The organism is Blastococcus sp. SYSU D00922 (assembly GCF_054050495.1).
The window spans coordinates 56,387-111,885 of the sequence record NZ_JBJGZL010000010.1 but is presented as its reverse complement, the minus strand read 5'-3'; the positions used below and the strand labels follow the sequence as shown (position 1 = coordinate 111,885).

At 73.5% G+C, this 55,499-nt stretch carries 58 protein-coding genes and 1 riboswitch (1 of these 59 cut by a window edge); of the genes, 30 read left to right on the top strand and 28 right to left on the bottom strand.

Features of this window, described 5'->3' with window-relative positions; all coding sequences use genetic code 11:
• The 3 genes from ACI78T_RS15225 to ACI78T_RS15215 all read left to right on the top strand — a co-directional run.
• Window positions 1–152, top strand: partial view of a glycine hydroxymethyltransferase gene (locus tag ACI78T_RS15225; protein ID WP_456558954.1) — the final stretch only. Its footprint begins 1,294 nt before the window's first position; the window shows 152 of its 1,446 coding nt (coding positions 1,295–1,446); the start codon falls outside the window, past its left edge; its stop codon occupies window positions 150–152.
• A gap of 97 nt (window positions 153–249) precedes the next feature.
• Window positions 250–2,238: a Stk1 family PASTA domain-containing Ser/Thr kinase gene (gene pknB / locus ACI78T_RS15220; RefSeq protein WP_456558953.1), complete on the top strand. Its 1,989-nt coding sequence runs from the start codon at window positions 250–252 to the stop codon at window positions 2,236–2,238.
• A gap of 2 nt (window positions 2,239–2,240) precedes the next feature.
• Window positions 2,241–3,143 (top strand): deoxyribonuclease IV, encoded by a 903-nt coding sequence (locus ACI78T_RS15215; RefSeq protein ID WP_456558952.1) that lies wholly within the window; start codon window positions 2,241–2,243, stop codon window positions 3,141–3,143.
• Window positions 3,144–3,222: 79 nt separating this feature from the next.
• Here ACI78T_RS15215 and ACI78T_RS15210 read toward each other — a convergent pair whose 3' ends face one another.
• Genes ACI78T_RS15210 through ACI78T_RS15200 form a run of 3 tightly spaced genes read right to left on the bottom strand, consistent with a single transcriptional unit; the run spans window position 3,223 to window position 6,625 of the window.
• A complete protein-coding gene (locus tag ACI78T_RS15210; RefSeq protein WP_456558951.1) occupies window positions 3,223–4,233 on the bottom strand; it encodes a threonine aldolase family protein in 1,011 nt (336 codons plus the stop codon).
• A complete protein-coding gene (locus ACI78T_RS15205) occupies window positions 4,226–5,563 on the bottom strand; it encodes a class II 3-deoxy-7-phosphoheptulonate synthase (RefSeq protein WP_456558950.1) in 1,338 nt (445 codons plus the stop codon). The genes ACI78T_RS15210 and ACI78T_RS15205 overlap by 8 nt, the downstream gene beginning before the upstream one ends.
• A 36-nt stretch (window positions 5,564–5,599) precedes the next feature.
• Window positions 5,600–6,625, bottom strand: coding sequence for a 6-phosphofructokinase (locus tag ACI78T_RS15200; RefSeq protein ID WP_456558949.1), 1,026 nt, complete (start codon window positions 6,623–6,625; stop codon window positions 5,600–5,602).
• A gap of 86 nt (window positions 6,626–6,711) precedes the next feature.
• Between ACI78T_RS15200 and ACI78T_RS15195 the strand changes: the two genes are divergently transcribed.
• On the top strand, window positions 6,712–7,590 hold the full coding sequence (locus ACI78T_RS15195) for an SDR family oxidoreductase (RefSeq protein ID WP_456558948.1): 879 nt from the start codon (window positions 6,712–6,714) through the stop codon (window positions 7,588–7,590).
• Here the strand turns inward: ACI78T_RS15195 and ACI78T_RS15190 are convergent.
• Window positions 7,587–8,090: a DinB family protein gene (locus ACI78T_RS15190; protein ID WP_456558947.1), complete on the bottom strand. Its 504-nt coding sequence runs from the start codon at window positions 8,088–8,090 to the stop codon at window positions 7,587–7,589. The two genes, ACI78T_RS15195 and ACI78T_RS15190, sit on opposite strands and share 4 nt — an antisense overlap.
• A 133-nt stretch (window positions 8,091–8,223) precedes the next feature.
• Between ACI78T_RS15190 and ACI78T_RS15185 the strand changes: the two genes are divergently transcribed.
• On the top strand, window positions 8,224–10,374 hold the full coding sequence (locus ACI78T_RS15185) for a methyl-accepting chemotaxis protein (protein ID WP_456558946.1): 2,151 nt from the start codon (window positions 8,224–8,226) through the stop codon (window positions 10,372–10,374).
• Window positions 10,375–10,444: 70 nt separating this feature from the next.
• Here the strand turns inward: ACI78T_RS15185 and ACI78T_RS15180 are convergent, their stop codons facing one another.
• From ACI78T_RS15180 to ACI78T_RS15170, 3 genes are read right to left on the bottom strand one after another with little or no spacing between them, the layout of a single operon-like run.
• The gene (locus ACI78T_RS15180; RefSeq protein ID WP_456558945.1) at window positions 10,445–11,020 is read right to left on the bottom strand and encodes a GNAT family N-acetyltransferase; all 576 of its coding nucleotides are present in this window, start codon (window positions 11,018–11,020) and stop codon (window positions 10,445–10,447) included.
• A gap of 41 nt (window positions 11,021–11,061) precedes the next feature.
• Window positions 11,062–11,550, bottom strand: coding sequence for a polyadenylate-specific 3'-exoribonuclease AS (locus tag ACI78T_RS15175; RefSeq protein ID WP_456558944.1), 489 nt, complete (start codon window positions 11,548–11,550; stop codon window positions 11,062–11,064).
• Window positions 11,547–11,996: a RidA family protein gene (locus ACI78T_RS15170; protein WP_456558943.1), complete on the bottom strand. Its 450-nt coding sequence runs from the start codon at window positions 11,994–11,996 to the stop codon at window positions 11,547–11,549. Before ACI78T_RS15170 ends, ACI78T_RS15175 begins: the two co-directional genes overlap by 4 nt.
• Before the next feature lie 58 nt (window positions 11,997–12,054).
• On the opposite strand from ACI78T_RS15170, the gene glpK reads away from it, so the two are divergent.
• Window positions 12,055–13,524 carry a glycerol kinase GlpK gene (glpK, locus tag ACI78T_RS15165; RefSeq protein ID WP_456558942.1) on the top strand — a complete coding sequence of 490 codons (1,470 nt, stop codon included), beginning with the start codon at window positions 12,055–12,057 and terminating at the stop codon, window positions 13,522–13,524.
• Between the two features lie 28 nt (window positions 13,525–13,552).
• Here the strand turns inward: glpK and ACI78T_RS15160 are convergent, their stop codons facing one another.
• Window positions 13,553–14,467 carry an SDR family oxidoreductase gene (locus tag ACI78T_RS15160; RefSeq protein WP_456558941.1) on the bottom strand — a complete coding sequence of 305 codons (915 nt, stop codon included), beginning with the start codon at window positions 14,465–14,467 and terminating at the stop codon, window positions 13,553–13,555.
• 121 nt (window positions 14,468–14,588) lie between these two features.
• Here ACI78T_RS15160 and ACI78T_RS15155 point away from each other — a divergent pair, with 121 nt between their 5' ends.
• From ACI78T_RS15155 to ACI78T_RS15145, 3 genes are read left to right on the top strand one after another with little or no spacing between them, the layout of a single operon-like run.
• Window positions 14,589–16,118 carry a flavin-containing monooxygenase gene (locus ACI78T_RS15155; protein WP_456558940.1) on the top strand — a complete coding sequence of 510 codons (1,530 nt, stop codon included), beginning with the start codon at window positions 14,589–14,591 and terminating at the stop codon, window positions 16,116–16,118.
• Entirely contained in the window at window positions 16,115–17,065 is a 951-nt protein-coding gene (locus ACI78T_RS15150) for an alpha/beta fold hydrolase (RefSeq protein ID WP_456558939.1), read from the top strand. Before ACI78T_RS15155 ends, ACI78T_RS15150 begins: the two co-directional genes overlap by 4 nt.
• Before the next feature lie 16 nt (window positions 17,066–17,081).
• Window positions 17,082–17,669 (top strand): TetR/AcrR family transcriptional regulator, encoded by a 588-nt coding sequence (locus ACI78T_RS15145; protein WP_456558938.1) that lies wholly within the window; start codon window positions 17,082–17,084, stop codon window positions 17,667–17,669.
• A gap of 27 nt (window positions 17,670–17,696) precedes the next feature.
• Here ACI78T_RS15145 and ACI78T_RS15140 read toward each other — a convergent pair whose 3' ends face one another.
• Complete coding sequence (locus ACI78T_RS15140; protein WP_456558937.1) at window positions 17,697–18,458, bottom strand: lysophospholipid acyltransferase family protein; 762 nt, start codon at window positions 18,456–18,458, stop codon at window positions 17,697–17,699.
• A gap of 125 nt (window positions 18,459–18,583) precedes the next feature.
• Between ACI78T_RS15140 and ACI78T_RS15135 the strand changes: the two genes are divergently transcribed.
• From ACI78T_RS15135 to ACI78T_RS15125, 3 genes are read left to right on the top strand one after another with little or no spacing between them, the layout of a single operon-like run.
• Complete coding sequence (locus ACI78T_RS15135) at window positions 18,584–19,411, top strand: alpha/beta hydrolase (RefSeq protein ID WP_456558936.1); 828 nt, start codon at window positions 18,584–18,586, stop codon at window positions 19,409–19,411.
• On the top strand, window positions 19,408–20,097 hold the full coding sequence (locus tag ACI78T_RS15130; RefSeq protein ID WP_456558935.1) for a DUF308 domain-containing protein: 690 nt from the start codon (window positions 19,408–19,410) through the stop codon (window positions 20,095–20,097). The genes ACI78T_RS15135 and ACI78T_RS15130 overlap by 4 nt, the downstream gene beginning before the upstream one ends.
• Before the next feature lie 18 nt (window positions 20,098–20,115).
• On the top strand, window positions 20,116–21,357 hold the full coding sequence (locus ACI78T_RS15125; protein WP_456558934.1) for an ornithine cyclodeaminase, nickel-pincer nucleotide-dependent: 1,242 nt from the start codon (window positions 20,116–20,118) through the stop codon (window positions 21,355–21,357).
• Window positions 21,358–21,360: 3 nt separating this feature from the next.
• Here the strand turns inward: ACI78T_RS15125 and ACI78T_RS15120 are convergent, their stop codons facing one another.
• Genes ACI78T_RS15120 through ACI78T_RS15100 form a run of 5 tightly spaced genes read right to left on the bottom strand, consistent with a single transcriptional unit; the run spans window position 21,361 to window position 24,856 of the window.
• Entirely contained in the window at window positions 21,361–21,936 is a 576-nt protein-coding gene (locus tag ACI78T_RS15120; RefSeq protein WP_456558933.1) for a DapH/DapD/GlmU-related protein, read from the bottom strand.
• 14 nt (window positions 21,937–21,950) lie between these two features.
• Window positions 21,951–22,934, bottom strand: coding sequence for an ROK family glucokinase (locus tag ACI78T_RS15115; RefSeq protein ID WP_456558932.1), 984 nt, complete (start codon window positions 22,932–22,934; stop codon window positions 21,951–21,953).
• Window positions 22,931–23,260 carry a hypothetical protein gene (locus tag ACI78T_RS15110; RefSeq protein ID WP_456558931.1) on the bottom strand — a complete coding sequence of 110 codons (330 nt, stop codon included), beginning with the start codon at window positions 23,258–23,260 and terminating at the stop codon, window positions 22,931–22,933. The genes ACI78T_RS15115 and ACI78T_RS15110 overlap by 4 nt, the downstream gene beginning before the upstream one ends.
• Window positions 23,257–24,405 carry an ArsA-related P-loop ATPase gene (locus ACI78T_RS15105; protein ID WP_456558930.1) on the bottom strand — a complete coding sequence of 383 codons (1,149 nt, stop codon included), beginning with the start codon at window positions 24,403–24,405 and terminating at the stop codon, window positions 23,257–23,259. The genes ACI78T_RS15110 and ACI78T_RS15105 overlap by 4 nt, the downstream gene beginning before the upstream one ends.
• A gap of 19 nt (window positions 24,406–24,424) precedes the next feature.
• The gene (locus tag ACI78T_RS15100; RefSeq protein ID WP_456558929.1) at window positions 24,425–24,856 is read right to left on the bottom strand and encodes an SRPBCC family protein; all 432 of its coding nucleotides are present in this window, start codon (window positions 24,854–24,856) and stop codon (window positions 24,425–24,427) included.
• Between the two features lie 154 nt (window positions 24,857–25,010).
• Between ACI78T_RS15100 and ACI78T_RS15095 the strand changes: the two genes are divergently transcribed.
• Window positions 25,011–26,804, top strand: coding sequence for an AMP-dependent synthetase/ligase (locus tag ACI78T_RS15095; protein ID WP_456558928.1), 1,794 nt, complete (start codon window positions 25,011–25,013; stop codon window positions 26,802–26,804).
• Between the two features lie 42 nt (window positions 26,805–26,846).
• On the opposite strand, the gene ACI78T_RS15090 is transcribed toward ACI78T_RS15095, so the two are convergent.
• The 5 genes from ACI78T_RS15090 to ACI78T_RS15070 all read right to left on the bottom strand — a co-directional run bounded on the left by ACI78T_RS15090 (window position 26,847) and on the right by ACI78T_RS15070 (window position 32,951).
• A complete protein-coding gene (locus tag ACI78T_RS15090) occupies window positions 26,847–27,977 on the bottom strand; it encodes a glycosyltransferase family 4 protein (RefSeq protein WP_456558927.1) in 1,131 nt (376 codons plus the stop codon).
• Window positions 27,974–29,239, bottom strand: a complete 1,266-nt coding sequence (locus tag ACI78T_RS15085; RefSeq protein ID WP_456558926.1) for a M48 family metallopeptidase — start codon at window positions 29,237–29,239, stop codon at window positions 27,974–27,976. The genes ACI78T_RS15090 and ACI78T_RS15085 overlap by 4 nt, the downstream gene beginning before the upstream one ends.
• Window positions 29,240–29,324: 85 nt before the next feature.
• Window positions 29,325–30,296 carry an NlpC/P60 family protein gene (locus ACI78T_RS15080; RefSeq protein WP_456558925.1) on the bottom strand — a complete coding sequence of 324 codons (972 nt, stop codon included), beginning with the start codon at window positions 30,294–30,296 and terminating at the stop codon, window positions 29,325–29,327.
• A 125-nt stretch (window positions 30,297–30,421) separates the two neighbouring features.
• A riboswitch (cyclic di-AMP (ydaO/yuaA leader) is annotated at window positions 30,422–30,602 on the bottom strand.
• A gap of 189 nt (window positions 30,603–30,791) precedes the next feature.
• Window positions 30,792–31,130 (bottom strand): hypothetical protein, encoded by a 339-nt coding sequence (locus ACI78T_RS15075; protein ID WP_456558924.1) that lies wholly within the window; start codon window positions 31,128–31,130, stop codon window positions 30,792–30,794.
• Window positions 31,131–31,208: 78 nt separating this feature from the next.
• Window positions 31,209–32,951 carry a D-alanyl-D-alanine carboxypeptidase family protein gene (locus ACI78T_RS15070; RefSeq protein ID WP_456558923.1) on the bottom strand — a complete coding sequence of 581 codons (1,743 nt, stop codon included), beginning with the start codon at window positions 32,949–32,951 and terminating at the stop codon, window positions 31,209–31,211.
• A gap of 190 nt (window positions 32,952–33,141) precedes the next feature.
• On the opposite strand from ACI78T_RS15070, the gene ACI78T_RS15065 reads away from it, so the two are divergent.
• Both ACI78T_RS15065 and ACI78T_RS15060 read left to right on the top strand, forming a co-directional pair.
• Entirely contained in the window at window positions 33,142–34,965 is a 1,824-nt protein-coding gene (locus tag ACI78T_RS15065) for a DEDD exonuclease domain-containing protein (RefSeq protein WP_456558922.1), read from the top strand.
• The gene (locus ACI78T_RS15060) at window positions 34,962–35,249 is read left to right on the top strand and encodes an Lrp/AsnC family transcriptional regulator (RefSeq protein ID WP_116452460.1); all 288 of its coding nucleotides are present in this window, start codon (window positions 34,962–34,964) and stop codon (window positions 35,247–35,249) included. The genes ACI78T_RS15065 and ACI78T_RS15060 overlap by 4 nt, the downstream gene beginning before the upstream one ends.
• Here the strand turns inward: ACI78T_RS15060 and trpD are convergent.
• Together trpD and ACI78T_RS15050 are read right to left on the bottom strand one after the other, a co-directional pair.
• Window positions 35,246–36,301: an anthranilate phosphoribosyltransferase gene (gene trpD, locus ACI78T_RS15055; RefSeq protein WP_456558921.1), complete on the bottom strand. Its 1,056-nt coding sequence runs from the start codon at window positions 36,299–36,301 to the stop codon at window positions 35,246–35,248. The genes ACI78T_RS15060 and trpD overlap by 4 nt on opposite strands.
• 7 nt (window positions 36,302–36,308) lie before the next feature.
• The gene (locus ACI78T_RS15050; protein ID WP_456558920.1) at window positions 36,309–36,749 is read right to left on the bottom strand and encodes a hypothetical protein; all 441 of its coding nucleotides are present in this window, start codon (window positions 36,747–36,749) and stop codon (window positions 36,309–36,311) included.
• Window positions 36,750–36,882: 133 nt separating this feature from the next.
• Here ACI78T_RS15050 and ctaE point away from each other — a divergent pair, with 133 nt between their 5' ends.
• Genes ctaE through qcrB form a run of 4 tightly spaced genes read left to right on the top strand, consistent with a single transcriptional unit; the run spans window position 36,883 to window position 41,138 of the window.
• Window positions 36,883–37,497: an aa3-type cytochrome oxidase subunit III gene (gene ctaE / locus ACI78T_RS15045; RefSeq protein WP_456558919.1), complete on the top strand. Its 615-nt coding sequence runs from the start codon at window positions 36,883–36,885 to the stop codon at window positions 37,495–37,497.
• A 7-nt stretch (window positions 37,498–37,504) separates the two neighbouring features.
• Window positions 37,505–38,344: a cytochrome bc1 complex diheme cytochrome c subunit gene (gene qcrC, locus ACI78T_RS15040; protein WP_456558918.1), complete on the top strand. Its 840-nt coding sequence runs from the start codon at window positions 37,505–37,507 to the stop codon at window positions 38,342–38,344.
• Window positions 38,341–39,456, top strand: a complete 1,116-nt coding sequence (gene qcrA / locus ACI78T_RS15035) for a cytochrome bc1 complex Rieske iron-sulfur subunit (protein WP_456558917.1) — start codon at window positions 38,341–38,343, stop codon at window positions 39,454–39,456. Before qcrC ends, qcrA begins: the two co-directional genes overlap by 4 nt.
• Window positions 39,456–41,138, top strand: coding sequence for a cytochrome bc1 complex cytochrome b subunit (qcrB, locus tag ACI78T_RS15030; protein ID WP_456558916.1), 1,683 nt, complete (start codon window positions 39,456–39,458; stop codon window positions 41,136–41,138). The genes qcrA and qcrB overlap by 1 nt, the downstream gene beginning before the upstream one ends.
• A gap of 76 nt (window positions 41,139–41,214) precedes the next feature.
• Here qcrB and ACI78T_RS15025 read toward each other — a convergent pair whose 3' ends face one another.
• From ACI78T_RS15025 to ctaC, 3 genes are all read right to left on the bottom strand, one after another.
• Window positions 41,215–42,552 (bottom strand): FAD-binding oxidoreductase, encoded by a 1,338-nt coding sequence (locus ACI78T_RS15025; protein ID WP_456558915.1) that lies wholly within the window; start codon window positions 42,550–42,552, stop codon window positions 41,215–41,217.
• Window positions 42,553–42,677: 125 nt separating this feature from the next.
• Window positions 42,678–43,082, bottom strand: coding sequence for a cytochrome c oxidase subunit 4 (locus ACI78T_RS15020; protein WP_456558914.1), 405 nt, complete (start codon window positions 43,080–43,082; stop codon window positions 42,678–42,680).
• Window positions 43,083–43,130: 48 nt separating this feature from the next.
• Complete coding sequence (gene ctaC, locus ACI78T_RS15015; protein ID WP_456558913.1) at window positions 43,131–44,015, bottom strand: aa3-type cytochrome oxidase subunit II; 885 nt, start codon at window positions 44,013–44,015, stop codon at window positions 43,131–43,133.
• Between the two features lie 241 nt (window positions 44,016–44,256).
• Between ctaC and ACI78T_RS15010 the strand changes: the two genes are divergently transcribed.
• The 4 genes from ACI78T_RS15010 to ACI78T_RS14995 are packed head-to-tail and all read left to right on the top strand — an operon-like array spanning window position 44,257 to window position 47,504.
• Entirely contained in the window at window positions 44,257–44,616 is a 360-nt protein-coding gene (locus ACI78T_RS15010) for a metalloprotease (protein ID WP_456558912.1), read from the top strand.
• Complete coding sequence (locus ACI78T_RS15005; RefSeq protein ID WP_456558911.1) at window positions 44,606–44,956, top strand: DUF3817 domain-containing protein; 351 nt, start codon at window positions 44,606–44,608, stop codon at window positions 44,954–44,956. Before ACI78T_RS15010 ends, ACI78T_RS15005 begins: the two co-directional genes overlap by 11 nt.
• A gap of 54 nt (window positions 44,957–45,010) precedes the next feature.
• The gene (gene asnB / locus ACI78T_RS15000) at window positions 45,011–46,942 is read left to right on the top strand and encodes an asparagine synthase (glutamine-hydrolyzing) (protein ID WP_456558910.1); all 1,932 of its coding nucleotides are present in this window, start codon (window positions 45,011–45,013) and stop codon (window positions 46,940–46,942) included.
• Between the two features lie 58 nt (window positions 46,943–47,000).
• Window positions 47,001–47,504 carry a DUF4231 domain-containing protein gene (locus tag ACI78T_RS14995; protein WP_456558909.1) on the top strand — a complete coding sequence of 168 codons (504 nt, stop codon included), beginning with the start codon at window positions 47,001–47,003 and terminating at the stop codon, window positions 47,502–47,504.
• A 62-nt stretch (window positions 47,505–47,566) separates the two neighbouring features.
• Here ACI78T_RS14995 and ACI78T_RS14990 read toward each other — a convergent pair whose 3' ends face one another.
• Entirely contained in the window at window positions 47,567–47,920 is a 354-nt protein-coding gene (locus tag ACI78T_RS14990; RefSeq protein ID WP_456558908.1) for a HesB/IscA family protein, read from the bottom strand.
• A 142-nt stretch (window positions 47,921–48,062) separates the two neighbouring features.
• Between ACI78T_RS14990 and ACI78T_RS14985 the strand changes: the two genes are divergently transcribed.
• Together ACI78T_RS14985 and ACI78T_RS14980 are read left to right on the top strand one after the other, a co-directional pair.
• Window positions 48,063–48,680 (top strand): DUF3043 domain-containing protein, encoded by a 618-nt coding sequence (locus ACI78T_RS14985; RefSeq protein WP_456558907.1) that lies wholly within the window; start codon window positions 48,063–48,065, stop codon window positions 48,678–48,680.
• A 22-nt stretch (window positions 48,681–48,702) separates the two neighbouring features.
• A complete protein-coding gene (locus ACI78T_RS14980; RefSeq protein WP_456558906.1) occupies window positions 48,703–49,686 on the top strand; it encodes an aldo/keto reductase family protein in 984 nt (327 codons plus the stop codon).
• Window positions 49,687–49,707: 21 nt separating this feature from the next.
• Here the strand turns inward: ACI78T_RS14980 and ACI78T_RS14975 are convergent, their stop codons facing one another.
• Window positions 49,708–49,920 (bottom strand): hypothetical protein, encoded by a 213-nt coding sequence (locus tag ACI78T_RS14975; RefSeq protein ID WP_116452445.1) that lies wholly within the window; start codon window positions 49,918–49,920, stop codon window positions 49,708–49,710.
• Window positions 49,921–50,030: 110 nt separating this feature from the next.
• On the opposite strand from ACI78T_RS14975, the gene ACI78T_RS14970 reads away from it, so the two are divergent.
• From ACI78T_RS14970 to ACI78T_RS14955, 4 genes are read left to right on the top strand one after another with little or no spacing between them, the layout of a single operon-like run.
• Window positions 50,031–50,480 carry a phage holin family protein gene (locus ACI78T_RS14970; protein ID WP_456558905.1) on the top strand — a complete coding sequence of 150 codons (450 nt, stop codon included), beginning with the start codon at window positions 50,031–50,033 and terminating at the stop codon, window positions 50,478–50,480.
• Window positions 50,477–50,743: a DUF3618 domain-containing protein gene (locus ACI78T_RS14965; RefSeq protein ID WP_456558904.1), complete on the top strand. Its 267-nt coding sequence runs from the start codon at window positions 50,477–50,479 to the stop codon at window positions 50,741–50,743. Before ACI78T_RS14970 ends, ACI78T_RS14965 begins: the two co-directional genes overlap by 4 nt.
• Window positions 50,740–51,033: a DUF4235 domain-containing protein gene (locus ACI78T_RS14960; protein ID WP_456558903.1), complete on the top strand. Its 294-nt coding sequence runs from the start codon at window positions 50,740–50,742 to the stop codon at window positions 51,031–51,033. The genes ACI78T_RS14965 and ACI78T_RS14960 overlap by 4 nt, the downstream gene beginning before the upstream one ends.
• A 38-nt stretch (window positions 51,034–51,071) precedes the next feature.
• Window positions 51,072–52,217, top strand: coding sequence for a YihY/virulence factor BrkB family protein (locus tag ACI78T_RS14955; RefSeq protein ID WP_456558902.1), 1,146 nt, complete (start codon window positions 51,072–51,074; stop codon window positions 52,215–52,217).
• Window positions 52,218–52,220: 3 nt separating this feature from the next.
• Here the strand turns inward: ACI78T_RS14955 and gcvT are convergent, their stop codons facing one another.
• On the bottom strand, window positions 52,221–53,339 hold the full coding sequence (gene gcvT / locus ACI78T_RS14950) for a glycine cleavage system aminomethyltransferase GcvT (protein ID WP_456558901.1): 1,119 nt from the start codon (window positions 53,337–53,339) through the stop codon (window positions 52,221–52,223).
• 35 nt (window positions 53,340–53,374) lie between these two features.
• Between gcvT and ACI78T_RS14945 the strand changes: the two genes are divergently transcribed.
• Window positions 53,375–54,889: a leucyl aminopeptidase gene (locus tag ACI78T_RS14945; protein ID WP_456558900.1), complete on the top strand. Its 1,515-nt coding sequence runs from the start codon at window positions 53,375–53,377 to the stop codon at window positions 54,887–54,889.
• 123 nt (window positions 54,890–55,012) lie between these two features.
• On the opposite strand, the gene ACI78T_RS14940 is transcribed toward ACI78T_RS14945, so the two are convergent.
• Window positions 55,013–55,369: an oxidoreductase gene (locus tag ACI78T_RS14940; protein WP_456558899.1), complete on the bottom strand. Its 357-nt coding sequence runs from the start codon at window positions 55,367–55,369 to the stop codon at window positions 55,013–55,015.
• Window positions 55,370–55,499: the final 130 nt, after the last annotated feature.

Below are 55,499 nucleotides of genomic sequence, written 5' to 3'. Positions count from 1 at the left end.
TCCTGGGCGCGACGACGCCGACCACGACCTCGGCGGGCGAGCCGTCCCGGGCCAAGTACGTGCTGGCCGACGGGCTGGCCGAGCGCACCCGCGCCGCGGCGGCCGAGCTGCTGGACGCCCACCCGCTGTACCCGGGACTGGACCTGGGCTGAGCGGCCCGCCGCATTTCATCCGCACCACCGGCCCCGGCGGCCCCCCGTACCGCGTGGTTGGGCGACCGTCGCCGATGACGCTCCTACACTCGCTCGGGTGGACACCGCCGTGACCGACCCCGTGGTGGGCCTGGTCCTCGAGGGGCGATACCGCCTCGAGGAGCGGCTCGCGCGCGGCGGCATGTCGACCGTCTACGCCGCCACGGATCTCCGGCTGCACAAGACCGTCGCCGTCAAGGTGATGGCCGAGCACCTGGCGCACGACCCGACGTTCGTCGACCGGTTCACCCGCGAGGCCCGGGCCGCCGCGATGCTCAGCCACCCCAACGTCGTCGGGGTGAGCGACCAGGGCAGCGACCAGGGGCTGGTGTTCCTGGTGATGGAGCTCGTCCGCGGCCGCACGCTGCGCGACCTGCTCACCGCCCGCGGCCGGCTGACCGTGGCCGAGGCGTTCGCCGTGCTCGAGCCGGTGCTGGCCGGGCTCACCGCCGCCCACCGCGCCGGCATCGTGCACCGCGACATCAAGCCGGAGAACGTCCTCATCGGCGTCGACGGCGTCGTGAAGGTCGCCGACTTCGGGCTGGCGCGTGCCGTCGTCGGCACCGGGACCGCCCAGGCCAGCCAGACCGGGGGCGTGCTCATCGGCACCGTCGCCTACCTGTCGCCCGAGCAGCTCGAGCGCGGCAAGGCCGACGCGCGCAGCGACATCTACGCGGCCGGCATCGTCCTGTACGAGATGCTGACCGGCCACCCGCCGTACGGCGGGGACACGCCGCTGGCCGTCGCCTACCAGCACGTGCACCACGACGTCCCGGCGCCGTCGGACGAGGTCCCGGGCCTGCCCTGGGCGGTCGACGAGCTGGTCGCCCGCACCACCCGCCGCGACCCGTCCGGCCGACCGCTGGACGCCGGTGCGTTCCTCGCCGAGCTCGGCCACGTGCGCAAGGACCTCGGCATCGAGCCGGTCCCGGTGCCCACCGGCCGCAGCACCGCCGGTCCGCAGACCCTTCGTCCGACCAACCGCCCCACGCGCCCGCGGCACCCCAGCGACCCGGGCACCGCCGTGCTGAACGGCCAGCGCACCGACCGGGCCGGCCGGACCAGCATGATGCCGGCGATGGGCGGCGGCCCGACGATGAACGTCAACGGCCGCCGGCCCGCGGGGCTCGAGCGCCCCCGGCCCGGCGTGCCGCAGCACATCCGCCGTCGCCGGGCCCGGCTCGCCGTGGCCGTCGTGCTGCTGCTGGCCGTCACCATCGGCGCCATCGGCTGGTGGCTGGGCAGCGGCCGGTGGACGCAGATCCCCCAGCTCGTGGGCCAGGACCAGGCGGCCGCGATCGACCTGCTGCAGGAGGCCGGCCTCACCCCGGACTGCTGCGAGGAGGTGTGGAGCGAGGAGTTCCCCGCCGGGACCGTCATGTCGACCGACCCGGAGCCCGGCGAGGCGATCCGCGGCACCGACGTCCGGCTCGTGGTGTCCCAGGGCCCCGAGCGCTTCACCGTGCCCACCGACCTGGTCGGCCGGCCCTACGACGACGTCGTGGCCCAGCTCCAGGAGAGCGTCCCGGTCCAGCTCACCCGCGGCGAGGAGTACGACGACAGCGTCGCCGAGGGCCTCGTGATCGGGTTCGTGCCCCCCGCCGGAACGCAGCTGAAGCGGGACGAGGTGGTCCAGGTGGTCGTCAGCCTCGGCCACTCCCCCGTCGCCGTCCCCGACGTCACCGGGCAGAGCCCCGAGCAGGCGCAGGCCAACCTCGAGGCGCTCGGCTTCTCCGTCGCCCGCGGCGAGGACGGCCGCAGCGCCGACGTCGACGCCGGCGAGGTCATGGCGGTCAGCCCCGGCCCGGCCGACGGTCCCGCGCCCTACGGCAGCCAGGTCACCATCGTCGTCTCCGCCGGCGTGCCGCTGGTGACCGTGCCCGACGTGACGGGCATGAAGGAGGACGAGGCGACCGCGGCGCTGCAGGCCGTCGGCCTGACCGTGGACGCGACGAAGTTCTTCGGCAACAAGGTGCGCCAGCAGACGCCCGCCCCGGGCGAGAGCGTCGAGCAGGGCACCTCCGTCAAGATCCTGGTGGCCTTCTAGCGGTGCGACCCGTTCCTCCCGCGCCCGCGATCGGGGCGCACATCCAGATCAAGGGTGGCCTCGCCAAGGGCGGGCTGGCGTACACCGACGCCGTGGGCGCCTCCGCCGTCCAGGTGTTCGTCGGCAACCCGCGGGGGTGGAAGCTCACCGACGGGGACCCGAAGCAGGACGCGCTGTTCGTCGAGGGCTGCGCCGAGCGCGGGGTGCCGTCGTTCGTCCACACGCCGTTCCTGGTCAACGTCGGCTCGCCCACGGAGGCGACCGTGGAGCAGTCGATCGCCTCCATCCGGCACAACCTGGCCCGCGCCGCCCAGCTCGGGTGCGCCGGCGTCGTCGTCCACGCCGGGTCGGCGGTCGGCGAGGACCGGTACGAGGACGCGTTGCGCCAGCTGCACGAGCGGCTGCTGCCGGTGCTGGACGCCGCGCCGGCCGACGGCCCGCGGCTGCTGATCGAGCCGACCGCCGGGGGCGGCAAGGCGCTGGCCGCGACCGTCGAGGAGCTCGGCCCCTACTTCGCCGCGCTCGAGGACCACCCGCTGCTCGGCGTCTGCTTCGACACCTGCCACGTGTGGGCGGCCGGCCACGACCTCGCGACGCCGGGCGGGATGACGGCGACCCTCGACGCGCTGACGGCGACGGTCGGGCCCGGGCGGCTCGGCCTGGTGCACGCCAACGACTCGCTGGACGAGTGCGGCTCCAAGCGGGACCGGCACACCACGATCGGCGAGGGCTCGATCGGGGTGGCGCCGTTCGCGGAGCTGCTGGCGCACCCCTCGGTGGCCGGCGTCCCGCTGGTGGTCGAGACGCCGAGCGAGCTGGACGGCTCCCCGTGCCTGGGGCACAAGCGCGACATCGACCTGCTGCGCTCGCTGGTCGTCCCCGCCGTGGAGTCCCGCGCCGCCTGACCGAGCCCGCCGAGATCACGTGATCTCGGCGCTCCGACGGCCCTGATGTGCCGAGATCACGCGATCTCGGCACAGGGGGTCAGCGGGCGAGGAGCTCGCTCAGGACGTCGGCGGCGCGGTCGATCGCGGCGCGGTCGACGTCCAGGTGCGTGACGAGCCGGATCTTGCGCGCGCTGACCTGCGACACCAGCACGCCCTGCGCCTTGGCGGCCTCCGCGACCAGCGGGGCCTCCACGTCGTCCAGCACGACCATGTTGGTCGGCACCGTCGACGGGTCGATGCCCAGCCGCTTGGCCAGCAGCTGCGCGTGCTCGTGGTCCTCGCCCAGCCGCGGCAGGTGGTGGTCGAGCGCGTACAGGCAGGCCGCCGCGAGCACGCCGACCTGCCGCATGCCCCCGCCGAGCCGCTTGCGCCACAGCCGCGCGGTCGCGATCCGCTCCGCCGACGAGACCAGCACGGAGCCGACCGGCGCCCCGAGGCCCTTGGAGAAGCAGACTGACGCGGTGTCGGCGAGCGAGCCGTAGGTCGACAGGGGCACGCCGGAGGCGACGTGGGCGTTCCAGATGCGGGCGCCGTCGAGGTGCACGGCGACGTCGGCCCCCCGCGACCAGTCCCACAGCTCCTGCAGCTGGTCGAGCGGCTGGACGAGCCCGCCGCCGCGGTTGTGCGAGTTCTCCACGGCGATCGCGGCGGTCGCGGTGAGGTGCCAGTTGTCCTTGGGCCGCACCTGCTCGATCAGCTGCGCGGCGTCCAGCCGGCCGCCGTCGGACACCACCGTGCGCGTGGAGATGCCGAAGATGGCGGCCGCGGCACCCATCTCGTAGGTGACCACGTGCGCGTCGGCGTCGCAGAGGATCTCCTGGCCGGGCTCGCAGACCAGCCGCATCCCGATCTGGTTGCCCATCGTCCCGGACGGCACGAACAGCGCCGCCTTGTGGCCGAACAGCTCCGCCGTCCGCTCCTCGAGGGTGCGGACGGTGGGGTCCTCCTCGTAGACGTCGTCCCCGACCTCGGCCTCGGCCATGGCGCGGCGCATGGCCGGGGTGGGCTTGGTGACTGTGTCGGAGCGGAGGTCCACCCACTCAGCCACGGAGCATCTCCGCGACCAGGAACGCGAGCTCCAGCGACTGGCCGGTGTTCAGGCGCGGGTCGCAGGCGGTCTCGTACCGGCTGTTGAGGTCCTCGTCGCTGATCTCCATGGCGCCGCCGAGGCACTCGGTGACGTCCTCGCCCGTCAGCTCGACGTGGATGCCTCCCGGCCAGGTGCCCAGCGCGCGGTGGACGTCGAAGAAGCCCAGCACCTCGTCGACCACCCGGTCGAAGTGGCGGGTCTTGTAGCCCGTGGAGGACTCGTGGGTGTTGCCGTGCATCGGGTCGCACTGCCACACGACCTGGTGGCCGGACGCGGTCACCTTCTCGACGATCGCCGGCAGGACGTCGCGGATCTTGCCGTTGCCCATGCGGCTGATCAGCGTGAGCTTGCCGGGGAGGCCGTCGGGGTCCAGGCGCTCGACGAGCTCCGTCGCCTGCTCGGGCGTCGTCGTCGGGCCGATCTTCACGCCGATCGGGTTGGCCAGCTTCGAGGCGAACTCGATGTGCGCGCCGTCCATCTGGCGGGTCCGCTCCCCCACCCACACGAAGTGCGCCGACGACGCGTAGGCCCGCCCGTCGTGCACCCGCAGCAGCGCCCGCTCGTAGTCGAGGATCAGCGCCTCGTGCGAGTTGTAGAGCTCGACCGCCCGCAGCGCCTCGGAGTCGACGCCGCAGGCCTTCATGAACGCCAGGGCGCGGTCGATCTCGCGGGCGATGACCTCGTAGCGCACGCCGGCCGGCGAGCTGGCGACGAAGTCCTTGTTCCAGTCGTGGACGGCGTGCAGGTCGGCCAGGCCGCCGCGCGCGTACGCCCGGATCATGTTCATCGCCGCCGCCGAGTTGGCGTAGGCGCGCACCAGCCGGTTCGGGTCGGGGATGCGCTTCTCCAGGACCGGCTCGAGCGAGTTGACCATGTCGCCCCGGTAGGAGGGCAGGCCCAGCGCGTCGGTGTCCGAGGAGCGGGGCTTGGCGTACTGCCCGGCCACGCGGCCGACCTTCACCACCGGCACGCTGGCGCCGTAGGTGAGGACGACGGCCATCTGCAGCAGCGTCCGCGTGGTGCTCTGCAGGTGCGGCTCGGTGTTGAGGTCGAAGGTCTCCGCGCAGTCGCCGCCCTGGAGCAGGAACGCCTTGCCCTGCGCCACCTCGGCCAGCTGGGCCCGCAGGCCGTCGATCTCGGCGGGCGCGACGATGGGCGGCACCGTTGCCAGCGTGCCGAGGACGGCGTCCAGGGCGGCGCGGTCGGGCCACTGCGGCTGCTGGGCGGCGGGGAGGTCCTTCCACCGGTCGAGACCGGGCACCAGCTCAGCAGGTTCGGGGAGACTCACGGCACCGAGGGTACTTCCCGGCCGTGCCGCCCCCGATCAGCCGAAGAAGACCTCCGCCTCGGCGTAGCGCTCGGCGGGGACCAGCTTGAGCTGCGCGGTGGCCGCCGACAGCGGCACCCGCACGATGTCGGTCCCGCGCAGGGCGACCATCACGCCCGACTGCCCGTCGTGGACGGCGTCGACCGCGGCCAGCCCGAACCGGGTGGCCAGCACCCGGTCGAACGGCGACGGGGTGCCCCCGCGCTGGATGTGCCCGAGGACGACGGCCCGCGCCTCCCGGCCGGTGCGCTCCTCGATCAGCGAGGCCAGCGCGGCGCCGATGCCGCCGAGGCGGACGTGCCCGAAGGCGTCCTTCTCCCCCGTCGACAGCACCATGTCGCCGTTCTTCGGCTTGGCGCCCTCCGACACGACGACGATCGGCGAGTAGCCGGACTCGAAGCGGTGCCGGCAGTGCTCGACCACGCCGTCGACGTCGAACGGGTTCTCCGGGATGAGGATGACGTTCGCGCCGCCGGCCATGCCCGCGTGCAGCGCGATCCAGCCCGCGTGCCGGCCCATGACCTCCACGACCAGGGTGCGGTGGTGGCTGTCGCCGGTGGTGTGCAGCCGGTCGATGGCCTCCATGGCCACGCCGACGGCGGTGTCGAAGCCGAACGTGTAGTCGGTGGAGTCGAGGTCGTTGTCGATCGTCTTGGGGACGCCGACCACGCGCACGCCGGCGTCGGCGAGCTTGGTCGCCACGCCCAGGGTGTCCTCGCCGCCGATCGGCACGAGGGCCTCGATCCCCAGCCGCTCGAGGGTCGCGAGCACCCGCTCCGGGCCGCCGTCGACCGCGTACGGGTTGGTCCGGGACGTCCCGAGCACGGTGCCGCCGCGCGGCAGGATCCCGCGGACGGCCGCGAGGTCCATCGCGACGGTGTCCGCCTCGAGGACCCCGCGCCATCCGTCGCGGAAGCCCACGATCTCGTCGCCGTGCTCGGCGATGCCCTTGCGGACGACCGCCCGGATCACGGCGTTGAGCCCGGGGCAGTCACCGCCGCCGGTCAGGATGCCGATCCGCATGCTGTTCCTCCGGGAAGGAGTCGGGCCCCCACGTGGTTGGACGGCGTCATGATGCCGCAGGTCACAGCGTTACCGGGGACTTCTTCGTGATCACGCTCACCGGGGTCACCGGAACGCTCGGCGGACGGGTCGCCGCGCGGCTGGCGGCCGCCGGCACCGCTCCCCTCCGCCTGGTCGTCCGCGACGCCGGCCGCGCGCCCCGGCTCCCGGGTGCCGAGGTCGTCGAGAACCCCGGCGGGTACGCCGACGGCGAGGGGCTGCGGGCCGCGCTCGCCGGGACCGACATCCTGTACCTCGTCTCCGCCGCGGAGGCCGAGGACCGCCTCCAGCAGCACCTGACCGCTGTGGAGGCCGCCGCCGCGGCGGGCGTGCGGCGGATCGTCTACACGTCGTTCGTCGGCGCCGACCGCCCCGACCCGACGTTCACGCTGGTCCGCCACCACCGGGCGACCGAGGAGGCGATCCGCGGCACCGGGCTCGCGCACACGTTCCTGCGGCACAGCATGTACGCCGACTTCGTCCCCTTCTTCGCCGTGCGCGAGGGCGACCGGGCGGTCATCGCGGCACCGGCCGGTGAGGGCCGGACCGGGTTCGTCTCGCGGGACGACCTCGCCGACGTCGCCGCCGCCGTCCTGCTGCGGGACGACGGCGACCTGGACGGCCGGGCCCTCGAGGTGACCGGACCGGAGGCGCTCACGCTCGCCGAGGCGGCCGAGGTGCTGACGGAGGTGACCGGCGTCCCCGCGAAGTACCGGCCGCAGACGACCGACGAGGCGTGGGCGACGCGGCGCCCCTCCGGCCACCCGGACTGGGAGATCGAGGGCTGGGTGACCAGCTACCTCGCGATCGCGGCCGGCGAACTGGCCGATGTCACCGACGCCGTCCCCCGGCTCACCGGGCACCCCGCCCGCACCGTCGCCGAGCACCTGCGCGCGCACCCGGAGGACTGGGCGCACCTGCGCTAGACCCCCGTGGCGCCGTCGATCCCTTCGCGCAGCAGGTCGGCGTGGCCGTTGTGCCGCGCGTACTCCTGGATCACGTGCAGCAGGACCAGCCGCAGCGAGTAGGCGGTCCCGTCCCGGTCGGTCCCGGTGACGTCCAGCGACGGCGCCGCCTCCTCGATCCGGCGGGCGTGCGCGATCTCGGCCTCCCAGGCGTCGAACGCCTCGGCCGTGTCGGCGTCGGCGGCGTCGTAGGCGACCTGGAAGTCGCGCTCGGCCGACCACACGAGCGGCACGTCCTGCCCGTCGACGACCCGGCGGAACCAGGAGCGCTCGACCTCCGCCATGTGCCGCACGAGGCCGAGCAGCGACAGCGTGGAGGGGGGCATGGAGCGCCGGCGCAGGTCGTCGTCCGAGAGCCCGGCGCACTTGAGCGCCAGGGTGGCCCGGTGCCAGTCGAGGTAGCCGCGCAGCGTCTCGCGCTCCCCGCCGGTGAGCGGCGGTTCGGTCCGTCCGTCGGTCATCGGGCCATCCTGTCGGCCGGATGTCGGTCCGGTCACGAAGGCCCCGTCGGGTACCGGTCCGCGCCCCGCCTGCCGAGAAACGGAACGACAGCAGCCATTAGTGCTGCGGACGACACGGAGGACGACGGGGCAGATGCGCGGGATCGCAGTGCCGGGCTGGGCCGCCCCCAGCGGCTGGGGCATCCGGACCAAGGTGGTGGCGCTGGCGGTGGCCAGCGTCGCCGTCACGGGCGTGGCGATGGGCGGGGTCAGCGCCTGGCAGAGCGGCCGGTTCGCCGACGACGCCGAGCAGGACGTGCGCGCGCTGGTCGAGGAGGACATCTCGCGCACCGCCGCGGGTGTCCACGACGTCGTCTCCACCCAGGGCGCGTCCACGTCGGCGAAGGTCGACTCGGACCTCGCGACCGCGCAGTACGTCCTGCAGCAGGCGGGCGGCTTCTCGATCGACGGGTCCGGCAAGAACCTGGTGCCGTGGGACGCGAAGAACCAGCTGTCCGGCGAGGTCAGCCCCGTCCAGCTGCCCCAGGTCCTCGTGGGCGGGCGGTGGCTCGGCAAGAACGCCGACGTGAACGTGCCCACGCCCGTCGTCGACACCATCAAGTCGATGGTCGGCGCCACCGTGACGATCTTCCAGAAGACTCCCGAGGGCAACTACCTGCGGGTGGCCACCAACGTCCAGGCCGCGTCCGGGGCCCGGGCGATCGGCACCTACATCCCGGCGGTCAACCCGGACGGCCGGCCCAACCCGGTGGCCGCCGCGGTGAGCCGGGGCGAGACCTACCGCGGCAACGCGTTCGTCGTCGACTCGTGGCTGGTGTCGGCCTACGCGCCGCTGACCGGCCCGGGTGGGGACGTCGTCGGCGTCCTCTACGTCGGCGTGAAGCAGGAGAACCTGCCCGCGCTGCGGGAGAGCCTGAACGCCACCACCGTCGGCGACACCGGGCACATCGAGGTCTACGGGGGCACCGGCGACCGGGCCGGGACCGTGCTGATCAGCCCCGACGGCGTCCGGGACGGGGAGAACATGCTCGAGGCGACCGACGCCGAGGGCACCCCGTACGTGCAGGAGATGGTGGACGCCGCGGTCGGCCTCGAGGCCGGCGAGCAGGCCACGGTGCACTACGTCGACCCCGACGCCGGGCCGACGACGGTGCGCCTCACCTACTACGCGCCCTGGGACTGGGTGATCGCGACCGTCGCGCGTGACGGCGACTTCTCCGGGCCGGTGGAGTCGATGGAGGACGGCCGCTCGTCCATGATCAGCGCCCTGCTCGTCGCCGGACTCGTCATCGCCGTGCTCGGCGGGCTCGTCGCCTACGGGATCGGCCGCCGGCTCACCGGGCCCCTGCACCACCTGCGCGACCGCATGGCCGAGATCGCCGACGGCGAGGGCGACCTGACCCAGCGGATGGACGACTCCCGCTCGGACGAGGTCGGCCAGCTGTCGGCGGCGTTCAACCGGTTCGTCGACAAGGTGGCCGGCACCATCCGCGACATCGGCCGCTGCGCCCAGGAGGTCGCCTCCTCCGCGGCCGGCGTGGCCACCGTCGCCGACGGGCTCGCCCAGCGGGCGTCGCGCAGCCGGGACCAGGCGCAGGGCGCGCACTCCTCGGCCGCGGAGATCAGCTCGAGCGTCAGCTCGGCCGCCGCGGGCGCGCAGCAGATGGGTGCCTCCATCTCCGAGATCGCCCGCAGCGCGACCGAGGCGGCCGAGGTGGGCCGCCAGGCGGCCGACCTGGCGCAGCAGACCGAGGCGACCATCGCCGCCCTGGGTGCCAGCTCGGCGGAGATCGGCGACGTGGTGAAGGTGATCTCCGGGGTGGCCGAGCAGACGAACCTGCTCGCGCTGAACGCCACCATCGAGGCCGCCCGCGCCGGTGACGCGGGCAAGGGCTTCGCGGTCGTCGCCAACGAGGTCAAGGAGCTGGCCCAGGAGGCCGGCAAGGCCAGCGAGGAGATCGCCCAGCGGGTGCAGGGCATCCAGAGCGAGACATCGGCCGCGGTGGGCGCGATCTCGCGGATCGCCGAGGTGGTCCGGGCGATCAACGACCACCAGACGACGATCGCCAGCGCCGTGGAGGAGCAGACCGCGACCACCAGCGAGCTGACCCGCAGCGTCGCGGCCGCCGCCGACGGCGCCGGCTCGGTGACGACGACGCTCACGGCCGTGAGCCGGGACGCCGACGACAGCGCCGCGGACGTCGACCGGGCGCGGGCCGCCGCCCGGGAGCTCGACGGCCTCTCCCGCGAGCTCAACCGGCTGCTCGGGGTCTTCACCGTCTGACGCACGGTCGCTGTGCGCCGGCCACCTCATCGCGCCCCGATGAGGTGGCCGGCGCACAGCCGCGTGCGGGTCAGCCCGTCGCCATCGACCAGACGGTCGGTCCGCCGTCGGGGAGCGCCAGCTCGTGCCGCACCGCCAGGCCGTGCGCCTCGTAGAACGGCACGTTCGCCGGGTTCATGGTGTCGAGGCAGGCCACCAGGCCCGCCTTCCGGGCGGCGGCGACGCCCCGGTCGAGCAGCTCCCCGCCCAGCCCCTCGCCCCGGCAGGCGGGGTCGACGCCCAGCAGGTGGAGGTAGGCGTGCGCCCGGGGCGGCCGCACCTCACCCAGCACCGCCATCGCGCCGCCGATCGCGGCCGCCCGGTCCGCGCCCATGAGCGCCGTCATCAGCCCGCCGAGCGTCGGCAGCCGGTCGCCGTCCCGCTCGGGCTGCCCGGGCCACTGCCACATCGCCACCGCCACCGGCCGGTCGCGGTGGACGCAGTCGACCCGTCCCGCCTCGAGGTAGTGCTCGGCGAACAGGCCGAACATCGCCGCGCACGCGTGCGGGCGCACGTCGTCGTCCGGGAAGAACCACACCATCAGCGGGTCGGCGGCGAACGCGCGCGCCAGCAGGGTGCGCGCCTCGACGGCGGTCAGGTCGGCCACGGCGGGCAGCCTGGCGGAACGCCGCCCGGGCGCCAAGACGTTCAGGCGCGGGCGGCCGCCATCGCCTTCCAGCGCTCGAGGTTGTAGCGGGCGTCGACCAGGGCGTCGTGCGTGCCGCTCGGCTTGGGCGGAAGCGGCGGCTGCCCCAGGTCGTCCCAGCGCTGGCGCAGCTCCCGGGTGAAGCGCGGTATCGGGCGCGGCAGCGCCGGCATCGCGCCCCACAGCTGGGCCAGGGCCACGTGGTCGTAGGCGGCGAACCAGGCCCAGAGCTCGATCTCCTCCCCGGGCCCGGTGAGGAAGGCCAGGAGGTCCTCGCGGATCCGCTCGCGGCTGCGCCAGGCCTTGTCCGCCGGGGGCGGGAGCTGGTCGAGCACGTTGCGCCGGACCCACGGGATGGCCTTGCGCTCGTCGAACTCGGTGCTCACCGCGTAGAACTCGCGGCCGGTCTCGTCGACGACCCCGATGGACACGAGGTCGATCGTGGTGCCGTCCTCGATGAACTCGGTGTCGTAGAAGAAGCGCCGGGTCACCCGCCCACCGTAGGCGCGTCGTGCGGTGGGGCCGGCTCCTGCCAGCTGTCGCGGACCGCCACGGCCTCCACCTCGACCAGCTGGTCGGGCCAGCCGAGCACCGTGACCCCCACCAGCGTGCTCGGCGCGTCGTGCTCGCCGAACGCGGCGCGGACGACGTCCCACGCGGCGACGAGGTCGCTGCGGTCGGTCGTCGCCACGTACACGGTGGTCTTGAGGACGTCGCCCAGCCCCGCGCCGGCTCCCCGCAGCGCGGCTTCGAGGTTCTCCATGACCTGGCGCGCCTGGCCCGCGACGTCGCCGACGGCCACCGTCGCGCCGTCGGCGTCGAGCGGGCAGGCGCCGGCGGTGAACACCATCCGCCCCGGGTCGGTCACCGCGGCGTACGCGTAGGGGGCCGTCCCGGCCAGCGAGGACGGTCGGACGAGCTCGATCCCGGTGGTCACCGGCCGATCATGGGCCACCGGCGGGCCGCGTGCCGCCCGGAGTCGATAGGTTCGCCCCATGCCGGTGCTGGCGATCGATGCAGGGACGACCGGGGTGACCGCGCTGGTCGTGGGCGAGCAGGGCGACGTCCTGTCCCGCGGCTACCGCGAGTTCGCGCAGCTCTTCCCCCGGCCAGGCTGGGTCGAGCACGAGCCCGACGACATCTGGACGGCGACCGTGGCGGCCTGCCGCGAGGCGCTGGCCGGCACCGACGCCGAGCCCACCTGCGTCGGCATCACCGACCAGCGGGAGACCGCCGTCGTCTGGGACCGGCGCACCCTGCACTCCCCGCGCCCCGCGATCGTCTGGCAGGACCGCCGGACGACGGGCATCTGCGACCGGCTGCGCGGCGACGAGGAGCGGGTCTCGCAGCTCACCGGCCTGCGGCTGGACCCCTACTTCACCGGCACGAAGTTCGCCTGGCTCGCGGAGCACGAGCCCCGCGTGTGGTCCGGCGTCCGCGACGGCGCCCTGGCGCTCGGCACGGTCGACTCCTACGTCATCGCCCGGCTCACCGGCGGCGCCGCGCACGTCACCGACCCCACGAACGCCAGCCGCACGCTTCTCTTCGACCTGGAGAAGGGTGCCTGGTCCGACGAGCTGTGCGACCTGTTCGACGTCCCCCGCGCGGCGCTGCCCGAGCTGGTCCCCAGCTCCGGCGTCGTCGGCACCACGGACCCGGACGCGTTCCTCGGGCTGTCCCTGCCGGTCGCCGGCATCGCCGGCGACCAGCAGGCCGCGCTGTTCGGGCAGGCCTGCTACTCGCCCGGCGACTCGAAGTGCACCTACGGCACGGGCTCGTTCGTGCTCACCAACACCGGCTCCACCCCGGTCCGGTCGGACGCCGGCCTGCTGACGACGGTGGCGTGGGACCTCGGCGACGGCCTGGTCTACGCGCTCGAGGGCGCGATCTTCGTGACCGGCGCGGCCGTCCAGTGGCTGCGCGACGGCCTCGGCCTGATCGACTCCGCGGCCGAGATCGAGGGCCTGGCGCGGACGGTGCCCGACGCCGGCGACGTCGTCTTCGTGCCCGCCCTGACCGGCATGGGCGCGCCGCACTGGGACCCGCACGCCCGCGGCGCGATTCTCGGCATCACCCGCGGCACCACCCGGGCGCACCTGGCGCGGGCCACGCTGGAGGCCATCTCGTTCGAGGTGCGCGACGTCGTCGACGTGATGGTGGACGAGGCCGGGCTGGAGGTGCCGGAGCTGTCCGCCGACGGCGGGGCGAGCGCCAACGACCTGCTCCTCCAGCTGCAGGCCGACCAGCTGGGTGTCCCGGTGCGCCGGCCGAAGGTCACCGAGACGACCGCGCTGGGTGCGGCGTTCCTCGCCGGCCTGGGCACCGGGGTGTGGAGCAGCACCGACGAGCTGGCGCAGACCTGGGCGCTGGACCGCCGCTTCGAGCCCGAGGAGGGACACCGCGACGACGGGCGGCACGCCCGGTGGCGTGCCGCCCTCCCCCGAGCAGGCGGCTGGACCGGCTGAGGGGACTTCCTGTACCGGAAGTCCCTCCTCAGGCGGCGCCCTTGGAGCGGTCGCCGACGGAGTTCTTCCCGAACTCCTTGCCGTTCAGGGCCGCGATGTCGCGCTCGAGCTGCGGCACCCGCTTCGCCGACACCGCCATCGCCACCTTCTCGGCGACCACGCCGGTGACCATCTGCCGGAGCGCCGAGACCACGCCCACCGACCCCGGCACGAACACCCGGCGGCCACGGGTCTCGAGGTTCTCCACCAGCGCGTCGGCGCAGGCCTCGACGGACGTGTAGGCGCCCAGCGGGCCGGGGAGCTGCTTGCGGGTCGCCTTGAACGTGGGCAGGGCCTCCTCGGTGTCGCGCACCATGTCGGTGTCGATCCAGGTGGGGTGCGCGCTGGCGACGGTGACCCCGCGGTAGGCGACCTCGAGCCGCAGCGCGTCGCCGAACCGTTCGACGCCGGCCTTCGCCGCGCAGTAGGCGCTCATCCCGGGCAGCACGGTGAAGGCCGCCGCCGAGCTGATCAGCAGCACGTGCCCCTTCCGCTTCGCGATCTCCGGGAGCGCGGCGTGCGTGGTCAGCATGGCCCCGATGAGGTTCACCTCGATCGTGCGTGCCAGGGCGTGCGCGGAGCTGGTCATGACCGTGGTCAGCGGTGCGATACCGGCGTTGGCCACCACGACGTCCAGCCCGCCGAACGTGTCGACGGTCCGCTGGACGGCGGACTTCAGCGCGTCGGCGTCGGTGACGTCGGCCTCGACCCACAGGTGCTCGGGGCCGAGCTCGGCGGCGACCGCGGCCAGCTGCTCCGGCTCCAGGCCGACGAGGGCGACCCGCGCTCCGCGGGCGGCGGCCCGGCGGGCCAGCTCCGCGCCGATGCCCCGGGCCGCACCGGTGATCAGGACCGTCTTCCCGGCCAGGGGCGTGCGGGGGCGCTGCCTGCGGAGTGACGCCATGGGTGCTCCTCGGGTCTGGAATTGCTGTGTCGGAGAGGTACAGCTCCAATTGAGCCTGCTCAGGGGCCGTTGTAGCTTGTTGAGCGTTGCTCAGCAAGCCGGAGGACAGGAGCCCGTCCAGGTGACCAGCACGCTCGAGAACCAGTCCGCCACCGTCCCGACCGCCCTCCGGGACGTCGGCGTCGCGATCATCGGCTCGGGCTTCGCCGGGCTCGGCATGGCGATCGCGCTCAAGCGCCGCGGCGAGACCGATTTCGTCGTCCTGGAGCGGGCCGGCGACGTCGGCGGCACCTGGCGGGACAACACCTATCCCGGCGCGGCCTGCGACGTGCAGTCCAACCTCTACTCCTTCTCCTTCGCGCAGAACCCCGACTGGGGCCGCTCCTACTCGGAGCAGCCGGAGATCCAGGCCTACCTGCAGCGGACCGCCGACCGGTTCGACGTCCGGCGCCACTGCGTCTTCGGTGCCGACGTCACCTCGGCGCGCTGGGACGACGCCGCACAGCGCTGGCACGTCTCGACCACCGCCGGCGACTTCCGGGCCCGCGTGCTCGTCTCCGCCGCCGGCGCGCTCGCCGACCCGACCTACCCCGACATCCCCGGCCTCGACTCGTTCGCCGGCACGGTGATGCACTCCGCCCGGTGGGACGCCTCCCACGACCTGACCGGTGAGCGGGTCGCCGTGATCGGCACCGGCGCCTCGGCCATCCAGGTGGTGCCCGCGATCCAGCCGGTGGTCGGCACGATCACCGTCTACCAGCGCACCCCGGCCTGGGTGGTCCCCCGCACCGACCACCCGGTGAAGCCGTGGATGCAGAAGCTCTACCGGTTCGTCCCGGGGTTCCAGAACGCGATCCGCGCGTTCCTCTACCTCTTCCGCGAGTTCCTCGTCATCGGCATGGCGAAGAACCGGCGCTTCCTCAAGCCGGTCGGCAAGCTGGCCCGCGCCCACCTGCACCGCCAGGTCCGCGACCCGAAGCTCCGCAAGGCGCTGACGCCGGACTACACCATCGGCTGCAAGCGCATCCTGATCAGCAACGACTACTTCCCCGCGGTGGCCGCGCCCAACGCCGAGCTGGTCACCGCCGGCATCCAGGAGGTCCGGCCGCGCTCGATCGTCACGGTCGACGGCGTCGAGCGGCCGACCGACACGATCGTCCTGGCGACGGGCTTCCACGTCACCGACCTGCCGATCGCCGAGAAGATCTGCGGCCGCGACGGGCGCTCGCTGGCGCAGGTCTGGGCGAACGGCATGGTGAGCAACAAGAGCGCCGCCGTCGCCGGGTTCCCCAACATGTTCCTGCTGGTCGGCCCGAACGTGGGGGTCGGCCACACGTCGATGGTCTACATGATCGAGTCGCAGGTGGCCTATGTCGACGACGCGCTGCGCACCATGGACGCCGAGGGGCTGGCCGTCCTGGAGACCACCCCCGAGGCCCAGGAAGCCTGGCGCTCGCTGATCGCCGAGAAGTCGAAGGGCACCGTGTGGCTGGCCGGCGGCTGCGCCAGCTGGTACCTGGACCAGCACGGGCACAACACGACGCTCTGGCCGGACTTCACCTTCCGGTTCCGGAAGCTCACCCGGGCCCTCGACCGCGAGAACTACGTCGGCGTCCCCGCCGGCACCGAGCGCCCGGAGGTGGCGGCGTGAGCACCCAGACCCTCCTCCGCCAGGTGGCCGCCGTCCGCACGCCGGACGACGCCCTCATCCACGCCGTCGTCGACGGCTCCGACGACGCCCCGGTCACCCTCGTGCTCGCCCACGGCTGGACGCTGGCGCAGGCCTCGTGGGACGACGTCGCCGAGCTGCTCACGCCGCAGGTGTCCGCCGGCGAGCTCCGGCTCATCCGCTACGACCAGCGCGGCCACGGCCGCTCGACGTGGGGCCGCTACGCCGACGACGTCGCCGAGCTGACCATCGACCAGCTCGGCGAGGACCTCGGCACGCTGCTGGACGAGCTGGCGCCGTCGGGCCCGGTGGTGCTCGGCGGGCACTCGATGGGCGGCATGACGATCATGTGCCTGGCCGCGGCCCGCCCGGAGCTGTTCGGCCCGCGCGTGAAGGGCGTCGCTCTCGTCTCGACGTCGGCCGGCGACCTCGCGCCCGCGGGCGAGACGCTGCTCGAGCGGCTGCAGCTCAAGCTCGCGCCCGGGATGGTCACCGCCGCGATCGGCGGCGCGCGGGCGCTGGAGCGCGTGCGCCAGCTGCTGCCCCCCACGCACCCCCGCCACCAGAAGATGGTGCGCGAGCTGCTCTACGGCTCCGACGCCACCGACGAGATGGTTCTCGGCGGCGCCGAGATCATGCACGCCTCGACGGTGCGCGCCTTCGCCGCCTTCTACCCGGCGCTCGGCGAGCACGACAAGCGCCAGGAGCTGAAGGCCCTGGCGGACGTACCCGTGGAGATCCTGGTCGGCGACAGCGACAAGCTCACGCCGAAGCGGCACAGCCACCAGCTCGCCGAGGCGCTGCCGGAGGCGCACCTGCAGATCGTCCCCCGGACCGGTCACATGCTCCTGCAGGAGCGCGCGCCCCTCACCGTCGAGGCGATCGGGCGGCTGCTGGCCGCCGCGACGGCCGACCGGGCGGCCGCGTGAGGGGCGCCCCCCGCCGATGACGGCGGCATCGCGCCCCGACCACCCGCGACTGCGGCGCACGGCCGGCGACCGCCGTGCGCAGCTGGTGCAGATCGGCCTGAAGCTGCTGCCCACGACGCCGGTGCAGGAGCTCACGATCGACGAGGTCGCCCGGCGGGCGGGTATCAGCCGCAGCCTGCTGTTCCACTACTTCGCCACCAAGCGGGAGTACTACACCGCCGTCACCCGGGCGGCCGCCGACCTGCTCTGGGAGCACCTCCTCCCGGCGCCGGGTACGCCGCCCGAGCAGCAGGTCACCGGGATGCTCGACCGCTACGTCGGCTGGGTGGAGACGTTCCGGGAGAGCCACCTGGCGTTCGTCCGCGGCGCGGGTGGCGGTGACCCGTGGGTGTCGGAGGTCTACGAGGAGACCCGGGCCCGGCTGGTCGAGGTCGCGCTGACCGCGCTGGAGCTCCCGGACGACGCCCTGCGCCGGCAGCTGGTGCTCGCCTGGTTCGCCTTCACCGAGGACCTCGTCGGCCAGTGGGTGCAGGAGCCGACGATGAGCCGCGACGACCTGCTGCGGCTGCTGCGCGACGTCCTGGACCGGCTCGTCGACCGCTGAGCCGGCTCTTCGTGCAGGAAGCCGGTTTCAGCCGGCGAGGGTCGTCGGCGCCCGGTCGGCCGCCTCGTCCGGCGGCGGCTGCAGGCGGGCGACGACGTCGGGGGCGCTGGCGCCGGTGGCGTCCATCGACTTCTTGACCGTCGCGCCGTAGACGTCGACGTACTCCTGGCCCGACAGCATCATGATCTCGTACATGATCTCGTCGGTGATCGAGCGCTCCACGAAGCGGTCGCCCGACATGCCCTCGTAGCGGGAGAAGTCGAGCGGGGCGCCGAAGCGCACGTTCACCCGGGTGATCGACTTCCCGAACGGCAGCTTCTTCTTGCTGTAGACCATCGCGACCGGGATGACGGGGGCACCGGTCTCCAGCGCCGTGCGGGCCACGCCGGTCTTGCCGCGGAAGAGCCGGCCGTCGGGCGACCGCGTGCCCTCCGGGTAGATGCCGAGGACCTTGCCCTCACGGAGGATGCGGATGCCGGTCTGGATCGCGTTCTCGGCCGCCGAGGCGCTGGAGCGGTCGATGGGCACCTGACCGGCACCGGAGAAGAAGGCCCGCTGCAGTGCGCCCTTGACGCCCTTGCCGGTGAAGTACTCGGCCTTGGCGAGGAAGGTGACACGGCGCTTCAGCTGGAGGGGCATGAAGATCCAGTCGGCGGCCGACAGGTGGTTGCTCGCCAGGATCGCGGCTCCCGTCGCCGGCACGTTCTCGGTGCCCTCGGCCCGGGGACGGAACACGGCGTGCACCGCGGGGCCGATCGCGACGAACTTGAGGAACCAGTAGAACAACACGCCTCCCTGTTGAGCTGCCAGACTAAGGAGCCCGTCGGCGGAATCACAATCGGTCGGCGGTGTGACCTGTCCCGTGATCACGCCCGCCGGTCGGCACCGCCGCCGGACGCCGAGGAGGACCCCCGTTGTCTGGACCGACCGCGCCGCAGGGCGTCATGCCCGGTGCCGAGCCGTTCTCCTTCCCCGGCGGGGACGGTCCCGACGGCCGCACCGGCGTGCTGCTCGTGCACGGCTTCACCGGGACGCCGATGAGCATGCGGCCGTGGGGCGAGCACCTGGCGGCGGAGGGGTTCGCCGTCCGCTGCCCGCTGCTGCCCGGCCACGGCACGCGCTGGGAGGACTGCAACCTCAGCACCCACGACCAGTGGACGGCGACGGTCGAGGAGGCGTTCGACCAGCTCGCCGCCGAGTGCGACCGCGTCTTCGTGGCGGGCCTGTCGATGGGCGGCACGCTGGCCACCCGGCTGGCCGAGGTGCGTCCGGACGACGTCGCGGGCCTCGTGCTGGTGAACCCGGCGCTGCTCACCCAGCGGCTGGACGCGAAGCTGCTGCCGCTCATCGCCAGGCTCACCGGCAGCTGGGCGCCGATCGCCAGCGACATCAAGAAGCCCGGCGTCACCGAGCTCGCCTACCCCAAGCTGCCGACGCGGGCGATGCTGCAGCTGCGCGGTCTGTGGGCCGCCACGCGGGCCGACCTCGGCCGGGTCACCGCGCCGGTGATCGTCTTCCACAGCGTGGAGGACCACGTCGTCGAGCCGGTCAACAGCACGGTCCTGCTGGCCGGCGTGGGCAGCAGCGACACGACCGAGGTGCTCCTCGAGGACAGCTACCACGTGGCCACGCTGGACAACGACGCCCCGAAGATCTTCGCCGGCTCCGTGGACTGGATCCGCGAGCGGGTCGGCGCCGGTGAGAACCCGGGCACAGGGAGCCCGGCGGCGGAGACGCGGTGACCTCCCGTCGCGGGCGCGGCCGCCGCGACAACGGCCTGGACGCGGCGCTGTGGAGCCCGCTGCGCGACGTCGACCCGCGGGTCGGCGAGCACCTGCTCGACGTGCTCCACGCCGTCGGCATCGCGGCCTACCTCGAGCCGTCCGCGGACGTGGAGCCCTACACCCGGTCGGTCAGCCTGCCCAGCCCGCCGTCGGACCGGCTGTTCGTCGACCGCGCCCGCCGGGCGGAGGCGCGCACCGTCGTCGACGAGCACGCCCCGGCAGCCGAGGTGCGGCCGCAACCGGAGCCCGAGCCGGCGACTGCCCGGCGCGAGCTGGACGAGGACGCCGAGTGGCGCCGGATCGTGGCGGCGTTCGAGGCCGAGCACGGCCGCGCGGTGGTGGACGAGGAGCCCGTCGACGCCCCGCCGCCGCCCCCGCACGAGCTGCCCGTCCTCGACCAGCCCGACGAGCACTACGAGCCGCCGCCCCCTCCACCGATCCCGGCACCGGCCCCGGCGTCGCTCTACGCGGTGCTGCTGATCGCCGCCGGCGTGCTGCTGATCGGCGCCCCCGGCATCCTCGAGCTGTCCGCCGACGTGGGTCTGGTCATCGGCGTCGCGGGGATCGCCGGTGGCGTGGCGATGCTGGTGTCCCGCATGCGCGACAGGTCCGACGAGGACGGTGACGACGGCGCGGTCGTCTGACCGGCTAACGTCCGGCGGGTGAGCCCCGCTACCCACTCCGCCACCGTCACCGTCACCGGCCACCTCATGGACACCGGGACCCTCGCCCGGATCCTCGACGACGTCCTGGAGTACGGCGGGGACTACCGGATCGAGAGCCTCGACCTCGGCCGGCAGCACGAGGACGAGTCCCGCGCGCTCATCGAGATCAGCGCCGACGAGACCGAGCGGCTCGAGCGGATCCTCATGCGGGTCCAGATCCACGGCGCCAACGCCGTCGACCCGGGGACGGCGACGACGCGGCCCGCTCCGGCCGACGGCGTCTTCCCGGACGACTTCTACTCGACCACCAACCTGGAGACGCTCGTCCGCCTGGACCGCGAGTGGATCCGCGTGCGGCAGCCGGAGATGGACTGCGGGCTAGTCGTCACCGAGGAGGACGGCGAGCAGGTCGTGCGCACGGTGCCGGTCAGCGACGTGACGGCCGGCGACGCCGTCGTCTGCGGAGCGCACGGGGTCCGGGTCGAGCTGCCGCAGCAGGCTCCGCGCGGCGAGGAGGACGACTTCGGGTTCATGTCGTCGGCGGTGTCCAGCGAGAAGCCGCAGGCGCTGCTGGTCCGCCAGATCGCCGAGCGCATGCGCGAGGTGAAGGCCGAGGGCAAGCGGATCCTGTGGGTCGGCGGCCCGGCGGTGGTGCACACCGGGGCCTCGCCGGCGATGGTCCGCCTGGTGCGCGCCGGCTTCGTCGACGTCCTGTTCGCCGGCAACGCGCTGGCCACGCACGACATCGAGTCGGCGCTCTTCGGCACCTCGCTGGGCGTCGACCTGGCCAAGGGCTCGGGTGTCCCGCACGGCCACGAGCACCACATCCGGGCGATCAACACGATCCGTGCGGCCGGCTCGATCCGGGCGGCGGTCGACTCCGGCGTCCTGACCGGCGGCGTGATGCACGCGATGGTGCAGGCGGGCAAGCCGTTCGTCCTGGTCGGCTCGGTCCGCGACGACGGCCCGCTGCCCGACGTGTACACCGACGTCATCGAGGGGCAGCGGGCGATGCGCGCCCAGCTGCCCGACGTCGGCTTCGCGATCATGGTCGCGACGATGCTGCACTCGATCGCGACGGGGAACATCCTGCCGGCGTCGATCCCGCTGGTGAGCGTCGACATCAACCCGGCGACGGTCACCAAGCTCGCCGACCGCGGCAGCGCGCAGGCGATGGGGATCATCACCGACATCGGCCTGTTCCTCGAGCAGCTGGCCCGCGAGCTCGCCCCCGAGTAGGCCTCACCACTCCCGGCGGACGGTGCCCTTCGGCCCGGCCACGAGGGTGGCCGCGGGCACGTCGTCGGCCACCACCGTCCCGGCGGCGACGACGGCGTCCCGGCCGATGCTGACCCCGGGCAGGACGGTCGCGCCGGCACCGATCCAGACGTTCTCCGCCACGTCGATCGGCGCACCGGTGAGCCACTGGCGCCGCTCGGCGGGATCGACCGGGTGGCCCATCGTGATGAACGTGGCCTTCGGGCCGACCATCACGCCCTCCCCCAGCCGGATGCCGGCGAAGTCGAGGAACGTGCAGCCCTGGTTGACGAAGACCCGCTCCGCCAGCTCCAGCCGCAGCCCGTGGTCGGTGTAGAAGGGCGGGTGGATCGTCACCCGCGGGGGCAGGGGCCGTCCGAGGATCTGCTCGAGCAGCGCCGCCCGTCCCGCCTCGTCGTCGAACGGCAGGACGTTGAGGCGCGAGGTCAGCTCCGTGACCTGCAGGACGCGCTCGCTCATCGCCCGGAACTCCGGGCCCAGCACCCGCTCGCCGCGCGCCAGGAACTCCGAGTCGTGGATCGGCAGGAAGCGGTCGCTCACCTCGACGGTCCGGTCTAGGCCTCGCCGTCGGCGACCGCCTGGCGGACCAGGTCCGCGGCGCCGACGATGCCCGCCTGCGGGCCCAGCTCGGCGACGACGACGCGCGGACCGGGCCGGAAGCCCCGGCCGGGCAGCGCGCGGTCGAGCCGGTCGCGCGCCGGGCCGAGCACCATCTCGCCGAGCTTGCTCACCCCGCCGCCGATGACGACGACCTCCGGGTCGAGGCTGGCGGCCAGGTCGGCGATGCCCTGGCCGAGCCAGACGCCGACCTCGGTGACCAGCTCCAGCGCGAGCGGGTCGCCGTCCGCCGCCGCGCGGGCGACGTCCTCGCCGGTGAGCCGGTCGGGCTCGCAGTCGACCCGCTCCAGCAGCCGCGCGGCCGCGGCCGGCGACGTGCGGGCCACCTCGCGCGCGGTCTGCCCGAGCGCGGTGCCGCTGGCGTACTGCTCCCAGCAGCCGCGGTTGCCGCAGGCGCACAGCCGGCCGTCGGGGACGACGCGCATGTGCCCCCACTCCCCCGCCACCCCGTGCGAACCCCGGCGCAGCCGGCCGTCCAGCACGATCCCGCCGCCGATGCCGGTGCCGAGCGTGATCATGAGCGCCAGGTCCGCGCCCCGGGCTGCGCCGTAGCGGTACTCGGCCCAAGCGGCGGCGTCCGCGTCGTTGCCCACCCACAGCGGCCGCTGGAGCCGGGCGGCGAGGTCCTTGCGCAGCGTCGAGTTCCGCCACGCCAGGTGCGGGCTGAACAGCACGGTGTCCCCGGTGCGGTCGAACCACCCCGCCGCGCCGACGCCCACGCCGACCAGGTCGCCGTCGTGCCCGTCGGCGAGCTCCTCGACCACCGCGGCGATCGCGTCCTCGGTGTCGCTCACCGAGGCGCCCGGCGTCGCCCGCCGCGCGGTGGCCAGGATCGTGCCGTCGGCGGCGACGACCCCACCGGCGACCTTCGTGCCGCCGATGTCGATGCCGAGCGCAGCCCGCCCGGTCGGGTCGGTCACGCGATGTCGATCTGCTGGACCGGAGCCGGGGGCTCGCCGTCCTGCTCGGGCTGGGCGGCCGGCTCGGCCGGCTGGCCGGCCTCGGCCACCGTGCGCAGCGCCGCGGCGGCGGTGGTGAGCAGGTCGGCCAGGGCCGCCGTCACCTCGGGGCGCTCGCCGCGGACGACGGACGCCACCTGGCAGATCGGGCACCAGCGGCAGTCCGAGGAGTGCTGTGCCTCCCCCTCGGTCTCGCCGTCGGCCGGGGGGACGGCGGAGGCGAGGCTGCCGCGGACGGCCTCGACGAGGCGCTGCGCCTGGTCGATCCAGTCGGTTCCGGGGGTCATGAGGTCCTTCCCTCTGCGCTGAGGAGGTCGGCGGGCCAGAGCTTGGGGTCGGGGCGGAATCCCACCTCGAGGCGTGCGTCGGCGGTGCCGGGGTCGGCGAGCCGCCCGCCGGTGACCTCGCACCGGCGCAGCAGCGCGTCGAGCCGCACCGACCGGCGGACGCCGCCGACGGTGAGCACGAGGTCGTCGACCCAGCGGGTCAGCGTGACGGCGCCGTGCTCGGCGAACGGCAGCGGCAGGGCCAGCTGCCACGCACCGGCGTCCTGCCGCTCGGGACCGGGAGCCGGGAACCCCGTCGTCCCGGGCAGGTCGTCGGCGACGAGTGCGGCGACGTCGTCCGCGCCGGCCGGGTCGGCGGCCGCCTCGGGCACGCGGTGCACCGGCGCGACCTCCGCCAGCGCGGCGAGCGCGGCGTCCTGCTCGGCGGCGCGGCGCGTCGTCCACTCGTCGTCCCCGGGCAGCGGGAGCACCCGGGTGAGCACGGCGCCCGCGCGGAGGCCGTGCAGGCCGAGCACCGTCGCGGCCGCGCGCAGCGCGGCCACCGAGGACGGCCGCGGCGGCGCGACCAGGTGCACGGCGGTACCGGCCGGGTCGGCGAGGCGGTCGGCGGCCAGCAGCCGCTCCACGGCGGGGACGGCGGACAGCGCGGCGTCGACCGGCCCGCGCCGGACGGCCCCCGACGCGACGGCAGCGGTGCGGACGGCGCCCAGGGCGCGGACGCCGGGAGGCATCAGCTGGTCCAGCCACCACCGCAGGGTGGCCGGCAGGGCGACCAGCGCCAGCGCGGACTCGACCGGGCCGGCGTCGACGACGACCAGGTCGGCCTCGGCCCGCGCCAGCTCGGCGAAGAGGGCGAGGTCACCGGCGCCCGGCAGGGGGACGACGGACGACGCGGGCGGCAGCGTCCCGTGCGGCAGGACCGCGCCGATCCCGTCGGCGGCGCCGGCCCACAGACCTTCGACGGCGGCCTGCGGGTCGACGGCCCGGACGGTGAGACCCGGTTCGGCGTCCAGCCCGGCGACCGCGGGCGCCTGGCGGGACAGCAGCACGGTGCGGCGGCCCGTCCGCGCGGCGCGAACCGCCGCCGCGGCGGCGAGGGTCGAGGTCCCGGCCCCACCCGGGCCGGTGAGGAGCAAGGTACGCATGGCACGGCCCACTGAGAACTCAGCCCTCGACGCGCTTCTTGAGCTCCTTGAGAGCCGTGTCGAGGATGACCTTCTCGGCCTTGCGCTTGATCATCCCGAGCATCGGGATCGAGAGGTCGATGGTGATCGCGTAGGTCACCTCGGTGGCGCCGTCCCGCTCGGTGAGCGTGTACGACCCCTCCTGGCGCTTCTGCATCTGGCCCTTGACCAGGTTCCAGGACACCTTCCGGTCGCCGTCCCACGTGTAGTCGAGGACGTAGTCGTCCTTGACCGCCCCGGCGTCGAGGACGAAGTGCACCTGCCGGGCGCGACCGTCCGGGCCGGTCTCGAGGACCTCCACCTGCTTCGCGGAGGCGACCCACTGCGGGTAGGCCGGGAAATCGGCGATGACCGCCATGACGTCGGCCGCAGGAGCGTCGACGACGATCGACTGGGTGGACTGGTCGGCCATGGGAGGCAGGCTAACCGTTTCCCGGCGTCCAGCGAGCAGACGGCCCGGGACTCTGCTACTCACGGGTAGCGAGAACGGCTAGATTCCACACGACGTCCCTGTCCGGGGCCGTGGGCGACGGTGCCCGTGGGCGGTGGGGAGGAGAGGACCAGGCGTGCGCGAGTTCAGCGTCCCCGCGACCACCGAGGTGGGTCCGGACGAGGCCATCCCCGACATGCTCACCACGAACGTCGCCGAGCACGGCGACGAGGTGGGCCTCCGCCGGCGGGTGGACGGCCAGTGGCGTGACGTCACGTGGAAGCAGTTCGGCGACGAGGTCCGGGGCGTCGCCAAGGGGCTCATCGCCGCCGGCGTGGCCGCCGGTGACCGTGTCGCCCTCCAGGCCAAGACGCGTTACGAGTGGACGGTCTTCGACTTCGCCATCTGGACCGCCGGCGGCGTCGTCGTCCCGATCTACGAGACCTCCAGCGCCGACCAGGTCGCCTGGATCCTGTCCGACTCCGGCGCGACCGCCGTGGTCGTCGAGCGCGACGAGCACGCCGCGGCCGTCGAGTCGGTCCGCGACCAGACGCCCGACCTCCGCTCGGTGCACGTCATCGAGGACGGCGCGATGGACCAGCTGATCGCGTCGGGGAAGGACGTGCCCGACAGCGAGCTGGAGGCGCGGCGCGCGACCCTCAAGGCCGACAGCCTGGCCACGCTGATCTACACCAGCGGCACGACCGGGCGGCCCAAGGGCTGCGAGCTCACCCACGCGAACTTCCTGTTCGAGATCGGCAACGGCATCACGCTGCTCGACCGCTTCATGAGCGTGCAGGGCTCGCTGCTGCTGTTCATCCCGCTGGCGCACGTGCTGGCCCGGGTCCTGCAGGTCGGCGCCATCAAGAACCGCACCGTCATCGGCCACACGCCGGACGTGAAGAACCTCGTCGAGGACCTCGGGGAGTTCAAGCCCACGTTCGTGCTGGCCGTGCCGCGCGTGTTCGAGAAGGTCTTCAACAGCGCCAAGGCCAAGGCCGAGGGCGACGGCAAGGGCAAGATCTTCGACAAGGCCGCCCAGGTGGCCATCGACTGGTCCCGCGCGCAGGACACCGGCGGCCCCGGCCTCGCGCTGCGCGCCCAGCACGCCCTGTTCGACAAGCTGGTCTACGGCAAGCTGCGGGCCGCCCTGGGTGGTCGCTGCCTCGGCGCGATCTCCGGCGGCGCTCCCCTCGGCGAGCGGCTGGGCCACTTCTTCCGCGGCATCGGCGTCACCGTCTTCGAGGGCTACGGCCTGACCGAGACGACGGCCGCCGCGTCGGTCAACCACGACGAGGCGCTGCGCATCGGCACCGTCGGCCGCCCGCTGCCGGGCGTCGAGTTCCGCATCGCCGACGACGGCGAGGTGCTCATCCGCGGCGGCATCGTCATGCGCGGCTACTGGAAGAACGAGGACGCCACGAAGGAGGCCATCGACTCCGAGGGCTTCTTCCACACCGGCGACCTCGGCGAGCTCGACGACGACGGCTTCCTGAAGATCACCGGCCGCAAGAAGGAGATCCTGGTGACCGCGGGCGGCAAGAACGTCGCCCCGGCCGTCCTGGAGGACCGGCTGCGCGCCCACCGCCTGGTCAGCCAGTGCATCGTCGTCGGCGACCAGCGCCCGTTCATCGCCGCGCTGATCACCCTCGACGAGGAGGCGCTGCCGCAGTGGCTGGAGTCCAAGGGCAAGCCGGCCGACCAGTCGGTCGACCAGCTGCGCGAGGACCCGGAGCTCAAGGCCGAGATCGACGCCGCGGTGAAGGACGCCAACAAGGCGGTGTCGCAGGCCGAGGCGATCAAGAAGTTCACGATCCTGGCCACGGACTTCACCGAGGACAACGGGATGCTCACCCCGAGCCTCAAGCTCAAGCGCGCCGTGGTCATGAAGGAGTTCGGCGACGAGGTCGAGAACCTCTACGCCCGCTAGGACCGACCGCTGAGCCCCGTCCCGCACCTCGCGGGGCGGGGCTCAGTGCTGCGCGGGGTCGAGCAGGTCGGCGAACGTGGCGGCGATCGTCGTCCAGGACCAGCGCTCCTCCACCCACGCGCGCCCGGCCTTCCCCATCGCCCGCGCCCGCGCCGGATCGGCCAGCAGGTCGGCGACGGCGTCGGCGACGGCCTCCGGGGAGCGCGGCTCGACGACGTGGCCGGTGACGCCCTCCCGCACCGCCTCGGGGGCGCCACCGGAGGTGCCGGCCACGACGGGCCGCGCGCAGGCCGCCGCCTCGAGGAACACCATGCCCAGGCCCTCGACGTCCAGACCGGCCCGGCGGGTGCGGCACGGCATGGCGAAGACGTCCCCGGCGGCGTAGTGCGCGGGGAGTGCGGCCGGGTCGACCGGCCCGGTGAACACGACGGAGCCGGTGAGCCCGCGCGCCGCGACCGCCCGCCGCAGCGACGTCTCGAGCGGACCGCCCCCGACGAGCAGCAGGCGCGCCCCGGGATGCCGGGCCAGCACCCGCGGCCAGCCGGCCACGAGCACGTCCTGCCCCTTGCGCGCGACCAGGCGGGACACGCACACCACGACCGGCGCGTCGCCCAGGCCGTACTGCTCGCGGACCGCGGCGCCGTCGGCGTCCGGGGTGAACCTGTCGACGTCGACGCCCGGGGACAGCTGGGCCAGCCGGGTGCGCGTCCCGAGGGCGGGCGCGAGCCGCTCGCGGGTGTACTCGCTGATGTAGGTGACGACGTCGAGGTGCGACGCGATCCGCTGCATGAGCTGGCGGCTGCCCGGCAGGGCCACCCACCCGGTCTCGTGCCCGTGGGTGATGCCGAGCACGTGCCCGACACCCGCCGCCCGGAGAGCCGGCGCGATCAACCCCAGCGGGGCGGCCGCACCGAAGACGGCGCTGTCGCACCCGTGCCTGCGGGCGAGCTCCGCCGCCGTCCGGGCGACCGACCGGGTGGGCAGCAGCATGGTCGTCGGGTAGCGGACCACCTCGTAGGGCAGCGCGGCGTCGTGCTCCTCCCAGCCCTGCGACCGCGAGGCGAGCACGACCAGGGACTCCGGCGGCCGGCGGGCCAGGAGCGCCGCGACGAAGGTCTGGATCCCGCCCTGGCGGGGCGGGAAGTCGTTGGTGACGACGAGGGTCCGGCTCACGGCCGCTCCAGCCGCGTCCAGTCCTCGGCCATGGCCAGGCGCTGGGAGACGGTCGGGTGCGAGCCGTAGAACCACTGCCAGAGGGCGGGCGGGTCGGGATCGTTGAGGTTGGAGCCGGCGAGGTCGCGCTGCATGTCGGCGAACGCCTCGGGGTCCCGGGTGAGGTCGAGGGCGTGCACGTCCGCCCGGGCCTCGATGTGCCGGGACACCGCGTTCTGCACCGGCGTGGCCACCAGCGTGCCGACGGCCATGAGGAAGAGCACCAGCGGGATCACGCGCGGGTCACCCGGCGCGTCGGCGCCGGCCCTCCGCAGGAGCGCGGGCGAGGAGACCAGCCAGCCCAGCAGAGCGACCCCGGCACCCGCACCGAGCGCGCCGATCAGCGTCCCGGTGAGGACGTCGTCGGTCGCCACGTGGCCGAGCTCGTGCGCGACGATCGACTCCACCTGCGCGTCGGGCAGGCGGTCGAGCACCGTGTCGTACAGGACGATGCGGCGGGTCGAGCCGAACCCGGAGACGTAGGCGTTGAGCGCCGTCGTCCGTCGCGAGGCGTCGGACACCAGGACGTCCTCGACCGGCGTGCCGTTCTCCTCCGCCAGCTCCAGCAGATCGGTGCGCAGCTGCCCGGCGGCCAGCGGCTCGAACCTGTTGAAGGCCGGCTCCATCAGCACCGGCCAGAGGAAGGAGCCGACGACGACGAGGGCGGCGGCGCCCGCCGCGGCCCACGCCCACCAGGTGCGCGGCAGCTTCCGGGCCAAGAGGACGACCACCAGGAGCCCGAGCGCGGTGAGGCCCGCGTCGATGGCGGTCGAGACGGTGACGTCGCGCAGCCAGAGACCCCAGCTGCGGGTGGACAGCCCGTACCGGTGGCGCACCGACTCGCCGTAGGCGGACAGCGGCAGGGTGACCAGGCGGCCGATCACCGCGAGCGCGAGGACCCCGAGGAGGACCTGCCAGACCCATCCCCCGCCCAGCGGCGCCGCCACCGCCCGCACCAGCCGGGAGCCGAGGCGCGTCAGGCCGAGCACGGCCGACACGAGCAGGCCCAGGAGCAGCGAGGCGACCGACGCCGGCCGCAGCGACGCCGCGAAGGCCTCGGCGCGGCCCAGCTCGGTCGCGGACAGACCGGCGGTCGGGTCGACCGGGCTGCGGCCGCCGGCCGGCTCCGGCAGCGGCGACCACGGGGTGGCGACCGCGATGACCACGACGAGCGCGACGCCGAGGACGACCGCAGTGATCAGGGCGGCCCGGCGAGCGGTCACCCGGCCGATCCTATGAGGACCTGCCGGGACGACGAGGGCCGGTGACCCCTGGGCGGGTCACCGGCCCTCGGCGCGGTGCGGTCGGTCAGCCCGCGATGCGGCGGGCGTGCGTGAAGCCGCTCATCGAGTTGAAGTCGACCACCATGACCGGCTTGCTCGACGTCGACGCGTGGACCATCTTCCCGTTGCCGACGTACATGGCCACGTGGCTGGTCGGGCTGTAGTAGAAGAGCAGGTCGCCCGGCTGCAGGTCACCCACCGAGACGGGGGTGCCCATCGTGGACTGGCTCCGGCTCGAGTGCGGCAGGCTCACGCCGGCCGCGGAGTAGGCGTACTGCGTCAGCCCGGAGCAGTCGAAGGAGTCGGGGCCGCCGGCGCCCCAGACGTAGGCGTCGCCGACCTGGGCGAGCGCCGTGTCCACCGCGACCTGCGCCGCACCGCTCGGGGCGACGACGCCGCTGGGGACGGCCTGCGCCTCGGTTCCGCCGTGCGCCCGGGCGACCTGCGCCTGCTGGGGCGCGGTGAGGGCGTCGTACTGCCGCTGGTAGTCGGCGATGTCCCCCTCGAGCTCCTCCTGCTGCGCGGCGATGTCGTCGACGGCCTTCTGGGCCGCAGCGCGCGCCTCGGCCGCGTCGGCCTGGGCCGACTCGGCGGCGTCCGCGGCGTCGGCGACCTCGGCGAGCTGGGCCGTGGTGTGCCCGGCGATGGCGTCGAGCGTGCCCAGCTGGTGGACGAACTCCTCGGCGGAGTCGCTGGTCAGCAGCACGTCCAGGCGGGAGAAGCCCTCGGTGGTGTACGCCGAGCGGGCAAGCTGGCGCACCTGGCCGTCGAGCGCGTCGAGCTGGGCCTGCGCCTCGGCGGCGGCCTTCTCGGCGTCGGCGACGGCGGCCTGCTGCGCGTCGAGCTGGACCTTCGCCTCGTTGAGCTGCTCGGTCACGACCTCGAGCTGGTGCTCGGCCTCGGCGACCTTCTGCGCGGCCTGGGCGGCGTCGGTGACGGTGGCCGGGTCCGCGGCGGCGGTCCCCGGCAGGACGGTGAACGTGAGGGCCGCGGTCACCCCGAGGAGGAGACCCGAGCGCAGCCATCCGACGTGTCCGGACGCGGACCGACGAGGGAGGTGCGACTGTTCGAGGGCGTGCGACAGTACGGCGTGTGGGGTCGCCACGAGCGGCGGCTCTCCGTTTCTTCCTCTGCTACCGCCTACCGAGTTAGCTGACGGGTTCGGGCTGGGAAGACTGGCCCTATCCCCTGCGCACCGGCGAACCGGCCCGGCAGGAGAACTCACCCCAGGACTGCGGTGGGTCCCCGGCTCACCGTCGAGCACCTGTGCAGGCGCCGTCGGGCGATTAGGCGGTGCCCGTCCGAGGTCACCCCTCAGCGGGTGACGACCACTCGGTCGGACCGGCCGACCCTACGACCGTGATGTCCCCGTGACAAACCGAGGCTCCTGGGACCCGTGTGACGGAGATCGCTCCGAGTGCCGTATTCGCAGGTGGGCGAGCCGGTTTCCGCCCTGTGTGACCTGGAGCGGACCGTTCCGTCCGGGTGCTCGTCAGCCGGTCCGGCGGCCGTTGCCGGCGCCCCCGGCCGACCCGTCGCGGTGCCCCTCCCGGTGCCGCAGCGGGGGCACCAGGCCGACGTCGGCGAGGGCTCGGACGGCCCGCCGCTCGACGTCGTCGAACTCCACGACGACGCCCGGCCGCGGGACGACGACGTCCTCCGCGGCCACGTCGTCCGCCGTCGCGTCGACCGTGCCGCGGGCGCGGCCGGGAAGCGGCACGACCACCGGGTCGGTGCTCTGGCAGCCCGGGGGCGCGCCCAGCAGGACGGTGACGACGCAGTCGGCGCAGCCCGTCGGGCGTGCGGTGCAGGTGTCGCAGTCGATCAGCATGGCTCTTCTCCTCCGTGAGTCGAGACGCACGCTAGGAGCGGCCACCGACAATTCCGGCCCGTCGCCGGACGCGGGGCCTCAGGTTCCGGCGTACTCCCAGTGCCAGGGCTCCTCGCGGCCCCGCCCGGGCTCCGCCCAGTCGGGGTGCAGGAAGCCGAAGCGGCCCGCGTTGGCCTTCATCCAGTCGTACTGGGGCGTGCCGAACCGCTCGATCCCGCCGCAGAGGTCGACGGCGAGCCCCCAGCCGTGGTTGCTCGTGCCCGGGACGGCGGCCAGCGCCGGCTTCTCCCCGTAGAGCTTCACCTGGCTGGCGTAGGTCCGGTAGGAGTCGGTGATGCAGATCGGCGTCCCGAAGGCGCCGGCGAAGGCCGTCGACATCGCCTTGTAGGCCGCCGCCGCGTCGCAGCGCAGGGAGTGCGACCCCACGCCGATCGGGCACAGCGCGCTCGGCGGGATCAGGCCGTTCGGGTATCCGCCCCACGATCGGGCGCCGTCGTAGCTCGGCGGGTAGACGGTGTTGCCGCACTCCATCCTGAGCGCGCCGCCCGTGGGCCCCGGAGCGGCGACCGGTGCGCGCTGGCCGAGGGTCGGCCGGCCGAGCCCGAGCACCTGGTCGGCGGGCAGCGTCCGGACCACGACCGCGCCGGCCCGCGCGTCGGCGGCCAGCATGGTCTTGGTGTCCAGGGCGATCCCCACGTGGCCCAGACCCGCCTCGGGCGTCCCCAGGAACACCAGGTCCCCGGGGAGCACGTCGGCCGGCGCGACCGGGGTCGTCACCGCGAACAGCTCCGCCTGGTTGCCCGGCAGCGCCACCCCGGCCCCGCCGTACACCGACTGCACCAGCGCACCGCAGTCCCACGAGTCCGGACCGGCCGTGCCCGGGGCGTAGGGCCGGCCGAGCGCGTCCATGGCGGCGGTCACGGCGGACAGCGTCTCGGCCGGGAGGACGAGCAAGGACGAGGGCTGGCGGGGCAGCTGGGCCGCGCCGCGCTGGGCGCCTCCCCCGCTCGCCCCGACCGGCACCAGCCCGGGCGGCAGCCCGGCCGCGGGGTCGAGCAGCGCCGAGGCCGGCGGGGCGGTGACGCCGGCTGCCGCCAGCTGCTCGACGTAGGCGCGCCAGTTGGCCGCCGTCCGTTCGTTGACGTCGAGCTGCTCCTGCTGCAGCTGCGCGAGCTGGCGGTCGACCACGCTGAGCGCGTCGTCCAGCTCGTCGGTGACCGCGTCGGCCTGGGCCTCGAGCTCGGCCACCTTGGCGGCCACCGCGTCGGCGCGCTCCCGCGCCTGGGCGAGGGCGGCCTCGGCGCGCTCCTGCTCGTCGAGCGCCGCCTGCCGCTGCTCCTCGGCGGCGCCGATCACCTGGGCGGCGTGCGCGTCGACGACGTCGAGGAAGCCCATCGCCGCGACGACCTCCCCCGGGTCACCCCCGGAGAGCAGCAGCGTCAGGGGGGTCACCGCGCCGCCGTCGCGGTAGACCGCCGCGGCGTAGCTGGCGACCTCCCGCTGGTAGACGGCGAGCTCGCCCTCGGCGTCGGACACGACCGCCTCGGCGGCCGCCACCGCCTCCTCGGCGCGAACCTGCTCCTCGCGGGCCGCGGCGACCTCCGTCTGCTGCTCCTGCAGACCGGTCTGCACCTCGGCGGCCCGCTGCTGCAGCTGGTCGAGGGCGCGGCTGTCGAGCACGGCCGACGTACCGCCGGGCTGGTCGCTGGGGTCCGCCGCCGCGGGCTGCGCCGTGGCGACCGCGAGCGCGGCGACCACGAGGACGGGGAGGGCCGTCCGGGCCGCCGTCCCACCAGTGCGCCACCGGGAGCGCGGGAGCATCAGACCACCTCTGCGTGTCAGGGCCGCGCTCGTCCTCGGGCGCGGCCCACCAGGGGAGATGGTGTCCTGATCACCCGCCGACCGCCAGGCGAAACAGGCCGGTTCCCCACTCGTGGGCGACATCCCGTGCGCCGCCCTCCCCCGGCGCGGCATCACAAGAGTGTCATTACCCCGACCTACCGTCCGCCCCGTGCCCTTCCCTCCCGCTGCCGCCCCGCAGCTGAGCCGGTACGAGCAGGTCACGATCGACGAGCTCGGCACCCCGCTGGCCGACGTCACGTTCGTCGTCGTCGACCTGGAGACGACCGGCGGATCTCCCAAGGACAGCGCGATCACCGAGATCGGCGCGGTCAAGGTGCGCGGCGGGGTGGTGCTGGGCGAGTTCCAGACGCTGGTCGACCCGGGCCGGGAGATCCCGCCCTACATCAGCGTGCTGACCGGCATCACCTCGATGATGGTCGCCGCGGCGCCGCGGATCGGCGCGGTGCTGCCCGGCTTCCTCGAGTTCGCCCGCGGCGCGGTGCTGGTGGCGCACAACGCGCCGTTCGACCTCGGGTTCCTCAGGGCCGCGTGCGCCGAGAGCGGCATCGCCTGGCCGGCGGCGGCGTCGGTCGACACCGCCGTGCTGGCCCGGCGGCTGCTCAGCCGCGACGAGGTCCCCAACTGCAAGCTGGCCACCCTCGCGCCGTACTTCTCCGCCACCACCTCGCCCACCCACCGAGCCCTCGACGACGCGCGGGCGACCGTCGACGTGCTGCACGGCCTGTTCGAGCGGCTCGGCCCCCTCGGCATCACCTCGCTCGAGGAGCTGACCGGCCTCACCCGGCAGGTCGACCCGGAACGGCTGCGCAAGCGGCACCTGGCCGACAGCGTGCCTCGCGGTCCCGGCGTGTACCTCTTCCGCGGCCCCCGCGACGAGCCGCTCTACGTGGGGACGTCGAACGACCTGCGCAGCCGGGTCCGCAGCTACTTCTCCTCCAGCGAGCAGCGCAGCCGCATCACCGAGATGGTGGCCCTGTCCCAGCGGGTCGACGCGATCCCCTGCGCGCACGACCTGGAGGCGGCGGTCCGCGAGCTGCGGCTGATCGCCGAGCACAAGCCGCGCTACAACCGGCGCTCCCGGTTCCCCGAGCGCGCGCTGTGGATCCGGCTGACCGAGGAGCCCTTCCCCCGGCTGTCGGTCGTCCGCCGGGTGCGGCCCGGCGCGGGCGTCTTCCTGGGCCCTTTCCCCGACCGGCGCGCCGCCGACGCCGCCGTCGCCGCGGTGCACGAGGCGCTCCCCCTCCGGCAGTGCACGACGCGGATCTCCCCGCGGATCCCGACGTCGGCGTGCGTGCTGTTCGGCATGGGGAGGTGCGGCGCGCCGTGCACCGGCGCCCAGTCGGTGGAGGAGTACGCCTCGATCGCCTCGGTCTTCCGCGCCGCCGTCGACCACGACCCCGCCGATCTGGTCGCCCCGCTCCTGAGCCGGGTGGAGCGGCTCGCCGGCGAGGAGCGCTACGAGGACGCCGCCGTCCTGCGCGACCGGGTGGCCACCCTCGTGCGGGCCGTGCGGCGGCGGCAGCGCCTGGAGTCGCTGGCCGCCGTCCCGGAGCTCGTGCTGGCCCGCGCCGACGGCTCGGGCGGCTGGCACCTGTCCGTCGTCCGTCGCGGGCGCCTGGTCGCCGCCGGCGGTGCACCGACGGGGACCTCGGTGCGCGGCACCCTCCCCGGCCTGCTGGCGTCCGCGGAGACCCCCCTCGGGCCGGAGGACGAGCTGGCGGCCACCGTCGACGAGACGGAGCTGATCATGCGCTGGATGGAGAAGCCCGGGACGCGGCTGGTCGAGCTCACCGGCACCCTCGCCTGCCCCGCGCCCGGGACCGGCGGCTTCAGCTCGTTCCTGGAGCGGGTGGAGACCGGCCGCACCGAGCGCAACCCGTTCGCCGACGACCGCTCGCTGAGCACGCGGGCCCGCCCGGAGCGGGTGACCGCGGGTGCGGCCGTGCGGTCCCGGCTAGGCTCGCCGGCGTGATCACCGCCATCGTGATGATCGACGCGGCCACCGACGCCATCCCCGAGGTGGCGGCGGCGATCGCCGACCTCGACGGCGTCAGCGAGGTCTACTCCACCGCGGGCGAGGTCGACCTCATCGCCATCGTGCGGGTGCGCGAGTTCGAGCAGATCGCGGAGGTCATCGCCGGCCGCATCAACAAGGTGCCCGGCGTCCTGGAGACCGAGACGCACATCGCCTTCCGCGCCTACTCGCGGCACGACCTCGACGCCGCGTTCTCGATCGGCTTCGACACCGCCGACTAGCTGCCGGCCGCCTGGCTCACGGTCACCCAGCGCTGGAGTTGCGCGGTCGCACGGCCGTCGTCGATGGCGGCCGCCGCACGTTCCATGCCGGCCGCGATGGCGTCGTGGAGGCGGGCGGGGCGCTCGTCGAAGGCGGCCAGCGCGGCGGCGGCGTTCAGGAGGACCGCGTCGCGGACCGGCCCCTCCTCCCCCGCGAGCACCCGGCGGAACACGTCGGCGTTGAACTCCGGCGGGCCGCCGCGCAGCGCCTCGGCCGTCGAGGCGGGGATGCCGAGCGCCGAGGGGTCGAGGCGGTCGGGCTCGACCTCCCCGCCCCGCACCACCCACACCGACGAGGTCGTCGCCGTCGTCAGCTCGTCCAGCCCGTCGTCGCCCCGGAACACCAGCGCACGGCCGCCGCGGGCGGCGAGGACGTCGGCCATCACCGGCGCCATGCGGGCGTCCGCGCAGCCGATGGCGGCGGCGCCAGGACGAGCGGGGTTGGTCAGCGGCCCCAGGAAGTTGAACACCGTGCCGATGCCCATCTCCCGGCGCGCCGGGCCCGCGTGCCGCATGCCCGGGTGGAACACCGGCGCGAAGAAGAAGCCGATGCCGGCCTCCTCCACGCAGCGCGCCACGCCGGGAGCCGGCAGCTCGATCCGGACGCCGAGGGCCTCGAGCACGTCGGCGGCCCCGGAGGACGACGACGCGGCACGGCCACCGTGCTTGGCCACCGGCACGCCGGCGGCCGCGGCGACGACCGCCGCCATCGTGGAGATGTTCACCGTGTGCGCGCCGTCGCCCCCGGTGCCGACGATGTCGACGCAGTCGCGGGAGAGCTGCACGGGCGTCGCCTGGGCGAGCATCTCCGCCGCCAGCCCGGCGACCTCCTCGGCCGACTCCCCCTTGGCGCGCAGTGCCACGGCGAAGGCGGCGACCTGCACGGGGGTGGCCTCCCCGGTCATGATCTCGCGCATCGCCCACGTGGTGTCGGCGGCGGAGAGGTCCTGGCGGGCCAGCAGCCGGTTCAGCAGCTGGGGCCAGGTCCGCCGTCCCGGGTCGGGCGCGCTCACCGGCGGCTCACCGGCGGACGACGGGGCGCTGCGCGTGCTCGCGCAGCAGGTCCGCCACCACGCCAGGGGCGGTGAGCGGGTCGATCGGCAGCGGCAGCGTGCCCTCCGCGCGCGACCAGTGCGCCAGCCAGCGGTCGGGCTGGCGGGCGATGAGCACGCAGACGGCGGGCCGGTCGACGACCTCCTGGTCCAGCGTGCGGGCGACCGCCAGGCCACCGGTCGGCTGCGCCTCGCCGTCGAGGATGCAGAGGTCGACGCCGCCGGCGTCGACGGTGGCCACGACCTCCTCGCCGGTCTCGCACTCCAACCACGTCACGGGACCGACGTCGGGCGCGGGGCGCCGCCCGACCGCCGTCCGGACGGCGTCGCGGACCTCCGGACGGTGGCTGTAGACCACCACGGTGGCCGGCGCTGAGTCGCTGCGGGAGGTGTCGGAGACGGTGCTCACGCCGCGGAGCCTAGCGGCAGAGCAGGGCAGATCCCCGAGCAGACGCGGTATCGGTGAAGAGCTGATCACATTGCCGCCACGCCCATCGCACCCGCGGTCGTACCGGGCCCCGCCCGATGCCATGATGACCCTCGTGACAACGGCCCCCGTCGCGAGCAGCACCTTCGACACATCGCGGGTGCACTCCCTGACCCGACCGAACATGGTCAGCGTCGGCACGATCATCTGGCTCTCCAGCGAGCTCATGTTCTTCGCCGGCCTGTTCGCCATGTACTTCACCGCGCGAGCCCGCGCCACCGATGGGTGGCCGCCGGAGCCGACCGAGCTGAACCTGCCCTACGCCACCGTCTTCACGGTCATCCTGGTGCTCTCCTCGGTGACCTGCCAGTTCGGTGTGTTCGCGGCGGAGAACGGCAACGTCTACGGCCTCCGCAGGTGGTTCACGATCACCTTCGTGATGGGCCTGGTCTTCGTGCTGGCGCAGGCCAACGAGTACCGGGTGCTCGTGATGGACCACGACACGTCGATCTCGTCGTCGACGTACGGGTCGGTCTTCTACCTCACGACGGGCTTCCACGCGCTGCACGTCATCGGGGGTCTCGTCGCCTTCGTCTACCTGCTCATCCGGTCCACCATGGGCCGGTTCACGCCAGCACAGGCGACCGCCGCGATCGTGGTCTCCTACTACTGGCACTTCGTCGACGTCGTGTGGGTCGGGCTCTTCGCCACGATCTACCTGATCCGCTAGGGAACCGGTGTCCACCACGAACCCGCAGTCCGAGGCCGTGCTCGCTGACGACGGCAACCCCGCACGCCGGGCCCGTGCCCGGCGCCGCTCGAAGCACCGCCGCCGTCTGGCCAACGTCGCCGGCCTGATGACCGCCCTGGTCCTCACCGGCGCGCTGTACTCGGTGTTCGCCCCGGCGCAGGCCGCCGACGACACGACCGAGTCGGCCGCCGAGGCCGCCGGCCGCGAGCTCTACGAGCGCAGCTGCATCACCTGCCACGGCGAGAACCTCGAGGGCGTCCCGAACCGCGGCCCGTCCCTCATCGGGGTCGGCGAGGCCGCCGTGTACTTCCAGGTGCACACCGGCCGCATGCCGCTCGTCCGCCAGGAGGCCCAGGCGCCGGACAAGCCCGCCGTCTTCTCCGACGAGGAGATCGACCAGCTCATGGCCTACGTCCAGGCCAACGGCGGCGGTCCGACCCTCCCCTCGGGCGACCTGCGCGACGGCGACCTGGCCGAGGGCGGCGAGCTGTTCCGGCTCAACTGCGCCTCCTGCCACAACTTCGTCGGCGAGGGCGGCGCCCTGAGCTCGGGCAAGCACGCGCCCAGCCTCAAGGACGCCACCGACATGGAGATCTACACGGCGCTGCTCACCGGGCCGGAGAACATGCCGGTCTTCGGGGACAACCAGCTGACCCCCGAGGAGAAGCGCTCGATCATCAACTACGTCCAGACCGTCAGCTCGCAGGCCGACCCCGGCGGTGCCGGCATCGGTCGCATCGGTCCGGTCGGCGAGGGTCTGGTCATCTGGGTCGTCGGGATGTCCGCCCTGCTGTTCGGCATCTTCTGGATGGGGAGCAAGGCGTGAGCACCACCCGCGACACCCGCCCCGGTTCCACCGGCGGCGCTGACGTCCCCGGTCCGCTCTACGGCGGCCCGGACGACGACTACACCCCCGAGCAGCTGGCGGCGATGAGCCGGCTGGAGCTCGACCACCTCGGAGCCCGTTACGACGGCGTCGAGATCCTGCACGTCGACCCCGGTCCCGAGCCCGGCTCCGTCATGGAGAAGCGCGCCATCCGGCAGGTCGGCCTGGTGTGGAGCCTGGCCGGGCTCTTCGCCTTCCTCTTCGTGGTGGTCTACGTCGGGTCCGGCTGGTTCCTGCCCGACTGGCACTGGAACATCAGCGAGGGTGGCTGGAGCGCGCTGTTCACGCCCATGCTGGGCCTGTTCATGGGCCTCTCCCTGCTGTGCGTCGGCTACGGCCTCGTGCTCTTCACGAAGAAGCTGCTGCCGCACGAGACCGCGGTGCAGGACAAGCACGACGGGTCGCACTTCGACCGGGTCACCGCCGGCGCGACGCTGGTCGGCGGCTACCACAACAGCGGCCTGGGCCGGCGCAAGCTGATCACCCGCTCGCTGGCCCTCATGGGCGGCGGGGTCGGCCTCATGCTGATCATGCCGCTGGGCGGTCTGATCAAGAACCCGAACAAGGGCAACCCGCTCGGCACCACCAGCTGGGCCGAGGGCGTCCGCCTCGTGCGTGACGACGGCACCCCGATCCGGCCCGGCGACCAGGAGCCCGGCTCCCTGGAGACGGTCTTCCCGGCCGTTCCCGGCGGCAACCGGCAGGCGGACGCGGCCACCATGCTCATCCGCCTCCGCCCCGAGCAGGTCGGCACCCTCACCCCCCGCAGGGGCAGCGAGGACTTCGCCTACGGCGAGTACGTCGCCTACTCGAAGATCTGCACGCACGCCGGCTGCCCGGTGTCGCTGTACGAGCAGGAGACCAGCCGGATCCTCTGCCCGTGCCACCAGTCGCAGTTCGACGTCACGCAGGGCGCCAAGCCGGTCTTCGGCCCGGCCACGCGTGCCCTCCCGCAGCTGCCGCTGGACGTCGACGACGAGGGCTACTTCGTCGCACGCAGCGACTACATTGAGGCCGTGGGTCCCACCTACTGGAACCGGGAGCGCATCTGATGGCTCGTACCGCCGTTGCACCTGGCGCCCCCACCACCAAGCTCGGCAAGGCCGCGTACGAGGTCGACGACCGCCTGATCGTCGCCCCGTGGCTGCGGCGGACCATGAACAAGGTCTACCCCGACCACTGGTCCTTCCTGCTCGGTGAGATCGCGCTCTACGCCTTCCTCATCCTGCTGCTGTCGGGCACCTACCTGACGTTCTTCTTCGACGCCTCCATGCGCGAGGTCGTGTACGAGGGCTCCTACGCGCCGCTGCGCGGCGTGGAGATGTCCGCGGCCTACGACTCGGCGCTGAACCTGTCGTTCGACGTGCGCGGCGGCCTCTTCATGCGGCAGCTCCACCACTGGGCGGCGCTGCTGTTCGTGGCCGCGATCGTCGTCCACCTGCTGCGCATCTTCTTCACCGGCGCGTTCCGCCGGCCGCGCGAGACCAACTGGCTGATCGGCGTCGTCCTGCTGGTCCTGGCCCTGCTCGAGGGCGTCACCGGCTACTCGCTGCCGGACGACCTGCTCTCGGGCACCGGCCTCCGGATCATCAGCGCGATCCTGCTGTCGATCCCCGTCATCGGCACCTGGGCGCACTTCGCCGTCTTCAACGGTGACTACGTCGGGGAGCAGATCATCGGGCGGTTCTACATCGTCCACGTGCTGCTGATCCCGGCCATCCTGCTGGCGCTCATCGCGCTGCACCTGCTGATCCTGGTGAAGCAGAAGCACACGCAGTTCCCGGGCGCGGGCCGGACCGAGCACAACGTCGTCGGCAACCGGCTCTTCCCGACCTTCGCGGCGAAGGCCACGGGCCTGATATTCGTGGTCTTCGGTGTCTGCGCGGCGCTGGGTGGTCTGGTCCAGATCAACCCGGTCTGGCTGTGGGGCCCCTACAACCCGGCGCAGGTGTCCGCGGCGTCCCAGCCCGACTGGTACATCTTCTTCCTGGACGGGTCGACCCGGATCTTCCCGCCGTGGGACCTCAACCTCCCCGGCAACTACCAGATCCCGGCGCTCTTCTGGCCCACGGTCGTCATCGCCGGCATCATGTTCACGCTGCTGGCGCTCTACCCGATGATCGAGCGGAAGCTGACCGGGGACACGGCATCGCACCACCTGCTGCAGCGTCCCCGCGACGTCCCCGTCCGCACCTCGCTCGGTGTCATGGCGCTGACGTTCTACTTCTGGCTGATGGTCGCCGGCGCCAACGACGTCATCGCCGACAAGTTCGACATCAGCCTCAACGCGATGACGTGGGTCGGCCGGATCGGCGTGATCATCCTCCCGCCCATCGCGTACGCGATCACCTACCGGATCTGCCTGGGCCTCCAGCAGCACGACCGCGAGGTGCTCGAGCACGGCATCGAGACGGGTGTCATCCGCCGGCTGCCGCACGGTGAGTTCATCGAGGTCCACCAGCCCCTCGGCCCGGTGGACGAGCACGGCCACGGTCAGCTCGCCTACGGCGGCGCTCCCGTGCCGAAGCGGATGAACCACGTGGGCGGCGCCCGCCGGGCGATCCGCGGGTTCTTCTCGCCCATCGAGGAGCCGAGCCAGGTCGAGCTCGAGCAGCGCGCCGAGGGTCGAGGGCTGGCGACGGGTGAGAGCGAGCGCGAGCTCACCTCCTCCGGGCGCCCGTCCGAGGGCGGCCGCCCCTCCGAGGGCGGTCGACCGCAGGAACCGCGCGACTGAGCAACGCCCCTCGGCACGGCTGACGGAAGGGCCCCGGTGGATCTCCACCGGGGCCCTTCTACGTGCGTCCACCAGCTCACTGCGTCACGCGGGCAGCGCTCGGCGGGATGTTCTGGTTGAGGTGGAAGACGTTGCCCGGGTCGACGGCGTCCTTCAGCGCCGTCAACCGGGCGAGCTTGGCCGGCGGGTAGGCGCGCCGGACCCCGGCGGCCCCCTCGTCCCCCAGCACGTTCACGTACACGCCGCTGGCGAACGGCTCCAGACGCGCCGCGCTGGCGCGGGCGGCGGCGATGCGGTCGTCGTCCTCGGCGGGGTCGGTCCAGCGTGCCGCACCGACGTACTCGAAGACGGCCGCGCGGTGGCTGAAGGCGCTGGCGTCGTCGGGGACCGCCGCGATCGCGCCGCCGTAGGCCTGCAGGCTGGCCGCCACCGCCGGGTCGTGCCCCAGCAGGGCCTCGAGGACGGCGTCGGGCATCTCCCGGAAGTAGTGCCCCTTGAGGTACCGGCGGAGCTCGTGCCCCTGCGGCGTGTCCCCGCTCCGCTGGAGCGCGAGGTAGGACTGCTCCTCCACCCGCCGGGCGGCGGGCTCGCCGAGCGCCGCGAGGGCCCGGGCGTGCGCCCGGCCCTCGTCCGGGTCGCCGGCCCACACGAAGCCCAGGGTGACGACACCTCCGAAGACACCCGCCGTGTAGGTCGCCTGCGGGGGCGCCTCCGCCGACAGGTCCCGCCACCGGGCCGTCGGGCCCCACGCCTGGGCGACCGGGAAGTCCAGCTCCACGTTCAGCGCCCGGGTGCCGGTGCGGTGCAGCTGGAACTCGAACTCGGTGACGACCCCGAAGTTGCCGCCACCACCGCGCAGCCCCCAGAACAACTCCGCGTTCTCCTCGGCCGTGGCGCGGACGACGTCGCCGCCGGCGGTGACCAGCTCGTAGGCGAGCACGTTGTCGCACGCGAGGCCGTGCCGGCGCGCGAGCCACCCCATCCCCCCGCCGAGCGTGAGTCCGCCGACCCCGGTGTGCGAGACGTTCCCGGCCGTCGTCGCCAGCTCGTGCTCCTGGGCGGCCCGGTCGAGGGCACCGAGCAGGGCACCGCCCTGGACCCGGGCGCGGCGTCGCTCGGGGTCGACGCGGACCCCGCCCATCGGGGTCAGGTCCACCATCAGACCGCCGTGCGGCACGGCCTGCCCGACGACGCCGTGCCCACCGCACCGCACGCCGATCTCCAGACCCTCCCGACGGGCCAGCGCGACGGCGGTCACGACGTCCGAGGTGCGCCGGCAGCGGGCGATGAGGGCCGGTCGGTGGTCCACCGCGGCGTTCCACACCCGGCGCGCCCGGTCGTACCCGTCGTCGTCGGGTCGCAGGAGCTCGACGGCCGCGTCGTCCCTCGCGAGCGGGTGCGACAGCTCGACCATCGGAGTCCTCCTCGGCGCGCAGCGGTGGTCACCGGTTGACTGGTCGGCGCGACCGAACTGATCGCTCGACGGACGAGGGCCCCACCCGCGCTGCGGGTGGGGCCCTCGGTCGGAGCGTGCTGGGGTCAGCTCTGGGTGGCGTTCTGTCCCACGTAGAACTCGAAGAGCAGGCCACCGATGGTGATCAGCAGCGCGGCGGCCGCGATCAGGATCAGCCAGGAGTACCAGAAGGCGAGCGCCAGGCCCATGAGGGCGGCCGACAGCGCCAGCCCGAACGGCCAGTAGCTGGCCGGCGGGAAGAAGCCGAGCTCCCCGGCACCGTCCGCGATGTCGGCGTCCTTGCGGTCCTCGGGACGGGCGTCGATGCGGCGGGAGACGAACCAGAAGAACCCACCGATGAGACCGGTGAGACCGGCCGAGAGGGCGAGCGCCGTGGTGCCGATCGGCTCCCGCGACCAGACGCCGTACACCACGGCCGCCACCACGCAGAAGAACGCGATGATGTTGAAGATCAGCGACTCGACCTTCACGGCCGTGCCTCCTCGTACGTCGGAGCGATCAGGGTCGGGGTCGACACGTCAGCCGCCGGACGTCTGCTGGTCGATGTTCTTGTTCTGCAGCGACTCGAACGGCGTCGTCGACGACGACAGGCCCGGCTGGCCGATCTCCTCGAGCGCCTCGAAGGTGTCCAGTCCCGACTCGCGCGCCTCGAGGTAGGCGTCGTAGTCGTCGCCGGACACCGCGCGGACCTCGAAGTTCATGTACGCGTGGTAGGTCCCGCACAGCTCGGCGCAGCGCCCGACGTAGGCGCCCTCCTCCTGGACGGTCACCTCGAAGACGTTGTCGCGGCCGTTCTCGTTGCCCGGGATGACGTCGAGCTTGAAGAGGAACTCCGGAACCCAGAACGAGTGGATGACGTCGGCGGAGGCCAGCTCGAACCGGATGGTCCGGTCGGTCGGCAGCACCAGGATCGGGATCTCGGAGCTCGTGCCGACGGTGTCCACCGGCTCGCCGTCGGGACCCTCGGTCTCGGGGTAGACGAACTGCCAGTTCCACTTGAACGCGTTGACCGCGATCGTCTCGTCCGGGTTGTCCGAGCGATCCTGGACCCTGTTCTGCACGACCACCGTGTAGAAGAACAGCCCGGCGATGATCAGGAACGGCAGGATCGTGTAGACGATCTCCAGCGGCAGGTTGTAGGCCGTCTGCTTCGGCAGCTCGTCCCCGCGCTTGCGGTGCATGACGACCGACCAGCCGATGAGGGCCCAGACGGCCACACCGACGATCAGGGCCGCGATGACCGAACCGGTCCACAGCTCGCGCATGTCCTGGGACTGCTCGGTGATGCCCTCCGGCCACCCGAAACGCCAGAACTCGTTGTTCGGCATCTCGCATCCGGTGAGGGTCACGACCCCCAGGAGACCGAGCGCGGCCAGCCGCGCGAGCCTGCTGCCTCGAGCCACTGCTCGCTGCCTCCTCGTCCTCCGTCCGGGTGTCCGGACGGTCCTCCCAGCGGGACGTCCGCCGAGGTCCGGCAGACGGCGTCCACGCCGATCACAGTGTGGGGCGAGACTAGCCGACTCCGCTCGGCGGCCGACCACCGGAGACACCGCACCGGCGGGTCGCAGCGCTCGGGGAGGCCCACCGCCCCCGCAGCGCACGAGCCCGCCCGGTGCCCGCGGCCCGGCGGTTAGAGTCGGGAGCGTGTTCTCCCGGCTGCTGACACCGAAGTGGCTGCTGCTGCACCTGCTGGTGGCGGTCCTCTTCGTGGCCACCTTCTTCCTCGGCTACTGGCAGCTCACCAAGGCCGAGGCCGGAGGTGGGGCGGTCAACTGGAGCTACGCGCTGCAGTGGCCGCTCTACGGCTTCATGGGCCTGTGGTTCTACCTCCGCATGGTCCGGATCGAGCTCAACCGAGACCCGGAGGACGACGCCCCGGGAGCCGAGGTCGTCCTGTACCAGCGCCCCCGCATCGACACGTCAGGAGACCCCGAGCTGGCCGCCTACAACGCCTACCTCGCCGAGCTCAACGAGCGGGCCCTGGGGCAGCGCCATGGCCGCTGACCGCACCGCGCCCGCCCGCGACTCGGAGCAGGCCATCGCCGCGGCGCTGCAGCGCTACCGCGTCATGGCCACCGTCGTCGGCGTCCTGCTGGTCCTGCTGTTCGTGGTCGCCGTCCCCCTGAAGCACTGGGGCGGCATCCCCGAGCCGGTGACGGTGCTGGGGACGGCGCACGGCTGGCTGTACGCGCTGTTCTTCCTGTCCGCCGTCGACCTGGCGCTGCGGGCGAAGTGGAGCCTGAAGGGCACGGTCGTGACGCTGGTCCTCGGGACCATCCCCTTCCTGTCCTTCGTCGGCGAGCGCACGGTCACGCGCAAGATGCGCGCCGGGGAGCGCGTGTGACCTCCCGCTGACCCCTCCAGCCCGCCACTCCCCCACCCCGAGGACCTGCGCCTGATGTGTGGCCTGCTCGCCTACTTCTCGACCGACGCCGACCGCGTCGACGACACCACGGTCGACGCGGTCCGCGGCGCGCAGCACTGCCTGCGCCACCGCGGTCCCGACGAGAACGAGGCCTGGTGGGACACCCGGGCCGTGTTCGGCTTCAACCGGCTGTCGTTCATCGACATCGAGCACAGCCACCAGCCGATGCCCTACGCGGACGGCCGCTACCGCATCGTCTTCAACGGGGAGATCTACAACTACCTCGAGCTGCGCGAGGAGCTGAAGGCCGCTGGCGCCACGTTCGCGACCGAGGGCGACACCGAGGCGATCGTCGCGGGCTACCACCTGTGGGGCGAGGACGTCGTCCACCGCCTCCGGGGGATGTTCGCCTTCCTCATCTGGGACACCCAGGAGAGGACGGTGTTCGGCGCTCGCGACCCGTTCGGCATCAAGCCGCTGTTCACCGCCCGGCTGGCCGACGGCGCCATCGTCTTCAGCTCGGAGAAGAAGGCGCTGCTCGAGCTCCTGGGCGGCAGCGCGGCGGCCGGCGGCGTCGACGGCGCCTCGCTCCAGCACTACCTGACGCTGCAGTACGTCCCCGAGCCGGCGACCCTGCACACGGGGATCCGCCGGATCGAGAGCGGCACGAGCTTCACCGTGGTCGACGGCGAGCTCGCCACGAAGCGGTACTTCCACCCGACGTTCCCGGTGCGGCCGGTCGCGAAGGACGAGCAGCAGGCGCTCTACGACCGCATCGCCGACGTCCTCGACGACTCGGTGCGCATGCACATGCGCGCCGACGTGACGGTCGGGTCGTTCCTCTCCGGCGGCATCGACTCCACCGCCATCGCCGCCCTCGCCAAGCGCTACAACCCGAAGCTGCTGACCTTCACCACCGGCTTCGAGCGAGAGGGCTTCTCCGAGATCGACGTCGCGGCGGAGTCGGCCGCGGCCATCGGCGTCGAGCACATCACCAAGGTGGTGACGCCCGAGGAGTTCGCCGCCGAGATCCCGCTGGTCGTCTGGTACCTCGACGACCCGGTCGCCGACCCGGCGCTGGTGCCGCTGTACTTCATCGCCCGGGAGGCGCGCAAGCACGTCAAGGTCGTGCTCTCGGGCGAGGGCGCCGACGAGCTGTTCGGCGGCTACAACATCTACCGCGAGCCGCTGTCGCTGGCCGCCTTCGAGAAGCTCCCGGCCGGGATCCGCCGCGCGCTGGGGAAGCTCTCCACCCGGCTGCCCGACGGCATGCGTGGCAAGGACCTGCTGCGCCGCGGCTCCATCCCGCTGGAGCAGCGCTACTACGGCAACGCGCGGATCTTCCGCGACGACGAGCTCGGCTTCCTCGAGCGCCGCGACCCGGACCTCTCGCACGTCGCGGTCACCGCCGAGCTCTACGAGCGGACGCGCGCGGCCGGCTACGACGACGTGACGGCGATGCAGTACGTGGACCTGTTCACCTGGCTGCGCGGCGACATCCTCGTCAAGGCCGACAAGATGACGATGGCCAACTCGCTGGAGCTGCGGGTGCCGTTCCTGGACCCCGAGGTCTTCCGGGTGGCCAGCACCCTGCCGGTCGACCAGCGGGTGACCAAGGAGACGACGAAGTACGCGCTGCGCCGGGCGCTGGAGCAGATCGTGCCGCCGCACGTGCTCAACCGCCGCAAGCTCGGTTTCCCCGTCCCCACGCGGCACTGGCTGGCCGAGCAGCTGCACGACTGGGCGCGGCAGATCATCGAGGAGAGCCAGACCGACGAGTGGCTGGACCGCTCGCAGGTGCTGGCCATGCTGGCCGCCCACCGGGAGAACCAGCGCAACGGCTCGCCGGTCGACTACTCCCGCAAGCTCTGGACGCTGCTGGTCTTCATGGTGTGGCACGGCATCTTCGTCGAGGAGCGGATCAAGCCGGTCATCCCGGAGACGGTCTACCCGGTCCGCCTCTGATCGCCGGACGGGCCCTCCGGGTCTGGCCCGAGGGCGGCGCCGGTGCCACGCTGCCGGCATGTCCAGCGGCACGCAGGCGCCACCGCTCCCCCGCATCCCCCAGCAACGCGCGGACGCGCTGCCCGAACCGACCGACGCCGGCGACCTCGTCTGGCGGGAGCTGGACCGGGAGTTCACCCGGTACGACCGCCAGGCCGGCCGCCACCGCGTCGCCTACCTGACCCTGCGGATGGTCGTGCTGGCCGTCGGGGCGGCGGTGACCGTGCTCGCCGCCGTCGGCGCTTCCCCGGCGCTCACGGCCAGCCTCGCGGCCGTGGTGGTCGTCGCCGAGGGCGCGCAGCAGCTGTTCCAGCTGCACACGCGCTGGATCGCCTACCGGCTAGCGGCGGAGACGCTGCGCCGCCAGGCCTTCCGCTACGTCGCGGAGCTGGCGCCCTACGACGATCCTGCGACCCGGCGCGCGCGGCTGGCGGCCGCGCTCGAGGAGGTCACCACGGGCGAGCACGACACCTGGCAGCGCAGCATGCAGCAGGACGCCGCCCGCGACCCGGCGCGCGCCTGAGACGACGACGCCCGGTCCCCCCGCGAGGGGGACCGGGCGTCGGACGCGAGGCTACGAGGCGATCAGCTGAACGAGTCGCCGCACGCGCAGGAGCTGCCCGCGTTGGGGTTGTCGATCGTGAAGCCCTGCTTCTCGATGGTGTCGACGAAGTCGATCGTCGCGCCGCCGAGGTACGGCCCGCTCATGCGGTCGACGATGACCTCGACGCCGCCGTACTCGTACGTCTGGTCGCCGTCGAGGAAGCGCTCGTCGAAGAACAGCTGGTAGCGCAGGCCGGAGCAGCCGCCCGGCTGGACGGCGATGCGCAGCCGCAGGTCGTCGCGACCCTCCTGGTCCAGCAGCGCCTTGACCTTGGCGGCCGCCGGGTCGCTGAGGATGACGCCGGTGGCGGCGTCGGTCGTGTCCTGCACCGTCATGTTCTGTCCTCCCACATCCCTGGGTGCCCGCTGCGGCACGTCCCGCAGCGACCCAACACCGCCGTGGCGGAGCTTCTTCCACTGTACGGCGCGAATCGGCGTTTCCCAGGTCTCCTTCCCCACACACGTAGACTTCGAGCCCGTGAAGCTCCGCCTCCCCGGCCGCCGTGACCGCGCCGAGACGACCGCGCCCGACGCCTCGGCCGATCTCACCGAGCAGCTGGTGCGCACCGCCGGCAAGGGCCGGCCGACGCCGAAGCGGAGCGAGGCACAGGGCCGCCGCCAGGGCCCGCCCCCGCCGCCTCCGACCACGCGCAAGGAGGCCTACAAGCGGATGCGGGAGCAGCAGGCCGCCCGCCGGGCCGAGACCCGCCAGGGCGCGGCCCGCGGCGACGACGCCTACCTCCCGGCCCGCGACCGCGGCCCGGTGCGCAAGCTGGTCCGCGACGTCGTCGACTCCCGGCGCAACGTGGGCAGCTTCTTCCTCGCCATCGCCGCCGTCGCGCTGATCGGCACCATCGCCCCGAGCATGGTGGTCCGCAGCTACGCGAGCTTCCTGCTCTTCGGCTTCTTCCTGCTGCTGATCGTCGACTCCGTGGTCCTCAGCCGGAAGCTCAAGCGCAAGGTCGCCGAGCGCTTCCCCGACGACCCGCAGGCGAAGAAGACCCGCGGCCTGGTCTGGTACGGCATCAGCCGCTCGACCATGATCCGCCGCTGGCGCTTCCCGAAGCCCGACGTCCCGCTGGGCGCGGACGTCTGACCCGGGGATAGCGTCGGCGGACGTGGAATTCCGACGCCTCGGCCGCTCCGGCCTGAACATCTCCGAGATCGCCTACGGCAACTGGCTCACCCACGGTGGCCAGGTCGAGGAGGACGCCGCCTTCGCCTGCGTGCGCGCCGCCCTCGACGCCGGCATCACCACCTTCGACACGGCCGACGTCTACGCCGGCACGCGCGCCGAGGCCGTCCTCGGCCGCGCGCTGGAGGGGCAGCGCCGCTCCTCCTACGAGCTGTTCACCAAGGTCTACTGGCCGACCGGTCCCGGCCGGAACGACCGCGGCCTGGGCCGCAAGCACGTCATCGAGAGCTGCCACGCCTCGCTCGAGCGGCTCAAGACCGACTACGTCGACCTCTACCAGGCGCACCGCTACGACCCGACCGTGCCGCTCGAGGAGACGATGACGGCCTTCGCCGACCTCGTGCGGGCCGGCAAGGCGCTCTACATCGGCGTCTCCGAGTGGAACGCCGAGCAGATCGCGGCGGGGGCGGCGCTGGCCCGCGAGCTGGGCATCCAGCTGATCAGCAACCAGCCGCAGTACTCGATGCTCTGGCGGGTGATCGAGCCCGAGGTCGTCCCGACGTCGGAGAAGGAAGGTCTCTCCCAGATCGTCTGGTCGCCGCTCGCCCAGGGCGTGCTCACGGGCAAGTACCTGCCCGGGCAGCAGCCGCCCGCCGACAGCCGCGGCGGACACGCGGAGGCCGGCGGCTCCATGAAGGGCTTCCTGCGCGACGACATCCTCACGCGGGTGCAGCAGCTCCGGCCGATCGCCGACGACCTGGGCCTGTCCATGGCGCAGCTGGCCGTCGCCTGGGTGCTCCAGAACCCGAACGTCGGCGCCGCGATCATCGGGGCCACCCGCCCCGAGCAGGTCCACGACAACGTCAAGGCCTCCGGCGTGCGGCTCGAGGACGACGTCCTGCGCCGGATCGACGAGGTGCTCGGCGACGTCGTCGAGCGCGACCCCTCGAAGACCGCCCGCGGGTGATCTCCGGGCTGGCCGCTCCCGTCAGGGGGCGGCCAGCCCCATCGGGCCGTAGACCTCGTCGTCCCCGTCGAACAGCGTCACGGTGGCGACGCCCTTCTCGAGCAGCTCCCGCCAGTTCTCCCCCAGCCACGACTCGGCATCGCCCTGGTTGTCGGCGGACGGCACCTCCACGCCGATGGTCGAGGGCTCGACGGCCGCTCCGGAGCTGTCCTCGAGACGCCAACGCCAGGTCATGGCCCCAGAGGTTAATGACCACGTCGTGCCCGTGCTGTGATCAACGGGTCGGTTACGTCCGCGCGAGCGCGGGCATGGCAGTCCATCGACCCGTCCCAGCCGGAGGACCGATGACTGCACCGACGCCAGAGCCCGACGCCGGCGGCGCCAACCGCGCGCACGTGGCACCCGACCCCGCCAACGCCTCCACCGGTGAGCTGATCGGTCAGCTCACCGAGCAGCTGAGCACCCTCGTCCGCAACGAGGCACGGCTCGCCCAGGCCGAGGTCACCCAGAAGGCGAAGCGGCTCGGCGTGGGCGCCGGTCTCTTCGGCGGCGCCGGCCTCGTGGGCTTCTTCGGCCTGGCCGTCCTGATCAGCGCCGCGGTGCTGGGGCTGGCCGAGGCGCTCCCGGCGTGGCTGGCGGCCCTCATCGTGGCCGTCGTGCTGTTCGCCGTCGCCGGCGTGCTCGCCCTCGTGGGCAAGAAGGACGTCGCGCAGGCCTCTCCCCCGCTGCCCACCCAGGCGATCGCGGGCGTGCAGGCCGACGTCGCGACCGTGAAGCAGGGGCTGTCCCGGTGAGCGAGCCCAGCGACCCGGCGCAGATCCAGGCCGAGATCGAGGCCACCCGCGCGCAGCTGGGCCGGACCGTCGACGAGCTCAGCGCACGGCTCGACGTCCCCGCCCGCGCCAAGGAGCAGGCCTTCCGCGCCCGGGACACCGCCGTCGAGACCTACCGGGAGAGCCCACCTGTGGTGATCGGCGCCGCCGCCGCACTGGCGGGACTGGTGGTCGGTCTGGTGACCTTGCGCCGCAAGCGCGCCGCACAGAGGAGGAAGCGTTGAGCAAGGAAGCGAAGAAGAAGAGCAAGGGCGCCAAGCTCGCCTACCGGCCCATCGGTCTGGTCGGCGGGATCCTCGCCGGAACCCTGTCCGGCATCGTCTTCAAGCAGGTCTGGAAGGCGGTGTCGAACGAGGACGACGCGCCGAGCGCCCTGCAGAGCGAGTACTCGATGAAGGAGGTCGTGCTCGCCGCGGCCATCCAGGGCGCGATCTTCGCCGCGACCAAGGCCGCCATCGACCGCGCCGGCGCGCGCGGGTTCAAGCAGCTCACCGGCGCCTGGCCCGGCGACTGAGCGCACGGACGACGGCACCGGAGTCAGGGGGGACGGTCATGACCGGCACGAGGCAGCACGAGAGCGCCGTCGAGCGGATCCGCGAGAGGGTCGAGGAGAAGGCCGCCCGCAGGGCCGCCGCCGCGAAGGCGGCCGCCGAGGCCAAGCGCGGCACCGCGCCGTCGGTCGACCCCGACCGGCCGCCCCCCGGCTCGCCGTCGCCGAGCGAGCTGCCGGGGATCCACGCGGAGAAGCCGACGCAGATCCCGTGGGCGGGCTGGAAGCAGATCGTCAAGCGGGCGTGGGCCGAGAACAAGGCCGACAACATGCCGATCATCGCCGGCGGCGTGGCCTTCTTCGGCTTCCTGTCGATCTTCCCCGCGCTGATCGCGCTCATCTCGATCTACGGCCTCGTGGCCTCCCCCGAGACGGTGGCCCGGCAGGTCGAGGACCTCTCCGCCCAGCTCCCGGACGACGCCGCCCGCCTGATCGGCGAGCAGCTGGAGGCGATCGTCAGGAACAGCGGCAGCGCGCTGAGCATCAGCCTCGTCGTCTCGATCCTCGCGGCGCTCTGGAGCGCCTCCGGCGGCGTCGGCAACGTCATCACCGCCGTGAACATCGCCTACGACGAGGTCGAGGCGCGCAACTTCGTCAAGCTCAAGGCCACCTCGCTGGCGCTGACCCTCGGCGCCATCGTCTTCGTCCTCATCGCCTTCGGCCTGCTGGCCGTCGTCCCGGCGGTCATCGAGGCCCTCGGGCTCGGCGTCGTCGGCACGATCCTGGCCCAGGTCGCGCGGTGGGTCCTCCTGCTGGCCGCCTTCGCCGGCGGCCTCGCCGTCCTCTACCGGGTGGCGCCCGACCGCGACGCGCCTCGGCTGGCGTGGGTCAGCCTCGGTTCGGTCGTCGTCACGATCGTCTGGGCGGCCGTCAGCGTCGGCTTCGCCCTCTACGTCAACAACTTCGGCTCCTACGACAAGACCTACGGCGCCATCGCCGGCGTCATCGTCCTGATGCTGTGGCTGTACCTGACCTGCTACCTGGTGCTGCTGGGGGCGGAGATCAACTCCGAGGCCGAGCACCAGACGGCCCGCGACACCACGACGGGCGAGCCCGAGCCGATGGGCCAGCGCGACGCCGAGATGGCCGACACGCTGCCCGACTCCCCCGAGCCGCAGAAGGGCGACAGCGACCCCACGCGGAAGTGACCGCTACCGGACGTGCGACTCCACGAACGGCGGCCTGACGACCTCGACCGCCTGGGGGCGGCCCCGCACGTCGACGGCGAGCGAGCTCCCGGCCGACACCCCGGCGGCCGCGTCGACCAGAGCGAGCGCGATGCCGGTCCGGAGCGTCGGGGAGAACGTGCCGCTGGTGACCTCGCCGACCCGCTCCCCGCTCCCGTCGAGGACGGCCATGCCGGGCCGCGGGATGCCGCGGCCCTCGGCGCGCAGCCCCCACAGCAGGCGGGCAGGCCCCGCCTGCTTCTCCGCAAGGAGCGCGTCCCGGCCCCAGAACGCGGGCTTGCCCCAGCCCACGGCCCAGCCCGCCCGTGCCTGGTTCGGGGTGATGTCGTGCGAGAGCTCGTGGCCGTGCAGCGGGTAGCCCATCTCGGTGCGCAGCGTGTCCCGGGCCCCGAGGCCGCAGAGCCGGATCCCCTGGTCCTGCCCCGCCTCGAGCACCGCGTCCCACAGCCCGCCGGCGTGCGCGGCGTCGACGAGCAGCTCGTACCCGTGCTCGCCGGTGTAGCCGGTGCGGCACACCGTCACCTCGGCGCCGCCGGCACCGGTGCCCGTCACGAAGGACATGTAGGCCAGCTCGCCCGGCAGGCCGAGCAGCTCGAGCACCTGGAGCGACCGCGGCCCCTGCAGCGCCAGGACGGCGACGTCGGCGTGCCGGTCGGTGACGGTCACGCCGGCCGGCGCCTCCTCGGCCAGCCGGCGGAGCACCTCGGCGGCGTTCGCGGCGTTCGGCACGAGCAGCACGTCGTCGTCACCGTGCACGTAGACGATGAGGTCGTCGACCACCCCGCCCGCCTCCGGGCCGCCGTCGGGCAGGCAGCACAGCGTGTACTGCGCCTGGCCGGGGCCGATGCGGGACAGGTCGTTGGTCAGGCAGGAGTCGACGAACGCCGCGGCCCCGGGGCCGCGGACCGTCGCCGTGCCCAGGTGCGAGACGTCGAAGAGGCCGACCGCCGTGCGCACCGCGGCGTGCTCGGCGAGGACCCCGCCCCCGGCGTACTCGATCGGCATCGACCACCCGCTGAAGTCGGCGAGCTTCGCGCCGGCCGCGACGTGCCTGTCGTGCAAGGGGGAGGTCAGCGGGCTCACGGGTGGCACGCTACCGAGGCACATAGGATCCAGCGGTGCCGCCGACGATCACCGCCACCGACCACCCTCTCGAGAAGCTGACCGGGGACGCCGTCGTCGTCGCCGTCGGCAAGGGCCCGGACGGGCCGCTCCCGACTCCCGGCGCCGAGGCCGTCGACCGGCTGCTCGGCGGCCGCCTCCTCCCGGCGCTCGCCGACCTGGGCGCGCGCGGCGGCGAGGACGAGGTCACCCGCATGCCGTCCTTCGGGCAGGGCCCCTTCCCGGTCGTCGCCGTGGTCGGTCTCGGCGCCCCGGACGCCGCGGGCGCCTACCGGCCGGAGGCCGTGCGCCGCGCCGCCGGCGCCGCCAGCCGCGCGCTGGGCGGGCGCCGGTCGGTCGTCAGCCTGCTCGCCGCCGTCGGCGGGACGCCGGACAGCGGCCGCCTGCACGCCGTCGGCGAAGGCGCGCTGCTCGGCGCCTACGAGTTCACCGCGTACAAGTCGGACCTGCCGGCCAACCGACTGGCGCCGCCGAGCGAGTTCACCATCGTCGTGCCCGACGCGGGCGCGGCCGAGGAGGCGTTGCGCCGGGTGCGGGCCGTGGCCGACGCCGTCGCCCTCGTGCGCGACCTGGTCAACACCCCGCCCAACGACCTCTTCCCCGCCGAGCTGGCCGCCCGCGGCGCCGCCGCCGGCGAGAAGGTCGGGCTGGCCGCGGAGATCCTCGACGAGGACGCGCTGGTCGCCGGTGGCTACGGCGGCATCCTCGCCGTGGGCCAGGGCTCGACCCGCAAGCCCCGACTCCTCCGCCTGGCCTGGTCCGGCCCCGGCGCGCGGAAGAAGGTCGCCCTGGTCGGCAAGGGCATCACGTTCGACAGCGGCGGCCTCTCGATCAAGCCCGCGCTGAAGATGGAGGACATGAAGAGCGACATGGCCGGCGCCGCCGCCGTGATCGCGACCGTGTGCCTCGTCGCCCAGCTGCGCCTGCCCGTCGACGTCGTGGCCACCGTGCCCATCGCCGAGAACCTGCCGAGCGGCACCGCCTACCGGCCCGCCGACGTGGTCACGTTCCGCAACGGCAAGAAGGCCGAGATCACCAACACCGACGCCGAGGGGCGCGTGGTCCTGGCCGACGCCATCGCGCGCGCCGCCGAGGACAAGCCCGACTTCCTGCTCGAGACGTCGACGCTCACCGGCGCGCAGCTGGTCGCCCTCGGTACCCGCACCGCGGGCGTGATGGGCAGCGACGACCTGCGCGACGCGGTGATCGCCGCGTCCGAGCGCAGCGGTGAGGGCATGTGGCCGATGCCGCTGCCGACCGAGCTCCGCCGCGGCCTGGAGTCCCCGATCGCCGACTTCGTGAACTCGAACGCCGACCGGATGGGCGGCATGCTCGTCGGCGGCCACTTCCTGGCGGAGTTCGTGCCCGAGGGCCTGCCGTGGGCGCACATCGACATCGCCGGCCCGAGCTACAACACCGGGGCGCCGTGGGGCTACACGCCCAAGGGCGGCACCGGCGTCCCCGTGCGCACCCTGCTCGCGACCATCGAGGCCCTCATCCAGAACGGTTGACGGCCGGGTCGAGCCGAGTGGGCCCCGGAGGGGTCCGCGAAGGGTCGACGCAGCGGCTCAGCTGTTCGGGGGGACGGCACGTGGCCGCGGTGCGATCCGGAGGATCGCGATGTCATCGCGGTGTCACAGCCGGTTCTGCTTCTGCCTGGCCGACCAGTCGCGCATGCGCTGGGGGTAGCCGGTCACCTGGGCGTCGTAGACGGGGATCGACAGGTCGCGGGAGAGCTTGCGGGCGACGTCGGGGCCGTCGATGCGGCGGCGCGTCCACTCCCCGTCGGCGGCCACGAGCACGATCGTCGTCTCGGTGACGGCGGTCCGCGGCTCCACGTAGCCCTCGACGCCGCGCCGGGTCGCCACGAACTCCTCGAGGTGCTTCAGGTCCACCCGCTGGGAGCCCCGGTCGAGGGTGCCGCGACGGCCGTCGTCCCGCCCCCGGGCCGGACGGCGGCCGCGGCCGCGCAGCCGGTCGAACAGCCCCATCTCGCCTCTCCCGTCGTCCGCACCGCCCCGCGACGGCCTCGTGATCATCGGCACGCCCGTCGAGGCAACGGTGCTCCGGGCCGGGTCGTTCCCGGAGTGGCAGGATGAGCACCGAGCCCCCGCCCGCACG

Bases quoted from the DNA above. Each gene is read 5' to 3' on its own strand.
- ACI78T_RS15200 (WP_456558949.1), bottom strand. From the start codon at position 6,625: ATGCGGATCGGCATCCTGACCGGCGGCGGTGACTGCCCCGGGCTCAAC.
- ACI78T_RS15190 (WP_456558947.1), bottom strand. From the start codon at position 8,090: ATGACCGACGGACGGACCGAACCGCCGCTCACCGGCGGGGAGCGCGAG.
- ACI78T_RS15185 (WP_456558946.1), top strand. From the start codon at position 8,224: ATGCGCGGGATCGCAGTGCCGGGCTGGGCCGCCCCCAGCGGCTGGGGC.
- glpK (WP_456558942.1), top strand. From the start codon at position 12,055: ATGCCGGTGCTGGCGATCGATGCAGGGACGACCGGGGTGACCGCGCTG.
- ACI78T_RS15160 (WP_456558941.1), bottom strand. From the start codon at position 14,467: ATGGCGTCACTCCGCAGGCAGCGCCCCCGCACGCCCCTGGCCGGGAAG.
- ACI78T_RS15145 (WP_456558938.1), top strand. From the start codon at position 17,082: ATGACGGCGGCATCGCGCCCCGACCACCCGCGACTGCGGCGCACGGCC.
- ACI78T_RS15110 (WP_456558931.1), bottom strand. From the start codon at position 23,260: ATGACCCCCGGAACCGACTGGATCGACCAGGCGCAGCGCCTCGTCGAG.
- ACI78T_RS15105 (WP_456558930.1), bottom strand. From the start codon at position 24,405: ATGCGTACCTTGCTCCTCACCGGCCCGGGTGGGGCCGGGACCTCGACC.
- ACI78T_RS15100 (WP_456558929.1), bottom strand. From the start codon at position 24,856: ATGGCCGACCAGTCCACCCAGTCGATCGTCGTCGACGCTCCTGCGGCC.
- ACI78T_RS15075 (WP_456558924.1), bottom strand. From the start codon at position 31,130: ATGCTGATCGACTGCGACACCTGCACCGCACGCCCGACGGGCTGCGCC.
- ACI78T_RS15070 (WP_456558923.1), bottom strand. From the start codon at position 32,951: ATGCTCCCGCGCTCCCGGTGGCGCACTGGTGGGACGGCGGCCCGGACG.
- qcrB (WP_456558916.1), top strand. From the start codon at position 39,456: ATGGCTCGTACCGCCGTTGCACCTGGCGCCCCCACCACCAAGCTCGGC.
- ACI78T_RS15025 (WP_456558915.1), bottom strand. From the start codon at position 42,552: ATGGTCGAGCTGTCGCACCCGCTCGCGAGGGACGACGCGGCCGTCGAG.
- ACI78T_RS15005 (WP_456558911.1), top strand. From the start codon at position 44,606: ATGGCCGCTGACCGCACCGCGCCCGCCCGCGACTCGGAGCAGGCCATC.
- asnB (WP_456558910.1), top strand. From the start codon at position 45,011: ATGTGTGGCCTGCTCGCCTACTTCTCGACCGACGCCGACCGCGTCGAC.
- ACI78T_RS14995 (WP_456558909.1), top strand. From the start codon at position 47,001: ATGTCCAGCGGCACGCAGGCGCCACCGCTCCCCCGCATCCCCCAGCAA.
- ACI78T_RS14990 (WP_456558908.1), bottom strand. From the start codon at position 47,920: ATGACGGTGCAGGACACGACCGACGCCGCCACCGGCGTCATCCTCAGC.
- ACI78T_RS14975 (WP_116452445.1), bottom strand. From the start codon at position 49,920: ATGACCTGGCGTTGGCGTCTCGAGGACAGCTCCGGAGCGGCCGTCGAG.
- ACI78T_RS14970 (WP_456558905.1), top strand. From the start codon at position 50,031: ATGACTGCACCGACGCCAGAGCCCGACGCCGGCGGCGCCAACCGCGCG.
- ACI78T_RS14955 (WP_456558902.1), top strand. From the start codon at position 51,072: ATGACCGGCACGAGGCAGCACGAGAGCGCCGTCGAGCGGATCCGCGAG.
- ACI78T_RS14940 (WP_456558899.1), bottom strand. From the start codon at position 55,369: ATGGGGCTGTTCGACCGGCTGCGCGGCCGCGGCCGCCGTCCGGCCCGG.